Origin of the sequence: Aquirufa salirivi (genome assembly GCF_045310485.1) — a bacterium.
Classification (GTDB): domain Bacteria; phylum Bacteroidota; class Bacteroidia; order Cytophagales; family Spirosomataceae; genus Aquirufa; species Aquirufa salirivi.
In genome coordinates, this window is sequence record NZ_JBEWZH010000001.1 from 345,137 (window position 1) to 402,807 (window position 57,671).

Here is a 57,671-nt window from a genome sequence, read left to right on the forward strand (position 1 = left end):
CCGCAGCGGTACCTTCCTCATTTTTTGTCTCTACCGAAGAAATGTTCGCCTGTTTCAAGGCTTCTTTTTCTGCGACAAACTGCTCATACAATTGTTTCTTTTCAGCTGCTTGTTCAGGACTTAAATTAGCAAAAGAAAAATTGTGCTCCTTGACATCAAATACGGAGAAATCATATTCCGATGTCATGGTTAAACATTCGGTAGGACATACGGTAGTACAAAGCCCACAAAAACAGCATTTCGACATATCGATATCGAATTTAGCTGCATATAGGCGAATAGGAGAACCGTCGGAAGTATAACCAACCAAACCTGTAGCTTTGATGGGTTCTATTTCAATGCAATCCACTGGACAGACCTTGACACATTTGTCACAGACAATACAATCGTCCATTTCATTATGCAATTGATACCGTCCATTGACGGGTGTAGGAATTTCTTGGTGTGGATATTGTAAAGTAAAAACCCCTTCATTCGACTTGAAGTAATCCGGGTTTTGGACGTTTTGAATTGTTCTTTGTTTCCTGGCATTCCAAGCATGCTTCCATGTTAATGCCAAGCCCTTCCGCGTACTTGAGATCGCGGATTTAATGTTTTGAAAATAAAGGGCTAGGGACGAATTCATTAGAAATATATAGCTGGGAAAAGCCCTGGATCAGACTCTCGCATCATTTCATAGATGGTATCAACCACATTCTCTACATTGGGCTTAGAGAAATAATCCCCATCTGAACTATAAGCAGGACGATGTGGAGGCGCTGCTAAACAACGCGCTGGGGTGTCTAACCAAGCAAAAGCTCCTTGTTTGTCTAAGACCTCTTGCATCATGTACGCTGTTGTTCCGCCAGGCATATCTTCATCCGCAAAAAGCACCCGATGTGTCTTTTGAATGGAAGCCGATATACTTTGTGTTCGATCAAATGGCAACAAAGTTTGGACATCAACTACCTCGACAGAAATACCCATCGATGATAAGGTTTCTGATGCTTCCATCACAATGCGACACATGGAACCATAGGTCACAATGGTAATATCAGTTCCTTCTCGCAATACTTCAGGAATACCTAAGGGTACAGTAATTTCATACAAGTTTTCTGGCATTGCTTCTTTCAGGCGATACCCATTTAAGCATTCCACCACGATACCTGGATCATCTCCTTTTAATAAGGTTCTATACATGCCCGCTGCCTGAGTCATGTTTCTAGGTACACAAAAATGTATTCCTCTCAATCCATTGATTAACACAGCCATGGGACTACCTGAATGCCAGATACCTTCCAAACGATGGCCACGGGTTCGTAGAATCATGGGGGCTTTTTGTCCTCCTGCTGTACGGTAGTGTAAACAAGCTAAATCATCAGATAAGATAGGAAATGGATAAAAAATGTAGTCCAAATATTGAATTTCCACAATAGGCCTCAAGCCTCGCATAGAGGCTCCAATCCCTTGACCTACAATGCTAATTTCTCGAATCCCGGTATCTGTAATTTTCAAATCTCCGAATACCTCTTGTAAGCCCGCAAGAGTTTGATTGACATCCCCTATTTTACCTACGTCTTCTCCTAAAATAAATACTCTAGGATCTTCTAAAAAATGAGCAAAACTTTTGTTCAAAATCTCTCGACCATCCACCGAATTTGCCTCTTTTTTATAAATGGGTTTAACCGCATTAATTAGCAAAGGAGAATGCTGAGATTCACTAATTTGATGTGAACTAAATCTCCGACGATTTCTTTCCTCTAATTCACTTAACCACTTTCTTAGCAATTTTACGGCTGGCCCTTGATAGACACGAAACGCCCGTAACGTTTTTCTTCCTGCCCGCACTAAATCACTGAATATCGGATATGGAAGCTGTTTTAATTCATCCAAAATCGGGGATAATAGACTCCCTTCATTGGTCGATTCCATTAAATTTTGAGCTACCCGTAAAAATGCTTTTTTATCTGGTTCTATGGAAGCCATGTAAGCCGCAAAAGCTTCTTTCTGGTACTTCCTTGCTTCCAAGACGGCAGCTTCTTCTATTTCTTTTAAGGTTTCTTCACTAGCAAATCCTTGATCCAACACCCATTGACGAAACAATACATTACAATCCACTTCATGCTCCCATGCCAATCGATCGGCTGATTTGTAACGCTCATGAGAACCAGAAGCCGAGTGCCCTTGAGGCTGGGTACATTCAATCACGTGAACTAAACAAGGTACAAATTCTTCACGTGCTAATCGAGCAGCTTGTTGATAAGCCTGCATCAAACCTGGATAATCCCAAGCCTTCACTTGGATGATCTCCAAACCTTTTTCTTGATCATTTCGCTGAAAACCAGCTAATACTTTAGAAATGGACGATTTTGTGGTTTGATATTCAATAGGGACAGATATACCATATCCATCATCCCAAACAGAAAAAACAATAGGAATTTGTAAAACTCCAGCCGCATTGATGCATTCAAAAAACATCCCTTCCGAGGTAGAAGCATCACCAATGGTTGTATAACATACTTCTTTCCCGTCTTTGGAAAATTGTTCTTTAAATTCCGCTAAATCCGCTCTAAACTGGTACATTTTAGAGGCATACGCGATTCCCAAAGAACGGGGGATTTGCATAGCGGTAGACGAAACTCCCGCTACAGAATTGTATTGATTCGTTTGATCAAGCCATTCTCCCTTCTCATCCAGCCAACGTGTCGCATGGTGATTGTTCATTTGTCGGCCCGCCGAATGAGGATCATATTGCCGATCCGGATGTCCATATAATTGAGCAAAATACTGCGGCCATGTTAAGTCCCCAATCGCTACTCCAATGGTTTGATCCCGATAATAACCTGATATATAATCACCCAATCGCATGGAACGTGCAAGGGCTATTTGGCACAATTCTTTACCGTCGCCATAGATACCAAATTTAGCTCGACCAGAAAAAACTTCTTTTCGAACCAGTAGGCTACATTGCCTGCTGATGACTGCCAAACGGTAATCTTCCAACACTTTGTCTGGATTGAATTCAATCTCAACACGTGAAAATTGGGCTGGCTTTGGTAGAATCAAAGGAGATTTGTTAAAATTTACGAGGTAAAAATACGATAAAATAATCGTGAGCCAAATACTGAGTACTTCAATTCTTCGATAAAAAATAAGCGAAATCTTTTGCTGAATCTTTGCTTTGTTATAGCTTTGCTATACATACATTGAAAAATTTCAAACGAAAAAGCATGAAAAAATTAATTGGTATTTTGGCTTTGCTAGTAGGTTTTGCATTTCAATCCAACGCCCAAGGAGCTCTTAAATTCAAAAAAGAAAAGCACGATTTCGGTACTATTGCCGAAGGAGTTCAAGCAACATACAGCTTTGAATTCACCAACACAGGTAATGCCCCAGTGGTTATTTCCAATGTTCAGCCTTCTTGTGGATGTACTACTCCAGATTGGACTAGAGAACCCATCATGCCAGGCAAAACGGGTAAAGTAACTGCGTCTTACAACTCAACAGGTAGACCAGGAAACTTCAGCAAAACAATTACAGTGATAAATAATGGTTCTACTTCCCAAATCATTTTGATGATTTCGGGTTCTGTTAAACCGAAAGCTTAACCGCTATTTTATCTCCAATAAAAAAGTCTCCTGTTGGAACAGGAGACTTTTTTTATGCCTTAGTCCCGATTAATCAGGGCATCATTGGCTTTCTTCTGAGTTAAGCCATTGATCCAAGAAGCAATTTTCAACACGTCTCTGGCTGGCACATGCGACATAGGAGCCATTTCCGTAGCAAAATCTGGCCAGTTTTTAGGATTAGGCTTATAGACTAATGCCAAAATTTGCTTATCGCTGTATTTACGTTTGGAAATATCCGTAAACGAAGGACCTATTAATTTTTCTTCCCTAGCATGGCAGGCCACACAGGTATGTTTCTTCAATAAAGCCATGGCCTCATTATCAGATATAAGCGTAGTTGTCTTAGTCTTTTCTAATTGAGAAACCTTTTTCTCGATGACCACTTTTTCTACAATCGGGTTGGTCGATGCATTTAAAACCACTTTATCTCCTGAAGGTATTTGATTTAAGGTATAATAGGCCGTTTCATGCAATAAAAGCTCGCCTGCCTCATTTTTCACACCAGTCAATTTAAACTCATGGATGAAATATTGGCGAATTTGATCCAAAACGATACGAACTTTCTTTTTATCCGCAGAAACAACAATGCCTTTAATCGCCAAATCTTTCACATCAACGATCGGACTTCCGTATTGGTGATGGTATTTATAAATATAAGATCTCAAAGCATAAGATGCCGCTTTTTTCACAGAATTCACATCTATAGCTTGTGTAAAGCTAATTTCAAATCCATCCGTACGCGCCTCAATCATATTAATTTCAAATGGAGTTATTCCATTCCATACCAAACGCTGTAGGCCAAAATCATCTTTACCGGTTGAACCCCAACCTCTAGAAGTCATGCCCACGAACATACTTCCATCCAATCCAAATCGCTCTCTCAAAATTCCCGACTGAAACCCTTCCCGGTAATTGATACAGAAACCCTGATAAACACCATTCACTTTTTCTAAGCCCATGCGCATCACTTTAGACTGTCCTTGGTCAGACACAAAATATTGCCCTGGGAATGGACTAAATTTACCTCCTGTCGTATCTTGTAGAATATCGGATGTCGAAATACCCATGATAGCATGAGGAAACCAAACCGCTGGAAGCTTCAAGTTTTTTACTTTTTTAGCTGCTTCAAACATGGGTGAACCATTGTCAGGAATTTCCTCCAAACTCAACTTAAAAGGACTATTGGGCTCTTTGGCCCATTTTAAACCTCCAGGATTTCCTGCAAAGTCACCTTTAGCTAAATGTGTTACTCGACCCGATCCAACCCAGTCGCCCTGATTTTCACCATAAAAAATATCTCCATCTAGATTGATACTATACCCTGCTGGAGAGCGTAAACCTGCAGCAAAAGGCTCCAATTTCCCATCTGGACTAATCTTCACTAACCAACCTCGCCATTTAGAAAATTTACCTTCTCCAAAACCTACCCAGGCTAAATTCAGTGTAACCCACATATCTCCATTCTTATCAAATACTGGGCCATAGGTATACTCATGGTAATTTCCAGAAAGTTGAAATTGATAAATAGGTTCATAACGATCTGCAACGCCATCCCGATCCGTATCTGTTACTTTGGTTAATTCTCCTCGTTGAGAACAATAAAATGCCCCATCCTTATAGGCTAAGCCTAAAATTTCATGCATTCCACTAGCAAATCGACGGTAATAGGTTTGGTGGCTTTCTTTTTGATAAGGATTATCAATAATCCAAATTTCGCCACGACGGGTACTGACACCCAAACGACCATCTGGCATGGTTGCTATACCTCCGATTTCTAAGTATATATCTTGTGGAATCGGTAAGGTTTTTATTTCATAAAAATCCTTTTCGGTTTTTGCTCCGGGGTTTTGAGCCCAAGCCAAGCTTGAAATGAATAATAATAAGATGCTAACTGTATGTTTCATGTTAAAATAAGGTTTACCAAATCACTTGATATGAAATACTATTTCCTGTAACCGGAATGCGCACTTGTTGCTTTCCATTGGCGAGACTTTGAACCGATTCTGGACCACCATTCCATTGGATGAAATATTGATTCCTATCGAAACTCATCAAACCTGGCTGTACTTTGACCACCGAAGCACTGGTTCCTAAGACTAGCTCAAATGATGGATTTGTTCCTTGGGCAGTCTTCCAGCTGAGCGTTCTAGTCCAACCCGTTCCGGCAGAATTAGGTACTAAATGATCTTCTAACATAACATTGTTCCATTGGTACAAATAAACAGGTCTACCTTGCTGAATCCGATAGCCTTTATACATCCACTGACCTATATTAACAGAATCTGGCTGTGCTTGACCACTAGTTACCAAAGGAAACTTACCGTCTAAGACTTGATTTAAACCCAGTGGCTCGGAAGTTTGGGGCTCTCCTCTATTCTCCCACATTTGAGTAGCATTAAGAAATTTCCCTCTCCATACTTGCAAAATGGCTCCCTGATTTAAATTATAGGAATAATGAACACCTGAAGGATCCCCTACATGAATGACATGCGTCTTTTTGACTCCTTGATGAAAAGCAAAAGAACGTTGGTAAACGGGTTCAGAATCTGCTTTAACTTCAATTAATCCTACGGCTTCTGGGTCAGGTAATGATGTGCGGGCGTGCAATGCAACTAGATGTGAACCAATGCGCTTGACAAATAAGCCCAAAGCCTTATTCCCCCAAGAGAAATCTTTGCTAAAGCTTAGTTTAAACTGATGCTTCCCTGCACTCAATTCTTTAGCATGACTTACTCGATCTGAATACCAATAATCTCCTTGGTTCAGCACTTGTCCATCCACTTCCAAACGACCTTTTCCTGTCCAGTTTGTAATGAATTCATAGGAATCCGACTCTGGAACATTCAATTCACCTTCATACACCAACAAAAAATCCTTTTGAACTTTGATGGTCTTTCCGGTAATTTCGGTGGCTTTACCTTTCAATAAAGGTGTGGCATTATTCGCTTGTAAATTGGTAAATACTCCTTCGTAATAGGTATAATTCATATTCCCTAAGCTAATCGTTGGCTTTTCGTATGTTTCATACCGTAAGTTTTTAAAGGCAATCGGACCATGATCTCCTTGAATGGTGATGGGGCCCAAAGCGGCCTCTTTTTCGAACAGTGCACCTCGGGTCATCCCAGAGACTTCTATATTCTCTTGAACTAAAATCCCATTCAAAATCACTTTTTTGAAAATAGCATTTTTGATTTTTTTACCGTTGGCATCAAAGCGAGGTGCTTGAAAATCAATTTCAATGGTTTGCCATAACCCAGGTGCCTTACAGGCATTTTGTCTTGGAGCATATCCTTCATACCCTTCATTTCCTTTGCCTCGAGCATCATCCCATCTTTCATAAATACCCCCGCAATCGCCAAATTTCATACGTTGTTTTTTACCGTAAGAATCCAACAATTGTACTTCATATCTGCCTTGTAAATAGATTCCTGAATTCGCCCCTTTAGGAAGCATAAAATCAAGAATCAAACGTATATCGCCATGATTTAATTTAAATTTCAAATCATCTGAGCGCTTGTATTTGCCGTTTCTTAAGGTATTGACTAAGATCCCTTTTCCCGGACTCACTTGAAAGGAAGTATCCGTATAATTAGCCTTAATGGCTTGCTCGATGGTCCAATTGGTGCTGGGTTGATCAAATGCCACTAGGTCATTGAGAGGAATCTCCTGTTGAGCCCATGTTACACAAGGCATTAACAGTAAGAGGAAAAGTTTTTTCATTTTTTTTAATTGTAGGTTTGGGTAATCTATGGTTTAAATTTTCTTTCTACCGAAAAATCAATTGCCGACTTCATCGGCACAATTGGGAATATGGTAGAAAATTTATGAGAAATATAAGAATTATTAAGTTAATTTGGATTCCATGTACCCTAAAAACGATGCCAAATAAAATTTTTAGATTTAAACCCATTTTATTGCATGTCATATTCTGGGCATGTTTCTTGGCCTTACCATATTGGATGCGGCCAAGTCCAAACACCACTGATCCTCAAGCATTGCAACGTTATAATTCTTGGACTTACTTTTTTGTTGCCTTTGCTTTCAGTAACATCCCATTTTTTTATCTAAATACGGAAATTCTTATTCCTAAAATTTTAAAGAAAAAGGGAATTATACTTTACTTGATTTTACTTTCTATCGCTATCCCCGGTATGATCTGGGTATATTATCAATTACAAGAATTCATCATTATTTCTGATCACGTCAAAGGACGAGGTGTCGGATTTAGAAGAGGTCCTTTTATGGGGACAATATTTCAGTTATTATTTATTGTTGCCATTGGCGTTTCTTATCGATTCTTATCGGATAATTTGAAAGAAAAGGAAATTCAAAAAGAAGAAGAAAATGAGCGCCTGAAATCTGAATTATCGTTTTTAAGATCTCAGATTAGTCCGCATTTCATGTTCAATGTGTTAAACAGCATCGTCTCATTATCCAGAAGAAAACCCGAAATGGTGGAGTCGGTGGTGATTAAATTATCGGAGTTAATGCGCTATATGATTTACGAGACAACGGATGCCAAGGTAGCGATTAGTAAAGAAATGGTCTATTTAGAAAATTACATTGAGTTGCAGAAAATCCGTTTTGGTAATGACATTGAGATTACCTTTAATCATAAATTGACTGATACGCCTAATTCCATTGAACCCATGTTGTTGATTCCCTTTGTGGAAAATGCTTTCAAACATGGAGTGGGTATGGTGCTAAACCCCATCATTGAAATTACGTTACTGGATGATCGGGAAAAATTGTACTTTGGCGTACGAAATAAAGTAAGTTCACAAAAAAGTGAGAAAAAAGATGATAGTTCGGGCATTGGTTTAACCAATGTAAAACGTAGATTAGAATTACTTTACCCTAATGAGCATCAATTGAAGATTACTGAAGAAGGAGAATATTACCAGATTGAATTAGAAATCCAACACGTATAATGATGTCAGAAGAGGAATCAAACGAAAAATTTACGGAAGTTTCTTCGACCGTTTTACGTTGTATAGCGGTGGATGATGAGAGTTTGGCTTTGGATTTATTGGAAGATAACATCGCCAAAATTCCTTTTTTGAAACTAGAGGCTCGTTGTCGTAATGCCTTTGAGGCCATGGAATACCTACAAAAATCCCCTGTTGATTTAATCTTTTTGGACATTCAAATGCCTGGTTTAACAGGAGTTCAATTTTTGGAAGGATTGACTCAAAAGCCCATGGTGATCTTTGTGACAGCCTATCAACAATATGCGATTGAAGGATTCAATTTGGATGTAGTTGATTATGTGTTAAAACCTATCTCATTTGAACGTTTCCTTAAGGCTACCAATAAGGCCTTAGATTTCTTTAAAAGTAAGAAATCCACGAGCCAACACAGCTCGGAAACCACTAAATTAGAATATATTTTTATCCATGCTGATTATTCGTTAATGAAAATCATGTTGGATGATATTTTATACATTGAAGGCTTGAAAGACTATATCAAGATTCATTTAAAAACGCAGAAATTCCCAGTTGTTTGTCGGATGACCATGAAGTCGATTGAAGAGAAACTCCCTTCCACTGATTTCCTTCGGATACATAAATCGTTCATTGTTTCCTTGAAAAAAGTGGAATCCATCCGCAACCAAAAAATAAAGATTGGAGAAAATCACATCCCACTGAGTGAAAACTATGCGGAGCATTTCTACCAAACCATTGGTTATCAAAAACAGTAAGCAGGTCAATCGAAGCGCTTAATTCTCTTAGAGGCATCCTGCATTCCTCAGTAAAAAATGTAACTTTGGTTTTTGGTAACATCAACCTATGTCTATACTCAAAAAATTAGCAGGCGAAACCCTTTCTTACGGATTCAGCACCATTCTTGGTCGTTCGCTAAATTTTTTACTGGTATTTGTACATACTTGGGCATTTTTGCCAGCTGAATTAGGGATTAATGTCAAGCTTTATGGCTATATGGCCATCGCCAATATTGTCTACACCTATGGCATGGAAACGGCTTATTTTCGCTTTGCCAAAGAGGCTCCTCAAAAATACTACAACCTGATTTTATCAGCGATAATTGTCACTTCAGGATTATTTACGCTGATACTATTTCTCTTTTCTGACCCGCTGATGGCACAATTAGGCTATGCAGGGAAAGGAGTCTTTTTAAAGTGGTTGGCATTGATTTTGGCCATTGATGCCGTTACGGCTATTCCCTTTGCCAAGTTACGTTTGGAACAAAAGATCAAGAAATTCGTATTAGCTAAAATCATATCGATTTTAATTAATGTGGGGCTAAACCTTGTTTTTTTAGTTGGTTTAAAACCGCTGCATGATGGCATTTGGGGTGACATTGGGCCGCACTTTTTACGCGATTTATACGATCCATCCATTGGCGCCGGTTATATTTTCATGGCCAACTTAATTGCCAACGCCAGTTTATTTTATTGGTTAGGAGCTGAATTTAAGGCATATCGCTGGGAATGGGATTGGAAAGAATTTACCTCCTTGTGGGTCTATTCATATCCCATTATGTTCATGAGCTTAGCGGCTATGTTCAATGTCATGTTTGATCGATTATTACTAGAAGAATACTTACCTGAAGGCTTTTATCCTGGGCAAACCTCCCAAGATGCCTTGGGGATTTATGGCAATTGTTATAAACTTTCAGTCTTTATGAGTTTGGCGATTCAGGCTTTTAAATATTCGGCGGAACCCTTTTTCTTAGGAAAGAAAAATAATGTCAATAACAAGGAGAATTTAGCTGTAGTAACCCATTGGTTTGTGATTGTTTGTACCTTGTTGTGGGTGGGGGTTTCCTCTAATCTCTTTTGGATACAGCAACTATTTTTGAAAAAGGCGATTTACTGGGAGGGTATTGGCGTGGTCCCTATTTTATTATTGGCCAACCTCTTTTTGGGCATATATTATACCCAGTCGATTTGGTTCAAGCAGACCAATAAAACCTATATGGGAACGATCATAACCTTGGTAGGATTGGCTGTTACGGTGGTAGGCAATATCTATTGGATCCCCACTTATGGTTACATGGCTTGTGCTTGGTCATTTCTTCTTTCCAGTGTCATTATGACCTTGATGTGTTATTTAGGAGGGCAGTATTTTGACCCAACGCCCTATCGCTGGATGGAGGCATTGGTCTATATAAGTTTAGGTGCATTAGCCATTTATTCCGGAAAGTATTTAAATCAAATTCCTATACCCCTGTTCTTTACCCAAAATGCGGGATTATCTCTACTTTTACTATTTCTCCTTGTAAAGGAATTCCAGTGGAAAGGTGGGAAGCCCAAGATAAAAACGAGTTAATTCACTTCGATTCATGAAGCAAGACATTAAAATGCAATACTTGAGCCTTCGACTAAAACTTAGTCAGATGGTCACTCGTTTGCAGGAAAATGAAGGCATGATACGTGAATTAAAGGAGCAACTACAATTTGCTCAAGATAAGTTAGACCTCAAAATTGAGGAACTCAACAAGTCGCAACGGCGATTAAAAGAATTGGAGAAAAACTTTAAAAAATCAGATAAAATTGTTAAAATTGTAGTTAATACAGATAACACAGCGGTACCGACTGCTGAACTGAAGGAAAAGTTAGACGAATATATCGTAAAAATAGATCAGTGTATTGAGCAATTGCGTCAACCATGAGCCAAAACTTACCATGTAACCTAATATTGGGCATTCAATCCATCGCCATGAAGGTTGATCCACAAGAGGAAGCATGTGTTAGGAATGCAGCAAATTTGGTAAACAGATTGGTTAAATACTATGAACAACAGACAAATAGTTCAGACCCAAGTGCTGTGATGGCATTGGTCGCTTTGGATTTAGCCATGTGTGGCATTAAGTTCGACGAACAGCAACGTTCATTGGAATCCAACATACTGAATGAAAACAAGCAATTGTTAGAATTGACTGAAATTTACGCCATATAAACCCCTTTTTCTTGATTCAGTAAGGACGGAACCAATGTAAATAAACCCACAGGTTCCATGATAATAGAAATAGTTATAGCCATCGTTTTTTTAGCAGGTGGTGTATTTACTGGAAAAGTATTCTTTTCTAAAGTGAATAAAAACATAGAAGATGATGCCAAAAGAAAGGCAGAAGATATCATCAAAAACGCAGAAATTTCTGCCGAAAATCTCAAGAAAGACCGAATGTTAGAAGCCAAGGAAAACTTCCTCCGCTTACGTGCTGAATTTGAAGAAGATACCCAAAATAAAAAAGGGATTTTGGTTGAAAATGAGCAAAAATTGCGTGAAAAAGAACGTCAATTGGTTCTGCAACAAGAACAACAAAAACAAGCAGATCAAGAGCTCCAATCTCAAAAGCAAAGCTTGCAATCCAAAGAAGAAAATTACCGTAAGAAATTAGAGGATGTTGAGAAAAAGCGACTAGAAGCAGAGGCTATGTTAGCCAATCAGATTAGTCAATTGGAAAAAATTGCGGGCTTATCTGCTGATGAGGCACGCCAACAAATCATGGATGCTTTAAAAGCTGAAGCTGAAAGTAAGGCCAGTTCCTTGGTAAAACAAGCGATAGAAGAAGCCAAATTAACGGCAACAAAAGAAGCAAAAAAGGTGGTTATTGAAACTATCCAACGTACAGCTGCTGAAAATGCGATTGAAAACTGTGTATCAGTTTTCAACATAGAGTCGGATGACGTTAAAGGAAAAATCATTGGTCGTGAGGGTCGAAATATCCGTGCTCTAGAAGCAGCAACAGGTGTTGAGTTCATTGTGGATGATACTCCTGAGGCTATTATCATTTCAGGCTTTGATCCTGTGCGTAGGGAGATTGCACGTTTATCTTTGCACCGTTTGGTTCAAGATGGGCGTATTCACCCGGCTCGCATTGAGGAAGTAGTGAATAAGACTAAAAAGAATATTGAAGATGAGATCATTGAAATCGGTGAAAAAACGGTTATCGATTTAGGTATTCATGGTTTACATCCTGAGTTAATTAAGATGATTGGACGCATGCGTTTCCGTTCTTCGTATGGTCAAAACCTATTGCAACACTCCCGTGAAGTAGCCAAATTATGTGCTACTATGGCGGCTGAATTAGGCTTAAATGCTAAGTTGGCCAAGCGGGCAGGTTTATTACATGATATTGGAAAAGTATGGCATGAAGAGCCTGAATTACCTCACGCCTTGTTAGGTATGGAGCTGGCTCAAAAATACAAGGAGCATCCAGAAGTTTGTAATGCCATTGGTGCTCACCATGATGAGATTGAAATGACATCCATGATTTCGCCAATCATTCAAGTTTGTGACGCTATTTCAGGTTCTAGGCCTGGAGCTCGCCGAGAAATGATGGAGTCTTATATGAAGCGCTTGCGTGACTTAGAAGCCTTAGCTACATCATTTGATGGTGTTCAAAAATGCTATGCGATTCAGGCCGGTCGTGAATTACGAATTATGGTTGACTCAGAAAACGTGAGTGATGAAAAGGCTTCGAATCTATCTTTTGATATTTCTCAAAAAATAGAAAAGGAAATGCAATATCCAGGACAAATTAAGGTAACGGTTATTCGTGAAATGCGTGCCGTTAATTTTGCCAAATAAAAACCAAACGATTGATTATTTCATTTAAATATCAATTTACTGATTGGTTTATGGACTGAATTCGAGTAGTTTTACCCAACGCTGTCAAGGTTTGAAACCTTGACAGCGTTAGATTTTACCCCCATTTTTAAATTTAACATGGAAATTCGAAGTCCACAAAATTCAGAAGAATGGGAAGCTTATTTTCAGCTTCGATTCAAGATATTACGAGAACCATGGAATCAAGCTTTAGGTACAGAACATCTCTCCGATGATCCGACTGCCATTCATGCCTTTGCTATTGAAAAAAATCTTGTACTAGGAGTTGCTAGGATGCATGAATCAAGTCCTCAACAAGGGCAAGTTCGCTGTGTAGCCGTGGCAAGTTCACACCAGGGTCAAGGGATTGGAAAACTTCTGATGAATTTTTTAGAGCAGAAGGCGACAGAAAACAATTGGAAAGAAATCATATTGGAAGCACGTGAAAATGCTGTACCATTCTACAGCAACTTAGGCTATGTCATAGAAAAAGAATCTTATCTATTATTTGGGGAAATTCAACATTATACGATGAAGAAAGTCTTCTAATACTAGAATTTACTTCCATTTCAGTATTTATCGCTCGGTTATTCCCAAAGTACATTCTTCCATTTCTCTGGATAAATTAATGTCTAAAATTCCAAGTAATGATTTGTTATCGATCAACTGAAACTTCTATTCTCATTATCAAAAAGTAGATTGTAAAATCTTTTTGTTTTCATGAAATTGAATTAATTAAAATTCATGAATATGTCTGACTCGTTGATTCAAATTTATATACATGCAGTATGGGCAACAAAAAAAAGAGAACCATTTATTTTACCTGAATTAAAAGCCCCCTTATTTAAGCACATTGAGCAGGAGTTGGATAAAATGAATTGTCAACTTCTCGTCATCAATTCCATGCCAGATCACATTCATTGCCTATTTTCAATTTGCTCTACAAAATCAATTTCCTACATCATCAAACAGATAAAAGGGAGTAGTTCAAGGTTTATCAATTTACAATATTCCCTCCCTACTAAACTTGAATGGCAGATTGGTTATGCGGCATACTCAGTCTCAAAAGTAGCTTTGAATAAAGTATATAATTACATAAAATTCCAGCATGTTCGCCATGGATTTAAATCCATGGCTGATAAATAAAAAAGGCCGGGATTTAAATCCCGGCCTCCTATTTTCTTACTAATACTTCTAATGCGTATGCTCCAACCCTTGCGCACTTGGTATTTGATTGAACTCAATACCTTGCTTCTTCGCATCCTTAAAAGCCTCTTTCGGTTTAATACTCAAAATCTGAAATAATTCAGCATCCGAATTAGCATCTGGATTGGGTGTAGTCAATAATACATCTCCTGAAAATATCGAATTTGCTCCTGCCATAAAACAAAAAGCCTGACCTTCAAAATTCAATTCCAATCTACCTGCTGATAAACGAACGGCCGAATGAGGCATCATGATTCTAGCCGTAGCTATCACTCGAACCAATTCCCAAACTGTGGCTGTCTTTTGATTTTCAAATGGAGTGCCCTCTACAGGCACCAAATTGTTTACAGGAACAGATTCTGGGTGCTCTGGCAAATTGGCTAAAGTCAATAACATCCCAATACGATCATCGACACTTTCTCCCATACCAATAATACCACCTGAACATACCGAAATTTTTGCCTTACGAACATTTCCTAATGTTTCTAAACGTTCATCATAGGTTCGGGTAGAAATCACATCTTCATAATACTCCTCACTGGTATCAATATTATGGTTATAGGCATATAAACCTGCTTCTTTTAATCGTTCAGCTTGTTGTTCGCTCAACATGCCCAACGTACAACAAACCTCCATACCGAGAGAATTCACCCCCTTCACCATGTCGATCACTTTATCAAAATCTGAATTATCTCTCACTTCTCTCCAAGCCGCACCCATGCAAAAACGAGAACTCCCATTTTCTTTAGCCCGCAATGCAGCCTCAATAACCTCATTGTAAGGCAGCAACTTGTGAACTTTTACATTGGTATGGTAACGAGCTGCCTGAGAACAATAGGAACAATCCTCTGGACAACCACCCGTTTTAATAGATAACAAAGTACTAATCTGCACTTCATTTGGATCATGATATTGGCGATGAACAGTTGCCGCTTGATATACCAAGTCTAAAAATGGCTGATTAAAAATGGCCTCCACTTCGGCACGGGTCCAATTAGTACGAATCATAATTTAAATTTTACTCAAAGATACTTTGAAAATCTTTTAACACGAAACACTATTCCAATTCCATCATATAAGGCAATATCGTTAAAAAGCCTTCACGCTTCTTCAAACGATCTAATTCAAATACCGATTTTGCCCAAGGTAAGTTTGATTTTGCCCAACGCATCTCCATCGCATCCGAAGAAGTAGCAGACTCTAACAGACTATCGAAAAACGATTTGGCTTTAGGATATACCGCTACTTTATATTCTCCTGCTTTTAATTTTGATTTTTGAGCAGCTAGTTCTATGGCCTTATCCAATCCTCCTAACTCATCCACTAAACCTATTTTCTTAGCTTGCTCTCCTGTCCAAACGCGGCCGCCAGCAATGGACTTCAATTTTTCCAAGGACATTTTTCTTCCTGCGGCTGCTTTGCTGGTAAAACTCTCATAGCCTTCATTCACCATATTCTGAATAATAGATTTCTCAAAATCACTTAATTTACCAGCGGAATTTAAGAAATGAGAATGTTCATGGGTATTCACGTGATCTTGGGTTATACCCAATTTATTCTTAAAGAAATTGTCCAAATTTAACCATTGAGCAAATATGCCAATGGAACCCGTTATTGTAGTAGGTTGGGCCACAATGGCATCAGCTCCCATTGCCATATAATATCCCCCTGAGGCAGCATAATTCGACATAGAAGCAATCACAGGTTTTACTTTTTTTGCCAATAAGATCTCCCTCCACATAATATCAGAAGCCAATGAGGATCCTCCTGGTGAATCAATTCGCAAGACGATAGCTTTCACCGATGAATTATCCCTCAATTTGCGAAGTTCCTTCACAAAATCATCCGAACCAATGGACCCTTCTCCTCCACGCGTTCCTACAATCTCTCCTTCTGCAACTAAAATGGCGATCTTCTTCGTGCCTTCCACCTCTGGAATTGGGTTTTTAGCATGTAGATAGTCCGACAATTTCACCATAATCAACTTCTCCTTATCGCCAATTTTTACCGCCTTCTTTAAAAGTGATTCAAATTGATCCCAATAACTCAATTTTAACATTCCTAGTTTCTCTGCTTTATTTGGATTCATCGCTTGCAAACTATCAGCAATACGGTCCAAACGAGGCACAGAAATACCTTTACTTTGGGAAATCTTATTGAATATGACCCGGTTGATCGAACGAATGAACGACAGACTTTGCTCCTTACTTTCGGGACTCATATCTTCACGAATAAAAGGTTCAACAGCTGATTTATACGTTCCAACTCGAAACACCAAAGGTTCTATTTCCAACTTATCAAAAGCCTTTTTATAGAACATATACTGAACCGAAATTCCATTAAAATCCAATAAGCCTGCCGGATTTAAATACAATTGGTTCGAAACAGATGCTAAATAATAAGCCTTTTCAGAATACGAATTGGAATACGCATATACAAACTTTCCTGACTTCTTAAATTTCTCTAAAGCATCACGTATTTCTGATAACTGTGCATAACCCGCTATGGGAAAACTTACATCTAAATAAACACCTTTGATTTTATCATCAACACGCGCTCTTTCCAAGGCTGATATAATCTGAATAAGTCCAATTTTTTCTGTACTAGAAAAAAACGGATTGGGAAAATCAGAAAAAGGATTATCCTCGTTCGAAGCATTCTCAGCCATCGGTCGATTTAGGTCCAATTTCAAAATGGAATTTTCTTTAAGTTCATATTCTGAATCAGAAGAACTCATGGCGGAACCTATCCCAGCCACTAGAAAAATGCTTACCAGCAGAAATAAAAACATTCCTACAATGGTTGCCAGTGTGTATTTAACAAATTGCCACATATCTATTTATTTTTTGCGAATTTGGTGTCAATACATAACAATCCATCACAAATTATGTTCAAAGGAATATTCTCACAAACAACGGGGATATGACTATCCGAAGTTTTTACGGTAATCTTCTCTCGATTGACGAATCACTTCATGTGCCACCTCTCTACCATATACATCATCAATATCCACAGCTAAAGAACTCGTTTCACCAGGCAACATTTTGTAAGTCCAAAAATAATGCCTTAATCGTTGAACGATGTCCTTAGGTGCATCAGAAATATCTCTCCATTTACCATAAATAGGGTCATCTTTCAACACGGCAATAATTTTATCATCAGCCTCTCCTTTATCAATCATACGAATTCCTCCTATAGGAATCGCTTGACATAAAATATCGCCATGTGTGATGGCACGTTCTGATAACACACAAATATCTAAGGGATCACCATCACCTTGTAAAATGTCTTTTCCAGAGTATTTTCTGGCCAACTCCGCAATTCCTTCGGCACAATACGTTTGAGGTAAAAAGCCATATAAGGCTGGTACTATATTGGAAAACTTTTGAGGACGATCAATCTTCAAATAGCCTGTTTGTTTGTCTATTTCATATTTAACGGTGTCCGTAGGTACAATTTCAATAAAAGCCGTTACCAATTCAGGCATTTGATCTCCAATTTGAATTCCGTGCCAAGGGTGCGCCTTAAAGAAGTTTCTATTCATGGTATTTTTTCTGGGTTAAATTGCTACTCAGGTTTTAATCCTACAAAATTACAAAAAATATGCTGAAATCAGTCCTGTTTAGACATTCCAAAGCACAAAGGTTTAGCGGGCATTCCATTTAATTTAGTTAAATTCGCAGTTTGAATTCCATTGACCATGATATATCCCATCATACCTTACGGTGACCCTGTCTTAAGGAAGATTGCTAAAGACATCGAACTAGGCAGTATTGATTTAATCACCTTAGCCGACGACATGTTTGAAACCATGTATGCGGCAAGCGGAGTAGGTTTAGCCGCTCCTCAAATCGGCAAAGATATTCGCCTTTTTGTGGTAGATGGTCGTCCCATGAATGAAGGAGAAGAAGAGGAAGATATAGACTCCTCTTTAATCGATTTCAAAAAAGTATTCGTCAATCCAACCATAGTAGATGAAACCGGTGAAGAATGGGGATTTGAAGAAGGTTGTCTCTCCATCCCAGGTATTAGAGGAGAAGTATGGCGACCAGAATATGTTAAAATACACTATTATACCGAGCACTGGGAAGAAAAAGAAGAAGTATTTGAAGGCTTAGCCGCTCGAATCATTCAACACGAATATGACCATATCGAAGGCATCCTTTTCACAGACCATTTAAATGTGGTCAAAAAGCGCCTAATCAAAAATAAATTAACGGATATCACCCGCGGAAAAGTTTCTGTGGATTATAAAATGAAATTCCCTAGGTAATCGAATATGAAGATTTCAACAACTTGGCTTAACGATTTTATAGACTTATCACAACTGCCTCAGCAAGGTAGTCCAGAAGAACTGGATGTCTTGTTAACCAATACAGGATTAGAAGTAGAAGGCATTGAAGCGCATGATCAAATTCCTGGTGGATTAAAAGGATTTGTGGTGGGTGAAGTCATCAGCTGTGAAAAATTCCAAGTCAAAGAAAAAACATTGAGTGCCACTACGGTAGACGTAGGACAGGAAGAATTACTTCAAATCGTATGTGGAGCAGCTAATGTAGCCCAAGGTCAAAAAGTAATTGTTGCCACTCCAGGTACCACTTTGTATGACAAAGAGGGTAAGCCTGTTTTTACCATTGAGAAAAGAAAAGTATACGGTCAAGTATCCGAAGGGATGATTTGTGCCGAAGATGAAATAGGCATTGGAGATTCGCATGATGGCATTTTGGTTTTAGAAACACAACTAGCCAACGGTACTCCTGCTACTACCTATTTCAACATTCAATCGGATTTAGTGTTAGAAATCGGCCTTACACCTAACCGAGCAGATGCTGCTTCTCACTGGGGTGTGGCTAGGGATATACGTGCCGTTAGTGGATTAGACATCAAATTACCTGATGTTAGTTCATTTCAAGAAAGTGATAATACTTTCCCCATTCAAGTTCAAATTGAAGATGATGGTTGTACGCGTTTTTGCGGCATTAGCCTAGATCAAGTCAAAGTTGGCCCATCTCCAGAATGGCTTAAAGATCGTTTGCAAGCGATTGGTTTACGTCCCATCAATAACATTGTCGACATCACCAACTTCATTTGTCACGGCTTAGGCCAACCCATGCATGCCTATGATTGGGAGCAAATTAATGGTCAAAAACTATTCGTCAAATCTTTAGCTGCAGGAACTTCATTTACTACCTTAGATGGCATTGAACGTAAATTAGATGGAGAAGAAATCATGATTTGTGATGTTGCCGGCCCAATAGGCTTAGCAGGTATCATGGGTGGTTCTAATTCCAGCATACAAGAAAACACAAGCCGAGTATTTTTGGAAGTGGCTCATTTTAGACCCGAGCGTATACGTAAATCATCTCAAGTTCATGGCCTAAAAACAGATGCTTCCTTCCGATTTGAACGAGGTACTGATATTGAAGCAAAATTACTGGCCTTACAATATGCTACTATCTTGATTCAAGAATTGGCCGGTGGGAAAGTAGCCTCTCAATTAATAGATTACTACCCCAACCAACCTGAGTTGGCACATATCGACATGACCTATGAGCGCATTCATTCCATCATGGGAATTGAATTAGCGCCTGAGCGTATTCAAGAAATTTTAGTAGCCCTGGATTTTAAATTAAGCCATTTAAGCCCTTCTAGTTTTACGGCTATTGCACCTGCCTATCGAGTGGATGTCACTAGAGAAGCGGATGTCATTGAAGAAATTTTGCGCATCCATGGATTGGATAATATCCCATTGTCGGAGCATTTAAGTGCTCATTTCATTTCAGAGTTTCCAGCGCTGGATAAAGAGAAAGTTCAACAAACTATTGGGCATCAATTGGCGGCCAAAGGATTTCAAGAGATCATTAGCAATTCCCTAACCAAAGCAGAGTTTCATACTTGGATTGAAAAGGATTTAAGCTTTGAATCTGTTGAGATTTTAAATAAACTTTCAGAGGATCTAGGCGTCATGCGTCAGCACATGGTGTTTCATGGATTAGAAGCCTTGGCACATAATATCAACCGTCGTCAGAAGGATTTAAAATTAGTAGAGTTTGGTAAAACCTACCATAAAAAAGGAGCCAAATACATCGAGAAGCGCCATGCCACGTTATATGCCACAGGATTATGGCAGGGGGAAACATGGGATCATGCTCCACAAAAAACGCAATTATATCATTTATTTCAAGTGTGTAAAGCAGTCATGCAACACTTAGGCAACAAGCCGTTTGACACAGAGGTCATTGAAGGCTCTTCTGTATTTGCCTATGGATTACGCATTTCAGTACAAAAGAAAAGTTGCCTAGAACTTGGCATGATTCATCCGAATTTAGCAGAGAAATTTGATGTAAAACAAGATGTTTTCATGGCAGATTTCGACTGGGATTATTGGGTAAAACAGGAGAAAACAGATTTTGTTTACCAAGAAATTACTAAGTTCCCAGAGGTTCGTCGTGATTTGTCTTTGGTTATTAATAAAGAAGTGAGTTTCCAAGCGATTCAACGCGTAGCGGAACAAACAGAAAAAAACATCTTGAAACAAATAGCCCTTTTTGATGTCTATGAAGGCAAAAATTTAGGAGAAGGCAAGAAATCCTATTCTATTAGTTTCATCTTACAAGATGAAACTCAAACCTTGACCGACAAGGTGATTGACTCCACGATGGAGCGATTCATTCAACGATTTGAAAAGGAATTAGGAGCTATCATACGCAAGTAATTTCCCAAACAGCTTTTATGTAAATTATAAGTTTACTGATAAAATTTTATCAGTAAACTTATAATTTATTTATCCTTAATTCTTTCTAAAAAAAAATTCCTATTTTGACATTTTAAAAACGTTTCCTAGCAAAAGCTTGGATATTACCTCCTTTGCGCTAAAACCACTAATGCAATGAATACAATTCTTTATTTTCATAAAATACCAGCCTACTTTACTCATATCATACCAACCAAATTGGAAGTTGATGGTATTAAATTCCCTTTACAAGATGAAATCTCTTTATGGGCCTTATCCAAAAGCTACGGCCATTTTAAATTACGATTAGTATTTTTTGGCCTAATCAAATCAAAAGCACTGATTATACCCGCAAATAACAAGTCCATTCACCTGAAAATAGCATTAATGCGGCATAAAATTCCCCGTTTCACCTTGGCTATCATGGCCATTGGTTTCCCCATGGCTTATAAAATCAATTCCCAATTCATGGCCTATGCCTTTCTCATCTTTTCTCCAATTACCTATATGATGGATGCATTAACCCATCTTGTCGAAATCCAAGAAACAAATCCCCCTGCCTAAACCCACAAAAAAAGGGAGCCAAAGCTCCCTTTCTACCTATAATTCTTGCGAAGCTTAACGCTTCATCATATTAGCCATGTTAGGCATTTTCATCTTGCCATCCTGCACCTTATTCATCATGCGCATCATTTTACGCATATCTTCAAATTGCTTCAACAGATTATTGACCTGCTGAATCGAAGTTCCCGAACCCACCGCAATACGGTTTTTACGAGAAGGGTTCAATATATCTGGATTTTGACGCTCCTTCAAGGTCATGGATTGAATGATCGCTTCAATAGGTTTAAAAGAATCATTGGAAATATCTACATCCTTCACAGCTTGACCCATACCAGGAACCATGCCCATCAAATCCTTGATATTTCCCATCTTCTTAATTTGCTGCAACTGCGCATAAAAATCTTCAAAAGAGAAATTATTCTGACGAATCTTCTTATTCAATCGAGCTGCCTCATCTTCATCAAATGCCTGCTGAGCTCTTTCTACCAAAGAAAGTACGTCGCCCATACCCAAAATACGGTTAGCCATACGATCAGGATAAAACTGATCCAAAGCCTCCATCTTTTCACCAGTAGAAATAAACTTGATAGGTTTCTCTACTACCTGGCGAATAGACAATGCCGCACCACCTCGTGAATCACCATCCAATTTGGTCAATACTACCCCATCAAAATCCAAACGGTCATTGAAGGTTTTGGCTGTATTTACCGCATCTTGACCCGTCATGGAATCCACCACAAACAAAATTTCCGTGGGCTTAATCGCTGCTTTTACCGCAGCTATTTCATTCATCATCGCTTCATCCACAGCCAAACGACCAGCGGTATCCACAATCACGACTTTCTTACCCATTTTACGGGCATAAGACAAAGCATTCTCTGCTATGCTAACCGCATTTTTATTTTCAGGTTCCGCATACACCTCTACCCCAACTTGCTCACCCAACACTTTCAACTGATCAATCGCCGCAGGACGGTAAATATCACAAGCTACTAATAAAACCTGACGACCTCCCTTTTTAATGTATTGAGCTAATTTTCCAGAGAATGTGGTCTTACCCGAACCTTGAAGACCAGCAATTAATACCACAGAAGGATCGCCCTTTAGATTGATTTCTTGTTTTTGTCCACCCATCAATTGAGTCAACTCCTCATGCACAATCTTCACCAACAATTGACCCGGCTCCACCGAAATCAAAATCTTTTGACCCAAAGCCTGCTCCTTAATTCGATCAGTGATTTCCTTGGCAACTTTATAGTTCACGTCGGCATCCATCAAGGCTCTTCTAATTTCCTTCACAGTTGCCGCTACATTGACATCTGTAATTCGACCATTCCCCTTCAGGGTACGCATGGCAGAGTTTAACTTTGAACTTAAATTCTCAAACATAATATTGAATCGATTAAAAAAAAGGGAATGCAATTTACGCTTTTTCAAGCAAAAATTATTCAAATAATATGGTCTTGTTTTGATGAATAAATACTCTATCCTCTAAAACCAAACGCAAAGCCTTTGCCAAGACAATTTTTTCCACATCTTTTCCAGCCTTGGACATATCTTTGGCTGAATATGTATGATTGACAGGAACAATTTCCTGACAAATAATAGGGCCTTCATCCAAATCATCTGTCACAAAATGAGCCGTAGCTCCAATAATCTTCACTCCCCGATCAAATGCCTGCTGATAAGGTCTAGCCCCAATAAAAGCCGGCAAAAAGGAATGATGGATATTGATCAGCTTCCCTTTATGTTTCAAAGAGAATTGCGGTGTTAAAATCCGCATGTATTTGGCCAATACAATTAAATCAGGTTGATAAAATTCAATTTGCTGATTGAGCAACACCTCATGGGCTTCCCTTTCCAAACCTCCAGCCGATATAAAATGAAAGGGTACTTGAAATTGTTGGCATAAAGAGGCTAAATCTTCGTGATTACCAATCACGGCATCAACCTTAAAATTCAGATCTTGATATTGATACTTAATTAATAATTCCCCCAAACAATGGTGCTCTTTGGTCACTAAAATTAATACCCGCTTTTGCTTCGGCGGAATGATTTCCACTTCTGCTTGCTTGGGTAACATGGAAATTAATCGCTCCTGAACCAAGGCTAAATCGCATGGACCAGTAAAGGAGATACGCATGAAAAAACGATCCGACTCCTCATCTACAAACTCATTGGTTTGAGTTACATTAACCAATTGTTCATACAAGATGCCCGTAATTTTATGAACCAAACCCTTCTCATCCCTACAAGCAATTTTAATAATCGTCTCCATGAAAAATTTATTCGTAAATTCTTCAAATTTAGCCCGAAATAATGGAGTAAAAAAGATTTAGTCTTTACCTTTGCAGGATTATCAAGACGTAGTCTGGTAATTTTAAGAACGTAACATCATATACTTGTATTAAACAATGGAAAAAATTAAAGTAGCTAACCCGGTCGTAGAACTTGACGGCGATGAAATGACCCGAATCATTTGGAAATTCATCAAGGATAAATTGATCTTACCTTATTTAGATGTAGATATTAAATACTATGACTTAGGTGTAGAATACCGTGATGAAACCAATGACCAAGTAACGATTGAGGCTGCTGAAGCCATCAAGAAATATGGTGTAGGTATCAAATGTGCTACCATCACTCCTGATGAAGCTCGTGTAACTGAATTTGATTTAAAACAAATGTGGAAGTCGCCAAACGGTACTATCCGCAATATCTTGGATGGAACGGTATTTAGAGAGCCAATCGTATGTGCCAATGTGCCTCGTTTAGTTCCTAACTGGACTGCTCCGATCATGATTGGTCGTCACGCTTTTGGTGATCAATACCGTGCAACAGACTTTGTTACTAAAGGAAAAGGTAAATTAACGGTTACTTTCACTCCAGAAGATGGTGGTGATGCTCAGACTTTTGAAGTGTATAACTTTAAAGGCGATGGTGTAGCTTTAACCATGTACAACACAGATGAGTCTATCCGTGGTTTTGCTCACTCTTGCTTTAACATGGCTTTGAGCAAGGGATGGCCGCTTTACTTATCTACGAAGAACACCATCTTGAAAAAATACGATGGCCGTTTCAAAGATATCTTTGAAGAAATCTTCCAAGCAGATTACAAGGCTCAATTCGATGCCAAAGGTATTGTGTATGAGCACCGTCTGATTGATGACATGGTGGCTTCTGCCTTAAAATGGAATGGTAATTTTGTTTGGGCTTGTAAGAACTACGATGGCGACGTTCAGTCGGACACGGTAGCTCAAGGTTTTGGTTCATTAGGTTTAATGACTTCTGTCTTGATTACTCCAGATGGTAAAGTAATGGAAGCAGAAGCGGCTCACGGAACAGTGACTCGTCACTACCGTGATCACCAAGCTGGAAAACCAACTTCTACCAACCCAATCGCTTCCATCTTTGCTTGGACACGTGGTTTAGAGTTCCGTGGTAAATTGGATAACAACCAAGCTTTGATTAATTTCTGCCAAACTTTAGAAAAAGTTTGCGTAGCAACAGTGGAGTCTGGTAAAATGACGAAAGATTTAGCGGTATGTATCCATGGAAACAAAGTTCAACATGGTGAGCATTACTTATACACAGAAGAATTCTTAACTGCTTTAGATGAAAATTTAAAAGCGGCTTTAGGAAAATAATTCTGTTTGCTCAAGATAAATCAAAAGACTCGCGAACATTCGTGGGTCTTTTTTTATGTACGATATTTATTTAACTACAATCAGTCCTTTGGTCAATACCTGCCCTTCAGATTTCAAGACCAATTGATATTTACCCGAATGAATACCGCTAAGATTCATGGTATAAACTCCGTCTTGACTGATTTTCCCTTGTAAAGCCACGCGCCCATCTATCGTATAAAGGTAATATTCCGCTCCAGCTAATGTGGCTATACTTTCAATACTGATGTTATCAATGGCTGGATTGGGAAATAAAGAAAGTCCTCCATCATCTGGCAAAGTATAATCATATTCCACCCTGGGACTAAGACAAGTCAACGAATTGCTATATTTTTTAGCAATTCGTAAGCTATATTTCCCCGAGGACTTTAGTCGCAATAAACCTGACTTTTCTGCCAAAAGGCTTCCATTCTTTTCCCATGAATAACCAATATTGGAATCCATATTGATACTAGTTGCCTTTAACATATACGAACCGAATACCTCAATAGTAGCCGTTGGTACAGGTAAGGATTGAACTTGCACTTTGTTAGAATACTCAGAGCTACAAGCATCCGCATCATAGGCCTTAACTTGATAAAGCCCTGAATTTTTAATGACTATACTATTCCCTTGAATGCCATTTGACCATGAATAAAAAAGGCCTGCTCCTCCTTGCACCTTTAATTCAACAGACTGACCTTCACAAAAGAGAGAATCGCCCATAACTAGAATAGTAGGTTTAGATGGCAGAGGCAAGATTTTGAATGCTAAGCTGGGCATACTAAATTGATTACCCAAATCATCTTCTAATATTGCCGTATAAGTACCTGATGTCAACAGCTGCTTTTTCAATAAATTTCCAACGTTTCCTGAAGAAGCATTATACCAGGTGACTTTTTTAAAATTTGTCGATAAATCGAGTGATAATTCATTGTTAGGCCCACAAGCCATTTGGATGTTTGGTATGGCTTTGGAGGAAATAGGAAATTTAATGGCGTCCAATTGACTGGATATTTTCTGAAACCATAAATCGGCTAAAGTGCCGTAAGCACCCCGTGAAAAGTGAATACAATCCGATTTCCTAGGAATCTCCACATTATCCGTATTAGGACCAGAATATAAAAATGGGATTCCACTGGAAGTTACCATATCCTTTTGAGCCTGTATGATTCCAGCATCCCAAATAGTGGGAGTACATGTCCCATCTGATAGTTGAACTGAAACGGAAGTAGCCTCTGAAATCAGCCAAGGCACATCCATCCCTGTATGCCTTCTTAAGGTATTTATTAACTCAATGAAATAATTTTTATACTCTGCAGCAGGTGTTTTATGAAAGGCATCATTCTCCCCTTGATGCCAAAGGATAGCCCTTACTCCATTTTTTTGACCATATATTTCCACCGCTCTCCTTAAATTAGCATAAGGAAAGCCCTTGGGATAATAGACACTAGGAGCCCATTGATTAGCTGTTTGAACACCCCGTGAAGATTCAGCCCAGTTCTTAATTCCTGTTCCCACCCAAGCAGTATTGTAAAAACACACAGGCACATTGTACTTTTTCACTAGTGAATCTCCCAATATTGGCCAGTAAAAATTAGAAAGTCCCATGGGCCCAATCGTCACAGTAGAATCAATCTTCCGAAACTCAGTCATGGGAAAATCTAAATTATGCTCTCCTATGTATTTATTATTCGGGCTTGGATTATATTCTTTGAAAAAATTGTAGAAATTGGCGGCTATCACCCGATCATCGATCGCCTGAGTATCATTGGGTTTTCTAAATGTACCTTCTGCATTAGATTGACCGGAAATAATAAAATTTTCTCCAACCCCTACACGACCTAAGCTAGTACTATCTTTAATTTGTTGATTTACGACTGTTCGTATTTTTAATTGATACCAGCCACCTTTGGCGACGATATTTCCTTGAAAAACACCCCCTTTAGGCTTCGCATCTAAGGTAAACCAATCGAGCGTTTGACCTTGATTTGCTTGAACAGGGACCAATTTAGCTTGAACATGATCAATGTTTCCTGCATAGTTCCCCAACACAGAAAATGTGGCTTCATTGACGTTATTACGTTGAAAGACTTGTCGGAAATGAGGATAAGAAATACTGACTTGCGCCTGAACAGCTTGTACGCATAGGCCAATAAATAAAAACAGTATACTTTTCTTCATACATGAAAATTAGATTGCTAATTTAGGGATATATTCCAAAAATCACACCCCCATAAAATAAGAAAGTCGTACCAGATTAAATCTGATACGACTTTACACTATTTTCTATTTATTTCTTATTCAGAAACAACAGAGAAAGTTACTTTGTGCTTCACTTCTTTGTGTAAATCCAAAGTAGCTGCGTAATCACCAATGGTTTTCACTTCGCTATCGAATGAGATTTTCTTACGATCAACATCGAATCCTTTTTCTTTCAACATTTCTGAGATTTGAAGACTAGTTACGCGACCAAATATTTTACCGCTATCACCAGTTTTAGCAACAATCGTTAAATTCATGTCACCAATAGCTGCAGCTAAATCAGTAGCATCTTGACGAATTTTTTCCACTTTATGTGCCGCTTGCTTGATATTTTCAGCCAAGACTTTGCGGTTGGACGGTGTTGCCATCATAGCAAAACCTTGTGGAATTAGGTAATTACGACCATAACCTGGTTTCACAACCACGACATCGTTCTTGTAGCCTAATCCAGCAATATCCGTTTTTAATATTATTTCCATTTTTGTATAAAATCAAATGTTATTAGGATGTACCTGGTCTATTTTAAACCGTCAGCTACATATGGCATTAAAGCCAAGTGACGAGATCTTTTTACTGCTTGCGCAACTTTACGTTGAAATTTCAACGAAGTACCAGTAATACGACGAGGCAAGATTTTTCCTTGCTCGTTCACTAACTTTAATAAGTAATCTGGATTTTTAAAATCAATGTATTTAATACCCGATTTCTTAAATCGGCAATATTTTTTACGATTACTATTTTTATCTACAGGTTCGTTTACAAGTGTCATCTTATGCTTCTGTTTTTTCTGGTTTTCTACCTACTAAACCTTTTCTCTTTTTCTCATTATACGCAACCGCGTGCTTGTCAAGGGCTAATGTCAAGAAGCGAATAACCTTCTCATCACGCTTGTATTCAAGTTCAAGCTTAGCAATTAATGCTGGTGCCGCTAAAAATTCAAAAATCTGGTAATAACCGGTGTGCTTGTTCTGGATTGGGTAAGCCAACTTACGTAAGCCCCATGCATCTTCGTGAACAATTTGTGCACCGTTATCTACCAACACTTTCTTGAATTTTTCAACGGCGTCCTTTGTCTGTTGTTCAGACAAAACGGGAGTTAAAATGAACACCGTCTCATAGTTTTTTAATTCCATAAAAAATTGTTGTTAGTAAAAAATTAAAATTGGACTGCAAAAGTATCAAAAATACTTCACAATCAAAAGCTTGTAAGAAATAATTGCTTATTTAACTTCGAATGTCCCGAGACCAATGAGGAATCCTTCCGCATATAACTCAATTTCATGCTTTCCTTCTCGATAAGGAACAGAACGAGCATAAATGAATTCCACCGACTGGTGATTATTTTCATAAAAAATACGCTGCTTCGCCGTGTAAGACAGCTCTTTACCTTTAAAACTCAAGGTACCCGAACCCAACGAATAATCCGATAAGGTTTGACCCGTCGGTTCTATGATGCGCAAATAAATGGTTTTAACTTCTTTAGAGGCTAAAGGATTTTCTTGTAGATGGAAAATCACACGAATCTTATCAATCTTCTTGGATTTATGAATCCCCACTTCCTTTCCTCGAGAAGAAATGGCGTATACATTCACCCCTTCGGCCCTTAAGGCTGCCGCCACTGAAACCTTTTCGACTAACTCTTGATTTCTAACTTCTAATATGCGTGATCGCTCACTCAGTTCTCTTTGCTTTACACCAAACGTTTCAGATGAATCTTTTAAGGCTTTTTGAACATTGGACAAACCGTCCTGCAATAATTTTGCTTCTCGACTCAATGAATCATTTCGTGCTAATAAAAACGAATTCTCTCTTCTTAATTTCTTAATTTCTTGATCTTTCAATCCCAATAAACGCAAATAATAAGCCAACTTCTGCTTGAAATCAGCCTCATTCATTTTAGGATTTTCAGCTAATTCCTTTTTATCTCCCAATATTTGCTCCCGAGCCACCTCTAGCTCACTCACACGGCCACCTAATTTCTTGATTTGAATCATGCGCAATTGCAATTGCTTGGAGATTGAATCCAGCTGCTCACTAGCACTTTCCGCAAATTTTCCTTCTGTTTTTCCTAAGGAAAATAGCTGGATTTGATAATGCTCACACACCCAAAGCCCGCTCATTAAAAGAAGAAGCAAAGAAAGCACTCCAATAACCCGCTGCTGACCCTTTTCCTTGGAACTCATAGTATCTGACTCCATGTTCAAATTTTTCTGGTAAGAGCTGACGTATATCAAACTCCTAGAATCAAAAATAATAAATTAATTTTACTTTTATTTTTTTCTTCATTCAATCTTTAACAAATTTCCAACATGTCCATCGCACAACATATTTCAGAGATTCAAGCCCAATTGAAATTTAGTTCTGCGAAACTCATAGCAGTAACCAAAACCCGCAGTATCGATGAACTTAAAGCCACATATGATGCAGGCATATTCGATTTTGGGGAAAACAGGGTTCAAGAAATGGTGGAAAAACAAAGTCAATTACCAACCGATATCCGTTGGCATCAAATTGGCCATCTACAAACCAATAAAGTAAAATACATTGCGCCATTTGTTCATTTAATTCATTCCGTGGATTCTTTTCGTCTATTAAAAGAGATTGATGCCCAAGGAAAAAAACTAGGGCGCATCATTCCCTGCCTTTTTCAAATGTACATAGCTCAAGAAGAAAGTAAATTTGGGCTAGATAAAGGCGAGTTATTGAGCATACTTGCAAGTCCTGAATTTGCCGAATTGCAACATATTAAAATACTAGGCTTAATGGGAATGGCCAGTTTTACCGATAAGGAAGCACAAGTAGCCTCTGAATTTCAAGCATTGCATGATGTATTCATCGAACTACAAACCCAACAAACAGCCTATAACACAGGCCTCGTAGCATGGCAAGAATTATCCATGGGCATGTCGGGGGATTACCTCCTAGCCGCTAAGTTAGGATCTACCATGGTTCGAGTGGGTTCAGCGATTTACGGAGCTCGTTCTTGAGGATCGACTATTCCAAAGCACCAAGGCCATTTCTACCAAAAAGAAAAATAAAGCTAAACCAAAGCAATATAATGCCCAGCTCGTACGTGGATTATCCTCCCCTAAGCCCGTTGGAACTTCTTGGCTTATGCTCACCTGTTTCTGATCGGCATAATGCTCCTCCAATTCCTTTTTAGAATAAGTGGCCAATTGACTGAATTCTTTTGGGTAATTCAATGCCAATGTAGCTATAGTTTTTCCTCCAACTTGCGCCTCGATAAAACCATTGGCTCCCGACCTAAGATCTTGCATCATGGCCTGAGGAATACGACACAACCACGATTTACCCAACCAATTTTGTTCAGGAATAAAATTTTTACCTTGTTTTCGCCAGTTTAACAAACTTTTCTCGGAAGATTGATATACAAAATCAGCACTGGCTTTTATTTCAATTCCTTGAGAACTAATACGTTTATGCAATACGGGACTCATTCCACTGGATAAGACCATTTCATGCCAAACAGGTAAAAATAAACCATGCTTATTAAATCCATCTTGTGGAGCTAATACATGGGATGAAAATAAAAATACAGTCCCCTGACCCACATTTATTTTCTCTAAAAATGGCTTACCATTCATCCAAGAAATAAGTGTTTCATTTCCTGGATTCCATTCCCATAAAGGCTTAGATGTCCATAACTTAGCCGCATTTTTCAAGGACTTTTTAGCTAAAATTTCTTGAAAAAAAGACTGTCGGGAAGAAACTTGCTGAATCGGTAACTCCGAAGTGGAAGTTGACGCCAACTGCTTACCTGTACCAGCCAAAAAGCGATTTATATCTTGAAGTATGGCTTCATTGGGACTATTATTAGGAATAATTGCCAAGGAATGTCCTTGACTGACCCAAGTATTCAATGCCTTCCAATCCGTGGCTGTCCTATCTTCAACACCCACCAAACATACAAAGGCATCTTCTGGTAAGTGAGCGGGTAATATTTCCGAAGCTTGAATGGATTTGAACTCAAAAAATTCCTCTTTCTCAAATACCTTCTCAAGATTTTGAGGATTCCCAATCACATAAATTTTACGTGCTGCGGAACTTTGTAACATAAAATAAAAACTATTGTCAAATGCTACGGGATCATCCGACAATAGTTTTGCCCGATACACGCCTGATTTAGTCAAAGAAAATGGAAATCTGAGCTCACTTGACTCCGCTGGCGCCAAAGTGACCGACTGAGTCGCCATCATAAAATCATTCAAATAAAGGGATATTTGTCTTTTATTGGCAGCTTGAGTGCCTCCATTTTTCAGACGAACAATTAATTCATAACTGGTATTGGGGCGAATGAACTTATTGGATAAATAAACACTATCGACAAAAACATTATCCGAATTTATTCCTGGAAACATCTGTAAAACGCAACTCCCTTTGTTAGGAAAACTAGGTAATGTTTTATTCTTGGGAAAGTTAGAAAACCAATAAAGTAATGGCTCCTGCTGATTTTCCTCAGCTATTTGCCGAGCATGTGTCATAATTTGTGAGGCCTTGATTGGTTCCAAACCAGGTCCTCGCTGATTCCATAATTCGCTTATTTTAGGCCAAGCTTTTGGCTCAAAATCTTGACTTTCAAAATCATTAAAAAACAAATGTGCTTGTCCATTTGGACTAGTGGGTAGACTTGTTGATTTCGCTAAAAATGCCTTTCTAGCTGCTAACACTTGAGCCGGACTATTATCCACATAAAGGATTAAATTGGGCTGTGTGGACTTCCTAAATGTTAAAGGCCCAAGTGGATTGGCAAAGCCTAAAATCAAAAAAATCAAACTGATCAATCGAGCCAATAAGAGCCAAATCTTCTGAATTTGTTTTAACCCCTTTCCTTCTTGGTGTATCTTTTCTAACCAACTTAAATCCGAATAATACAAAACTTTGGCTGCCTTTCTGTGGTAAAAATGCATCCAAAGTGGTATGATCAATCCCAATAAGGCCCATAAATACATGGGATGGGCAAAGTGAATATTCATATCCTCTAAAATACAAAAAATCCCAATCGCTTGATTGGGATTTCAAGATTTGAATGTGATTATATTAACGAGTAAGAGAAATTATTTCAAATTCCATTTTACCTGCTGGTGCCTGGATTTCAGCTAAATCCCCCACTTTCTTACCCAACAATCCTTTACCAAATGGCGAGGATGCCGAAATTTTTCCTGCTCTCAAATCAGCCTCTTCTTCTGAAACAATCGTATAAGTTACTACAGCACCTGATTTTGTATTCTTAATTTGAACAATGGAATAGATGGACACCTTGGATAAATCAATGGTCGATTCATCCAACACACGTGCATTGGCTACAATTTCTTCCATTTTGGAAATTTTCAACTCCAACAATCCTTGAGCATCTTTAGCAGCATCGTATTCGGCATTTTCACTTAAATCACCTTTATCACGCGCTTCAGCAATTTGCTTGGCCATATCGGATCTACCTTGAATCTTCAGGTGATGCAATTCAGCCTTTAACTTATCTAGGGCTTCTGCAGTGTAATATTGTAACTTTGCCATATGCTTTATTAATTCTAAAGGGTGATAAAAACAAAATAGAACGGCCTCCGACCGTTCTACTTAATTTATTCGTAGTTTTGCTTCGGATTCGTTCCTAAAATAAATATTTTATAAACAACACGTAATTCGGTTTATTTTGCCCTGCAAAGGTAATTAAAAAGCTGAGAGATTCCCAAATCATTTCGAATATCCGAATTATTGATCAATTACATATGCGCATTGTATTTTTTGGCACTCCTGATTTTGCTGTCGCTAGCCTTGAAGCTTTAATAGACGCTAATTTTACGGTTGTAGCCGTAGTGACAGCCCCCGATAAACCTGCAGGTAGAGGCCAACAAATTCAAGCTTCCCCTGTGAAAATATTTGCTGAAAGTAAAAATTTACCTGTCTTACAACCACTCAAATTAAAAGATCCCGAATTTCTGGAAGAACTAAAGTCGTATCGAGCTGATTTACAGGTGATTGTCGCATTTCGAATGCTCCCAGAATCTGTTTGGAACATGCCGCCCTTGGGTACCTTTAATCTACATGCGTCGCTTTTACCCAATTACCGAGGTGCAGCTCCCATCCACTGGGCAGTCATCAATGGTGAAACAGAAACAGGTGTAACTACATTTTTCTTACAACATGAAATCGACACAGGAGATTTATTATTTCAAGAAAAAGAAGCGATTTCTCCAACAGACAGTACTGGAGACCTGTATGAGCGTTTGATGAAAAAAGGAGCTCAACTCGTCGTAAAAACGGCCAAGGCTATCCAAGACCATACGATTCAAGCACAGCCACAAATCATGACAGGTGACATGAAGCCCGCTCCGAAATTACACCGAGCAACAGGGGAAGTACATTGGTCAAAAACAGGACAAGAGATTGTCAATTTAGTTCGTGGGATGCATCCATTTCCAGGATCACATACGCAGTTCCAAGGTAAAAACTGCAAACTAATTCAAGTAGAATTTCATCCTGAAGTAATTCCTGATTTAGGTATTGGCGTTTGGGATTCTGACCAAAAGACTTTTTTACGGGTAGGATGTGCCGACGGCTATATTCAGATTTTGGAATGGCAAATGGAAGGGAAAAAGCGGATGAAAATTGCTGATTTTTTAAGAGGCTATTCTTTTACATTTTAACTTGAGGCTTCCAAAGACCTAAAGGAAAAAAATACCCATTGTTTCCGCGCTGCACATAAGCCCATTGCTCTTTTACATTCACATGAATTCTAGGTTTGGGATTTTGCTGATAGCTTTCCATCCAAATATGTGCACTTTCTGGAATAGGTTGAGCTATTTCACATAGACATGGCTGCATCATGCGAAATTCATTCATAGCTTCCAATAAATCACGCGTATCCTGAACTAAATCTTCTCGACCAAGATTCGCTTTTTGAACATAAATTTGTTCATAATTATTTTTAAAATGCTCAAATTCAAATGCTAAATTGGGATGCTGTCGAAGTAATGCAGCGGAGTTCTTGAAGGCTTGAATATGACCTAAGTCGGGGAATCCTACAAAATCTCCTCCCCAATAAAGTCCGAGATCCTTCGCTAGAGTCCCCATTTTATCATACATCATACCTCGTTTCAAATACCGCTTTTTACGGTAAATTGCCACGTCGGCAGCTAGACTAAAATTATGCATCGACAAGGCTATCTTAGATCGACCTCGTTTTTGTAAGGATAATTGCTGTTTTAACGAGCGTGTTTCCGAAGAATAGCGCATGGCATAATGCCGAAACTTGAATTTAGCTTGTAAACTGTCCTTCAAGGCTTTAAATAAGCGGATATCGTCCTCCAATTCCAGTGCCCAAAATGCGGTAAGATCAGGTTTGTCAATCAGAATGCGTTGAGCTAAATATTCATCCACCGAGTCATTCATCCGAAAAGTACTATCCGACTGAAATGTCTTTTCAGTTCGAATGCCTTGTGCATCTTCAAGAATGAGTGTTAAATTTTGATATGGTTCAAGGTTTGAGATACTATCTTGCTGAGAAAACATCCAGACCAAATCTTTCCATTGAAGGCTGTCTAATCGACTAGTTTGACAGGTTCTTATCAGGGATTGCGAATACGCAGCACAGGAAATAATGCTCAGATATACGAGAATTAGTGCTTTACGCATGAAAAGGAAATTAATGTAAAGGAATAATCAGCTGCTCGCCGCGTAATGTAAGGTCTTGATCTTTATGGTTTACTTCCATCAATGATTTTTTGGAAACTCCATATTTATCAGCTACCACGCGAAGTACATCACCTGGACCTACGGTATGAATGGTTTGAATTTTGACGTTTAACTTGGTTATTCCCACCTTGATTCCATTAGGATCTACTCCAGGATTAAGAGCTTTCAGCTGGTCTGGTTTAAGTCCAAATCGATTGGCGATACCAAAAAATGTTTCCCCTTTTTCTACTGTATAAGCATGACTTTTCCCTCCTACATTTTTCAAAGATTCTGCCTCGGGTACTTTTTCTGCTTCGGCTTCCTTTTTCTGAGCTTCTAAATCTTGTTGGGCCGAGACGGCGGAATCTCCTTGGTCAATAGAAGCTACAGCTGGTTCCAGATCATCCGTGGAATCAATGATAATGGGAGTAGGATCATCTAATAAAGTTTCATCCTCTTCCATTTTAAGCTTTTCTGCTTTCACCAACTCTTCGGAAGTAGGGCTCAAAAAATGTTCATAGCCCACCAAGAGTAATCCAGCCAATGTGGCTAACAAGATCAACAGAGTGATGAACGGAAGCTTGGCGGTTGAACTATCTTTGATGAATGAAAAAGGATTTTTCATGAATTATGACAAATTGGATTTTGTTTTTTGGCTCATTTCAGCCACTTTTTCTATTAAATCTTGCTTGTATGTGAGCAATTTTTGAGCTAATGTTTCATCTGAAATGGCCAACATTTGAACAGCTAAAATTCCTGCATTTTTGGAGGCATTCAATGCCACCGTGGCTACGGGAACCCCATTGGGCATTTGTAATATGGACAAAACTGAATCCCATCCATCAATGGAATTGGATGATTTCACGGGAACTCCAATTACTGGCAATATGGTGGCTGAAGCAACCATTCCTGGCAAATGTGCCGCTCCACCCGCACCAGCGATGATGACTTGAACACCCCGTTCTTTGGCAGTTTGTGCATACTGAAGCATTTTAACTGGAGTACGGTGGGCAGATACAATATCTACTTCATAAGCTACTCCAAATTCCTTACAGATTTCGATTGCATCTTGCATAACCGAAAGATCTGAACTACTTCCCATGATGATTCCTACCATATCTATTGCTGCTTAACTAATGACACGAATGATTTTTCTTACTTGATTGGCTTTTTCCTCTACTACCTCTCGACTATCTCCTATAATACTGACGTGCCCCATTTTGCGAAAGGGTTTCGTAATTTTTTTCCCATATAAAAATGGATAAACGCCTGGAATGGCTAATGCTTCGGACAAACCTGCATATTTTACCTTTCCTGTATATCCAGCTTCCCCTAAGAGATTCAACATCCCTGCAAATACCGTAGTAGAAGTATCCCCTAAAGGTAAACCAGCGATGGCTCTTAAATGCTGCTCATATTGTGAAGTTGCATTAGCTCGTATCGTTTGATGACCCGAATTATGCGGACGAGGGGCTATTTCATTAATTAAAACCTGACCTTCTTTTGTCAAAAACATCTCCACGGCCAATAAACCCACCATTTTCATTTCTTGAATTAATCGAGTAGCGATGTCTACTGCTTGGGCTTCGATTTCTTTAGAAATAGCAGCTGGTGAAATTAAAAACTCGACCAAATTTTGAACTGGATGAAAAACCATTTCCACGGCTGGAAAGGCCTTCACTTCACCATGTATATTTCTAGCAACGATGACGGCTAATTCTTTTTCAAAATCAACTGCCTTTTCCAATAAACCAGGAGCGTCAAATCCTTCCGCAATTTGTGATGCATTAGAAATCAATTGAACTCCCTTTCCGTCATATCCCCCTTTACCCAGTTTTTGATAAGCTGGTAAAAAATCAAGATGCTGGTGTATTTCTTCCCGTGACTCAATTAATCTAAAGTCGGCCGTAGGAAATCCATATTGTTGAAAAAACTGCTTTTGGGTTCTTTTATCCTGAATCATTCTTAGCAAATGAGGCTGAGGATACACCTGCTTCCCCTCGGAGGCTAGTTTCTCTAATGCATCAATATTGACATGTTCAATCTCAATACTGATTAAATCTTGCGACTGACCAAATTGATAGACTGTATCAAAATCTTGAAATGACCCTTGCGTAAATTCATATGCCAAACGATGGCATGGTGCTTCAGGATCTGGATCAAGGCAGGAAATCTGAAAATCCAAATCGATGCCTGCTTGCAAAAGCATGCGACCTAACTGTCCTCCTCCTAATAATCCAATTTTTGGCAAGTCCTGATACATAAATTCCTTTCGAATGGATAAAATTACGGCTTTTGTTTTACCTTTGGAAATTATTTTCAAAGTCCAAAATAGATTCTTTCAAATTTTAAGATAATGTCGAAAAGAACGCTTACCCTCATTTGCATTTTATTGCTAGCTGTAGCTAGCCGACTTTTAATATTGGCAGGACCCGCATGGGCTAATTTTTCGCCGATTACATCCATGGCCTTATTTGCTGGAGCCTATTTTAGCAGCAAATCTCAATCTATTTCTTGGACTATTTTAAGTATTTGGTTGGCTAATTTAGTCTTAAATAACCTTGTTTATCCACAATATTACGAAGGGTTTTCTTTTGGATTTGCACCTATCCACATGTCACTTTTTGTGGGGATTTCTTTGTTAGGGACTTATATGTTGAAAAACAAAATCACTGCATTAAACTTCCTGACTTCCAATTTAGCGGCAGTTATTGGCTTCTTTTTACTTTCCAACTTCGCTGTTTGGGTGAACATGCCCAGCCTAGGTTCGGCGGTGGTAGGTGACGAATTAGTGTACTCAAAAGATTGGAATGGCTTAATGCAATGCTATGCCATGGGATTGCCTTTCTTGAAAAATAGTTTGGTGAGTCAATTCCTATTTTCAGGTATTTTCTTTGGAGGATTTGAATTACTAAAAAAACAAGTTCCCGCATTACGATAGGCATGAGCAAGCATGAATAGCCTGCCCATGCTAGGTCATTTATTCGTTTTTGTACACCTTACCTTCTTTCATCACAAATTTCACTCGGCTCATTGACTGAATGGTTTCTGCTGGATTCCCTTCTACAGCAATGATGTCAGCCCATTTACCCGGTTCAATGGATCCTAACATATCACTTTGTCCCAATAAATCGGCTGCATTGACGGTAGCTGATTGAATGGTTTCTAGTGCGGGCATGCCTGCTTCATGCATCAATTCAAATTCACGGGCATTTTTGCCATGGCCAAATACACCAGCATCTGTTCCAAAGGCAATTTTCACCCCTGCTTTGTAAGCTCGACCAAAAGTAGACTGAATCATGGGACCGATAGCCAAAGCTTTCATACGAACCACTTCTGGATAATAATTGGGAATTTTGGCTGAATCAGCGGTAGATCGACCAGCTATGACGGTAGGAACATAATAAGTCCCATGCTTTTTCATCAATTCCATGATCTCCTCCGTCATATAAGTTCCATGCTCGATGGAGCTTACTCCCCCTAAAACGGCACGTTTGATCCCTTCTGCACCATGGGCATGAGCCGCAACTTTAAAGCCATAATCTTTAGCTGTTTGCACAATGGCCTGCACTTCTTCTACGGTAAATTGAGCACCCATACCATCTTTGGCATAGCTCAAAACCCCTCCAGTAGAAGCAATTTTAATGACATCTGAACCTTCTTTATAGCGTTGTCTAACAGCTTTACGAGCATCATCTACTCCATTGATAATACCTTCTTCTGGACCTAAATCTTTGGTATAGTATTGGTTTACGCCATTGGTTCCATCCATATGACCTCCTGTAGTAGATATTGCTACACCAGCCGCAAATATTCTTGGACCTTCTACTAAGCCATTATTGATGGCATTTCTCAAACTGATACTTATTAATCCTCCTAAATCCCGAACAGTGGTAAAACCTGCCATCAGGTTTTTCTTTCCAAAGACCAAAGCTTGGTAAGCTTGATCACCAGGATTTTTCACAAATCGGTCTAAGTAGGCATTGGGGTTGGTTTCACTACGTAAATGAACGTGCATATCGATTAAACCCGGCATCACGGTTTTACTTTTCAAATCAATGACTTGATCACCCATCTCTGGATTAATAAAACCGGATGAAACACTGACAATCTTTTTTCCCTGAACGGTAATGGACATTTTAGGTAAGACCTTCAATGTTTTCACATCAATTAAATTACCACAATGAATGATGGTTTTTTGAGCTAGCATAGGCTGAACTGCCCACAATAGAATAAGTAGGATTTTTTTCATAGGATGTTGATTTAACGGTTTAGCCTAATAGAAGATGCCACATGTTGCATCGGTAGCAATTACTGATACTGTTAGCTGTAGCTGAACTGAGTCGCCCTCACCCTAAAGTCAATCACAACTAGTAACCCTAACTGTAACCGTAACCGCGTAGATTTGACAACCTTCCAAAGGTTGTCAAATCTAAGTGAAAAACGATAAAATCGTGCTATCTAGATCAAGAAATCCAAAATACTTATTCCTTGGAATCCAATATTTTATCTACATGAGACCAAAAGCTTGGATACGATTTAGCCACTACACCTGGCTCATGAATAACTATTTCAGATAACAGTCCTAGCGGAGCAAAAGCCATGGCCATGCGGTGATCATCGTAGGTTTCAAATTCAGGAGCAACTTGCTCATTCATGGCCCATTCACCCGATAATTCATATTTCAAGCAGGGTTCCACCTCGACTAAATTTCCTCCAATCTTCTTTAGTTCTTGTTGCAATGCCAAAACGCGATCCGTCTCTTTTACCTTCAAGGACTCAATCCCCGTTAGTGTTAAATGAATGTTTTTGGCAGTGGCTACTACACAAATAGTTTGTGCTAAATCGGGACAATCAGTAAAATCCCAAGCCAAACTTGGTTTAGCTTCGCATTTGGTCAATAAAAATCCTCTACCTGTAAAGGTACTTTTGACTCCCATTTCGGCCATGATATGCTGAATAGCCGAATCGCCTTGCAGTGAATTTTCTTTCAAACCTAATAACTCCAAGGATGCATCTTCAAAGGGTGATAATGCAACCATGGAATACCAATAACTGGCTCCAGACCAATCCGACTCCACAGCAAAGGGATTCCCTTGATAACTTTGTGCGGGTATATGAATCACCGCCTTATTCCAATCTGCCTCCGCTTGAATACCAAAATGTTTCATTTGAGCCAAAGTCATTTCTACATAAGGTTTTGAACCCAATGAACCCGTTATAGTCAATTCCAAACCGTCTGGCAACAATGGAGCTAACATCAACATGGCGGATATAAACTGTGAACTTACATCTCCCCGAATGGACAAATTCCGATTCCCAGCATAGCTAAAGCCATTCAATTGCATGGGTGGATAACCTTCCTTATTCAGGTAAGTGATATCTGCTCCTAAGACTCTTAAAGCATCAACCAAAATACCAATGGGTCGCTCACACATGCGGGGCGTACCTGTCATTTTTTTCTTTTGGCCTTTGATGGCATAATAGGCCGTCAAAAAACGCATGGTCGTACCTGCATCTAATACATCGGCTACCTCTCCATTTTCCGACAATAAGCGAATCATGGTTTGGGTATCTCTTGCTTCCGCCAAATTCGAAACATTGGATAATGCTCCTCCTGCTAAGGCATTGATGATCAAAGCACGATTACTTTCCGACTTAGAAGCCGGTAATGGTATGATTTCTTGAAAGGATTTGTTTCTTGGGAATAGGCGAATTTGACTCAAAACTAGGTAGCGCTTAGCGCAATTTTAAAGTGACAAGTGATATAACAGCTAAAATAATACCCACAATTAAGAATCGGATAACAATTTTAGCTTCATGGTAATTTTTCTTTTGAAAATGATGGTGCAGGGGTGACATCAAAAAGACGCGCCTGCCTTCGCCATACTTCTGTTTGGTATACTTAAAATAAGCCACTTGAATTATGACGGATAGATTTTCGACCAAAAAAATTCCACATAATACAGGAATCAGCATCTCTTTACGGATAACAATGGCCAGCGTAGCAATCACTCCGCCCAACATTAAACTCCCTGTATCTCCCATAAAAACCTGAGCTGGATAGGCATTGTACCATAAAAATCCAATGCAAGCACCTACGAATGCCGCACAAAAAATAGCTAGCTCTCCCGAATTGGGGATGAACATGACATTCAAATATTGAGAGAAAACTTTATTTCCAGATACATAAGCCAAAATAGCCAGAGTCAAACCGATAATCACGGAAGTACCTGCTGCCAATCCATCTAATCCATCTGTAATATTAGCGCCATTGGAAACCGCCGTAATAATGAAAATAACGACCAACACATAGACCACCCAAACATAATGATCCGGGATAAAATCGGGTAATAACATGTTGTAGTCAAACTGATTATTCTTCAAAAAAGGGACCGTTGTCATCAAAGACTTATGATCCGTATAGGATTGCAAGGTTGTCCCGTCTGCTAATACACTTACTTTGGAAAATAGTCTAACTTTGATGTGCTCATTGAAATACATCGTCAAACCAACAATAATCCCAAGTCCAATCTGACCAACTATTTTAAAACGGCCCGACAAACCATCTTTGTTCTTTTTAAATACTTTAATGTAATCATCTGCAAAACCCACCGCACCTAACCAGATAGCAGAAGTCAATAACAATACAATATATACGTTGGTTATTTTAGCAAAAAGCAAAGTGGGGATAATCAAAGATAATAGAATGATAAAGCCCCCCATGGTCGGGGTACCTTTCTTTTGCATTTGACCTTCCAATCCTAAATCACGTATTTCCTCTCCAATTTGAAGCCTTTGCAGTCGGTAAATGACGGCCTTACCCCAAATAGCCGCAATCCCCAAGGAGGTGATGATTGCCAAAAATACCCGAAATGAAATATATTGAAATACCCCTGCTCCCGGAATGTTCCATTGCTTGTCAAGGTAATCAAAAAGGTAATACAACATATTCCTGAAATTTGGATTAGATATTAAAAACAAAAATGCAAAATTTTACATCGATGTACAAATTAATTCAAGGCCTCAAATGCTTCCTGAATGACTTGTTTATCATCAAAATCATATTTCACGCCTTGGATGTCTTGGTAGGTCTCATGCCCTTTCCCAGCTACTAAAATAATATCTCCAGCTCCCGCCAATTGACGAATGGCATAAAATATACCCTCTTTCCGATCGACCAACCTCGTCATTTTTACTTTATCTTCTTCACTTAATCCCGCTTCCATTTGATCTAAAATAAATTCTGGATCTTCTTTTCTAGGATTATCGGAAGTAAGTACCAAGGCATCAGAAAACTTAGCCGCCAAGGCTGCCATGATAGGTCTTTTCCCAGCATCTCGGTTACCCCCACATCCTACTACCGTTATGATTTTTTGATTTTTTGACCGAATTGCTTGAATAGTTTTCAATACATTTTCTAATGCATCAGGCGTATGAGCATAGTCAACGATGGCCATTTTATGATGACTGCCAGCCATTTGCTCAAATCTTCCCGGAGCTGTTTTCAAGCTAGACAATTGAATCAAGACCTCCATTGGGTCTTCCCCTAAAATAATGGCTGTCGAATAAATGGCCATTAAATTATACGCATTGAATGTCCCAATCAACTGAGCATGAAGATGTTGTCCATTCATCTCCAATTGCAATCCCGACAATCCATTGCTGATAATCTTGGCTTTAAAATCAGCCGCATTCAATAATCCGTACGTGTATTTTTTAGCTTTGGTATTTTGCAACATCACCATTCCCCGCTTATCATCTACATTCGTTAATGCAAAAGCGGAAGCTGGAAGAGCATCAAAAAAACCTTTTTTAGCCGTTATATAGGCATCAAATGTCTCATGAAAATCTAGGTGATCTCGAGTTATGTTGGAAAATATGGCTCCACAAAACTGTACTCCAAAAATGCGTTTTTGAACTACGGCATGAGAGCTTACTTCCATGAATACATGGCTACAACCCTCATCCTTCATTTCTCTCAATAAAGCTTGGAGACTTAGTGCATCTGGCGTTGTGTGAGTAGCTGGAATTATCCGATCTTCGATCTTGTTTTGAACCGTTGAAATTAAACCACAGCGATGGCCTAATTTGCGAAAAAGCTCAAATAACAAGGAAACACTCGTTGTTTTACCATTGGTCCCCGTAATACCAACCAGTTTCAACTCTTTGGATGGATGACCATAAAACTCTGCTGCCGCTAAAGCCAAGGCCTCATTACTATCCTTCACTTGAACACAAATCACATCGAAGGGAATCCTTGTTGGTAATTGCTCCACGACCCATGCCTTACATCCTTGCTCATACACTTGGGGCAAAAATTGATGGCCATCTACTTGTGTGCCTCGCATGGCAAAAAACAATGAACCTGCTTGTGCTTTTCTTGAATCAAAGCACAACATCCCAACCGACTGATCTTCACCTGTTATTTGAACAAAGGGAATCAATTGAAATAAAGTCTGAACAGATGCCATGCTACTGAAGTTGAATATGTAATAATAATTTTTTTCTGGTAGGACTTCCAGCTGGTACAGATTGACTGACCACAGTACCTAAACCATTGGCTTTTACTTTAAGTCCTCTATTTTCCAACGTGAAAATTGCGTCTCTTAAATTCATCCCCACTACATTGGGAACGGTTTTGGCAGGAAAACTCAAAGGGGTATTTTGCACCAATTGCTTCTCCATTTTAAACTGTAACCAGCTACCATCTTCCTCTACTTTGGGTAAACCAAAATTAGCATATAGTATGGATTGATCCATTGGGTGAACCGTATGACTTAATGAGGCTTTGTTTAATGAATCTGGTAAGCTGCCAGCCAATTTACGATGCAACTTCATGTCGCGTAAATAAATATTATCTGAAATTTCCCTGAAAACAGGGGCTGTTACTTGCCTAGCATAAGTGGCTTCAGCATGTCCTTGTGGATTATCAATCGATACTAAAATGGTGTATTTAGGTTTTTTAACAGGAAAATACCCAATAAACGAGGTATAATATTTACCTGGAATATAGCGACCATTGATGATTCTCTGAGCAGTACCCGTTTTACCAGCTATCCCATACAAAGTGCCTTTAATGTTATTTGCGGTTCCTTTGGTCACAACTCCCTCCAGCATACTTTGAATTTTCTCAAGAGTCTTGGGCGAACATAAAGGAGTTTGATCTCTTACTTGACTGGCACGATAATCTACCACCACTTCATCTGCTCGGGTAGCTTTACTAACAATGATTGGTTGTACCCAATAGCCATTATTCGCAATAGCATTATAAAATGAAACTAGCTGCAAAGGCGAATATTGGGTTGAATAGCCGACCGAAGACCAAAGTAACTGGAAAGCATCCCATTTGGCCGGAACTGGGAAATTCGGCCTAGGATTAGGTTGAATTTGAAAATGTAATGACTCGATTAAATGGAACTTTCTCAAATAATCATAATATTTGGCTGGCTTCGAGGCAAAGACTTTTTTCATGAGAACCATGGTTCCCACGTTGGAAGAACTTTCGATCACTTGGGCTACCGAAATGGTTCCCATCGGATGAGAATCCGACATGGTTCCATTGTAGTGATGGTATTTTCCATTACCTGTAGATACGGGCATATCCAAAGGCAAATCTGCCTCTTCTAACATGGCCATCATAGAGGGTAATTTGAAAACAGAGCCCGGGTCTCTTGCTTCTCGAATGGCGTAATTAAAGCTCTCTGAATATCCTGTTGGAGAATTCGCATTCTTAGATAAATTGGAAATGGCTTTAATTTCCCCTGTCGTTGTTTCCATCACAATCACTACCCCATAATCTCCTTCATAGGTGGTCATGGCTTTCATCAGTGCTGTTTCAACAATATCTTGAATGTTGATATCCAGAGTTGAATAAATATCCAAACCTGGCTTAGGAACAGATTCTTCTCCTCCTTCCACTGGACGCCAAGTATTTTTATCCATCTTTTCAAATAGCCCTTTCCCCGGTGTTCCTTTCAACTCTGTATTGAAACTTCCTTCAATACCAACAGCTACTTTATCTTTCAAATAACCCACAGTCCGATAAGCCATTTGCCCGAAAGGAGCATAGCGTACATTGACTTTATCAAAAACGATCCCCGTTTTAGTTGCTTCTCCCAAATTAAATAAAGGAAATTTGGCGACTTTCTTCCGCTCTTGAAAATCGAGTAAACGGTTGTTTAATAGTAAGTAGTTTTTACCATTCTTTTTCGCAGAAACTATTTTGTTCTTGTATTCTTCCGCAGTATGATCCTGAAAAAAATTCGCTAATGCATTGGCTAGCTCATCAATATGCTCCTTGAATTTTTGCTCTGATGTAGCATTTCGATTATACACTGAAGGATCAAGACCGAGTCGGTATTTTGGTAAAGAAGTTGCTAATAAACTACCATCATCCGAATAAATATTACCGCGGGTTGCATCAACACTTCTTTCTTTGATGTAGGTATTGAACACGTCATTTCGCAAGGTATCGCCATTGATAAAAACGATCTTATATAAATTGAAAACCAACAAGACAAAGAGCATAATCACCACCATGAAAAAGAGGATGAAACGCTTAGTAATAATCTCCCGAATGTTTTGTCTTTTCAACTTTGCCATAAACTAATCGCTATTTTTCCCATCTTTAGATTGATCCATCACGACTTTAGTAGGCGGTGTAAGGCTTAGTTCCAACGCATATTTTTTCATGGCAAGGGCCAAATGGCTCTGTTTGCCAATTTTCATAAATTCTGCTTTTTGGGTGGTATAATCCGCACGAATCTCTTCCAATTCTGCTTTGGTTTTAGCTATCTGATGAATTTTTCCATCGGCTAACATGGAATAATAAATGTATACTAGAATCAAAAATGCTACAAAACCTATGCGATAAACCAATTTAACGGGCAGTTCACCGCCTGTTAGCGGATCCATATTGAACAATAGGTCCAGTATCCCTTCTTTTGGAACGGAGGTTTTAGGAACTTGCTCAGTATCAGAAACTTGCTTGGCCATATTATAATTTAGCTGCGATTCTCAATTTTGCACTTCTCGAACGTGGGTTTCTTTTTAATTCTTCTTCGGATGCCGTAATAGGTTTCCGAATGACCGATTCTAATGGTTTGTGTACGACCCCAAACAAATCCTTGTCTTCCTTCCCATGGCAATCCCCTGTTCGTATGAAATTTTTCACCAATCGGTCTTCCAAAGAATGAAATGCCAGCACCACTAACCTTCCGTCTGGAGCCAATAAAGTAGCTGCTTGTTCTAAAAATTCTTCAATGACCGCTAGTTCTTGATTTACCTCAATGCGTACCGCTTGAAACGCTTGAGCAAAGTACTTGAACTCGCGTGATCTTGGAGCTAATTTAGCCAATATTTCTTTGAATTCCGATGTCGTTTTTAGGCCTTTTTGAGTCCTCGCTTGTACAACCGCTTGGGCTAATGTTCGCGCATTTTTTATCTCACCGTACATCCCAAAAATCCTTTGCAAGTTTTCTGCTGAATAGGAATTTAACACCTCTGCTGCATCGGTGGAGGCTGAAGGTCCCATTCGCATATCCAAAGGTCCATCAAATCGCGTTGAAAAACCCCTTTCTGCGGCATCTAATTGAAAGGATGATACGCCAAAATCGGCCAAGATTCCATTCACTTGTTTGATCCCATGTATCCGTAAGTATTTCTGAATATGCCTAAAATTGGCCGTAATCAACTCCAAACGATCATCGTCGATTTTCTCCGCTTGTCGCCAAGCATCCGGATCTTGATCAAAGGCAAATAATCGCCCGGTTGGGCCTAGCTTTTCCAGTATTGCCCTAGAATGGCCTCCTCCTCCAAAAGTCACATCCACATAAATGCCGTCTGGCTTAATGGCTAATCCATCGATGCACTCATGCAACAAAACGGAGGTATGGTAAGGGTTCTCGATCATAGGGTCTATTCAAAACAAATTTACAAATTATCCTTTGGCCATTTCATCAATTTTCGAAATTGTCAGCATTTTTTTTAAAGCCGCCTAGCTTTGTCCTATCTTTGCACACAAGCATTTCAACATCATGACAATACGCTATTTATTATTAGCTTTTCTTTCTTTCTTTTTAATAGGAAATTTAGCTGCTCAATCAAGATCGAATCCATATGTGGGCCCCTGGAGAGCCGAGCTTCGTTCTCAAGGAGGAGGTCTTCCTTTTAACCTCAGTGTAGCTCCAGGTAAAAAGAAAAATACCTTTTCCATTAAAGTGATCAATGGCTCAGAAAGCTTTCTCTTAGGGGAATCCTTTTTTCGAGGCGATTCCTTAGTAATACCCTTCGATCTATATGATTCAGAAATTATAGCCCGTTTAGACGGTTCAAAAAAGATGTCAGGTTACTGGATCAAAAAAAGAAATGGAAAATTTGTCAATCAGCTTCCTTTTTCCGCTAACTATGGCTCCAAGGAAAGATTCACAGCACTTAAAGCTCCAAGCGTCAATGTTAGTGGCACCTGGAATGTGGATATTTCTGTAGATGATAAACATACCCCAAGTGTAGGTGTTTTCAAACAAGTAGGAAACAAGGTAACTGGTTCTATTTTACAGACCTCAGGTGATTATCGTTTTTTACAAGGGAACGTATCAGGAGATAGCCTATTGGTGAGCTATTTTGATGGCAGTTTTGTCTTACTATTCAAAACCAAAGTGAGCGGAAAAGAAATTAAAGGTACCTTATTCTCTGGATTTGCCACCAAAAAAGAATTCAAAGGAATTTTAGACCCCAAAGCCAGCTTGCCTGATTTGAAAAAATTAACTTTTTTAAAACCCGCTTACGATCGTTTGAATTTCAATTTACCCACACCCAAAGGTGAAAATATCAGTTTAGATGATGAACGATTCAAGAACAAGGTGGTTATTGTGGAAATCATGGGCTCATGGTGCCCCAATTGCATTGATGAAGCTCGGTTTTTAGCCCCATTTTATGCCAAAAACAAAGCTAAAGGTGTGGAAGTTATTGGGGTTTCATTTGAATACTCCCCTGAAATGCCTGTTTCTGGACCCAAAATTGAAAATTTCAAAAAGAAAATTGGCATTGAGTATCCCATAGTCTTTGGAGGTGTCCCAGAAGATGAAACCATTGCTCGGGTTTTCCCCATGTTGAATAAATTTAATGGGTATCCTACTACCTTTATCATCGATAAAAAAGGGAAAGTCCGAGAAATACATACGGGTTTTTCAGGACCAGGAACGGGTTTATATTATACGGATTGGGTTCAAGAATTTGAAAAAACAATCCAAAACTTACTGGCTGAGAAATAATGACTTCTTTTAAACATTTGCTTCTAGTTGGCCTCTTTTTCTTTGGGAGGGAACATGCCAGTTTCGGACAAGAAAAGAAAAGCAGCAAGCTGAAGCCATGGATAGCTCCTTTGAGTTTAACCTTAGGTGGTCTTGCGTTTTATAACCAAAGCGCTCACGATAAACAGGTAACTTGGCATCACGAAAATTATGCAAGCTTTCAAAGTTCTGCTGATGATTTCTTACAGTATAGTCCTACGATTATTCAAATTGGGGCAAGGCTTTTAGGAGCCAAGGCACAACACAAAGGCAAAGAGCAGTTGGGTTTATTCCTCGTAGGAACAGGCATCTATGTCATCAGTACACAAGGCTTAAAACGTATTATCAATGAAACTCGTCCTAATGGCGCGGAACATTCCTTTCCTTCTGGACATACAGCTACCGCTTTTTTCGGAGCCACCGTTTTAGCAAAGGAGCTAGGCAAGGATTATCCATGGTTAGCCATAACAGGTTATACCTTGGCTGCAGGAACGGGTTATCTTCGTTTAGCGAATCATGAACATTGGTTAAGTGATGTATTAGTGGGTGCAGGTATTGGCATTGCTTCAGCAGAATTAGCCTATTATATTTATCCGAAATTGAAAGATCAATTTGCTAAATCCCAAGTCTTTCAGTGGGAGCCTAGAGTAGCACCCAATTATTATGCGGCTAGCTTTAGCTACCATTTCTAAATTATATCCACACACTTGCCCATCTTATGAAGGTTAGTAAATTATTTAAAGAATTTGTTGAAAGCGAAAAATCAAGTGGTATTATCTTGATTTTTTGTACCCTTTTCTCCTTGTATGTGACCAATTCAGAGTGGGGAAATGCCTACCAACATCTTTGGAAGACAGATGTATTGGGCCATTCATTAGAACATTGGATTAATGATGGCTTAATGACCATCTTTTTTCTCTTGGTTGGTTTAGAATTAGAAAGAGAAATCTACATCGGAGAATTATCCAAAATCAAAGAGGCATCTTTTCCCATCATTGGGGCTTTAGGTGGCATGATTGTCCCTGTGATCATATATACTATTTTTAATTACGGCACGGAAACCATTTCAGGAAGCGCAATTCCCATGTCTACAGACATCGCTTTTGCCCTGGGTATCTTATCCCTTTTGGGAAACAAAGTACCATTATCGCTCAAGATATTTTTGACGGCTTTGGCAGTGATCGACGACCTAGGGGCCATTGTGATCATTGGAACTTTTTATTCCAATGGACTGGATTGGACCAATTTACTGTTATCCTTGGGCACATTTGCTCTATTGGGTGGATTAAATTTTGCCAAAGTACGTTCCATTCCATTGTATCTATTGGGTGGCATAGCCATGTGGTATTTTATGGGACAATCAGGTGTTCACCCAACCATTACCGGGGTTTTATTAGCCTTCGCTATTCCTTTTGACAAAGGGGATCATATTTCCATTTCCACTAAAATTCAGCACTTTTTGCATAAGCCCGTCAGCTTTGGAATTTTACCCGTTTTTGCTTTGGCCAACACCGCGATTATCTTAAATACTGATACGACAAGCAAATTACTAGAAACCTACAGTTTGGGTATTTTCACAGGTTTGAGCTTAGGTAAACCCATTGGTATATTTCTATTTTGTTTGATTGCTTCTCGTTTAGGGATCAGCAAATTACCCAAAGATTTATCTTGGGCATCTATTGTAGGCGTTGGTTTTTTGGGTGGAATTGGATTTACCATGTCCATTTTCATTACCAACTTATCATTTAATCAAGCATCCATCGTGGACGTTTCCAAGTTCAGTATTTTATTGGCCTCCTTGGTTTCTGCGATCATCGGATTTAGTATATTGAGCAAATCACTGAAACAGAAATAGTTCCCTAAGTCTGGTTAATCCATTGGGCATAAAAAAAGGTTAGCTATTCGGCTAACCTTTTTCTTTATAAAGAAATAATCTTATTTCAATTTAGCTACGGCATTTTTAATGCGCTCGCAAGCTTCTTCTAATTGCTCATCGGCAGCAGCGGTAGAAATACGCATACAATTAGGTGCTCCAAATCCTGAACCCGCTACGGTAGCTACAAAAGCTTCTTGTAATAACCAGTTACAGAAATCATCAGAATCATTGATGGTCGTCTTTCCATCTGATTTACCATAGAAGTAGGAAATATCAGGGAAAGCATAAAATGCACCATCTGGCATGTTTACTTTAAATCCTTCTATCTCACGTAATTTACCAACGACCAATTTACGGCGACGGTCATAGGCGGCTTTCATTTCATAAGCATGATCCAATGTCCCATTAAAAGCAGCTACTGCGGCTTTTTGAGCGATGGAGTTCGTGCCAGAAGTTACCTGACCTTGTAATTTCTCCACACCATCAGCTATCCATTTTGCTGCGGCAATGAATCCAATTCTCCAACCCGTCATGGCATGCCCTTTGGCAACTCCATTAACGGTGATAACACGGTCCTTGATTTCAGGAATAGAACCGATAGAAAAATGGCCTCCTTGAGTAAAATTAATATACTCATATATTTCATCTGCCAACACAAAGATGCGCTCATGGCGAGCCACAACATTGGCGATATCACGTAATTCAGATTCGGTATAAACGGATCCTGTAGGATTATTTGGCGAAGCAAACATCACCATTTTAGTCTTAGGTGTAATCGCTGCTTCAAATTGCTCAGATGTTACTTTGAAATTGTTTTCAAATGAACCTTGAACTATCACAGATGTACCTTCGGCTAATTTGACCATCTCCGAATAAGAAACCCAATATGGCGAGAAAATGATAACCTCATCACCTGGATCGATTAATGCAGCAATGGCATTAGCTAGGGAATGCTTAGCTCCTGTAGAAACAACGATGTTTTCAGATGCCCACTCTAAACCATTATCACGTTTCAATTTGTTGGCAATGGCCATACGTAAATCTGGATAACCAGCTACCGGGGAATATCCATGAAAACCATCATCAATGGCTTTCTTGGCAGCCTCACAGATGTGAGCAGGAGTTTTGAAGTCTGGCTCTCCAACGGATAAACTGATAACTTTATGACCTTGGGCGGCTAATTCACGTGCTTTTTTAGTCATTCCCAAGGTGGAGGACTCTTCTAAAGCTTGAATTCGTTGAGCTAATAATGATGATGACATAGTAGATAATCAATGCTAATTTTACAATTCGAACGCAAAATTACCCTTTTCTAAATGGAATAACTAATCATTTCTTGATAAATCAATTGACCAAATTATCAAAAGGTAGATTATTTGGCATGACTTAATTTGGCATAAAGTCCCTTCGAATCACGCATTAATTCCTCATGCGTTCCCCTTTCCATAATCTTTCCTTTTTGTACTACCAATATCTGATCAGCATGCTGAATGGTGCTCAAACGGTGCGCAATCACCAATACCGTTCTATTCTTCATCAGGTTCGTTAAAGCTGCCTGAACCAGTTTTTCCGATTCATTATCAAGCGCACTAGTAGCTTCATCCAAAATCAGAATCGGTGGGTTTTTCAATACAGCTCTCGCAATGGAAATCCGCTGACGTTGCCCCCCCGACAATTTTGAACCTCGATCCCCGATGTGTGCCTGATAGCCTTCTGGATTAGCCATGATAAAATCATGGGCATTGGCGATTTTAGCGGCTTCTTCTACCTCTTCCTGACTAGCTTCCGTACCAAAGGCAATGTTATTAAATATCGTATCATTAAACAAAACGGATTCTTGCGTCACAATACCCATCATAGACCGCAAATCCTCTAATGGTACTTGCTTAATGGGCACCTCATCAATTAGAATTTGACCCGAACTGGGATCATAAAAACGGGGCAATAAATCCGCCAACGTTGATTTTCCTCCTCCTGATGGCCCAACCAAAGCAATGGTTTTCCCTTTGGGAATCTCAAAACTGACATGATCCAAAACGAGTTTATCCTTTTGATAAGCAAAATTCACTTGATCAAAAACAATGCGGTGAACTAATTCTTTCTTAGAAATAATCGGTTCCTCGGCCACAATAATTGGTTGAGTATCCAATATCTCAATAATACGGTCCGCACTAGCCACTCCTCGCTGAATACCGCTGAATGCATCGGCTATGGCCTTGGCCGGTCGCATGACCTGCGAAAAAGTAGCAATAAAAGCAATGAATGTCGATGCGCTTAATTCTCCTTCTCCTGAAATCACCAAGGTACCCCCATAAAGCAATATTCCTGTAACAACTAAAACTCCCAAACTTTCCGATACAGGAGACGTTAACTCTTGTCGGAATACCATCTTCAACAAGGAATGCCGGTATTTCCCATTTTCTTGCTGGAATCGTTGATCCATCATAGGCTCTGCCCGAAAGGCCTTCACCACGCGCATGGCTCCAAAAGTCTCGTCCAATAAGCTAATCAAGCCACTTAAATGCTGTTGTACTTCACCAGCTGCTCGTCGTAATCTTCGGGTAATGGTGGCGATAACTCCTCCAGATAGGGGAAGTATCATCAAGGAAAACAAGGTCAATTTGCCCGACATACTGGCCAAAAAGACAAAAAATAAGACCAAGGAAAAGATCTCTTTGAATGTGGCGGTAAAGGCCCGACCAATACTATTTTCCACCTCCTGAACGTCCGTGGTCAAGCGCGACATCAAATTGCCCTTTTTTCTTTCACTGAAATAACTCAAATCCAAACGAATGGCTCGCTCAAATACCGCCTGCCGAAGGGAAGCGATGGTATCCGCCTCCACGGTTTTTAAAACTCGTTGAGAAAAATAACGAAAGATATTGGACAAAATCACAGAAACCATAATGGCTCCACAGGCATATTGCAAGGCACCAATTCTTCCATATTGCTCTAGGGCTCCATAGAAATAATGATTAAAAGCAAAGGAGAAATAATTGGGTGAAAAAGTAAATTCAGGTAGATTTCTGTATAAGGCTATATTGTTTGTAGCTGCTTGATTAAAAAGCACATTTAACAGCGGAATCAACAAGGTAAAATTTAAGATTCCAAATAAGCTCGCCAAGAATGAAAATCCAAAGTAGGGAAATACATACTTCCGAATGGAAACGGCATAGCTAAGTAGTCGGAGATAGGTTTTCAATGAGAATCTTTCTTAAATTTAGGCCAAATTACTACAATTTCTTAAACTTATCAGAATTCATACCCTTTCAATGCCCTCCAAACAGAATAACAACAAGAAGTTCCCCTTGATTTCCATCGTCATGGCTTGTTACCGGGGTGAGAAATTTGTAGAAGAACAGATTCATAGTCACCTAAACCAAGATTATCCTCATTTAGAATTTATCTATTTGGATGATGCCTCCACCGATGCCACATGGACCATACTTCAAACCCTAGCTCAGCTAGATCCCCGAATTAACATTTTCCAAAATGAGAAAAACTTAGGTTATGTAGGAAGTTTTGAAAAAGCAATTCAATTAGCCCAAGGAGAATGGATTGCCCTTTCTGACCAAGATGACATCTGGGAAAAACAAAAAATAAGTCGGCTATTTCATGCCATTGGTTCTCATTCATTGATTTACGCTGACTCCCAACTCATTGACAAACAAGGAAATGAACTTCCACAAAGAATGTCTGACTTGAAAAACCAGATCCCATATTCCTCACCCCTGATGTATACTTTTGGTGCCTGGGCTCCAGGCCACAGCATGTTATTTCAAAAATCCATATTGACCCATGCTTTCCCTTTTCCAAGATTTGTTTCTCATGACTATTACATTGGCTTTGTAGCAACCTGCTATCAAGGCAGTACTTATTTACCTGAAATCTTAGTTCAATACCGCCAACATGATCAAAATGCCATAGGTGCTAACTTAAAAAAAGCACCTAAGCACTATGTTACCAGAAAGCAGCGAGACCTTCGTATACAGCAACGCGTTCAACTATTGGCTGAACTTTGCCCAGCTGAAAAAGCCATAGAAAAACAAGTATTAAGGAATCTAGCTCATGATTTTAGCTCCACTAGCCTTCTGTCGAGAATCCGAAGAACTTACCTAGTCATGAAATACCGAGATGTGATGTTGGCCTACAAGAAAAAAGGAGCTATCGCCAAATGGCTGTATCCTTTTAAATTACTTTTTACCATCTATTAGGCTTTGAAGCGCAGACTGAACCGATAATACCAATTTTTGAGATGAACCCAAAATGGGATGTACCGTTTTTTTAATAGCCCATTAAATGGCTTTCCTCTTTGTAAATAGTATTTGGAGAAAGTCCCCGAACTCATTCCCCAAGTCCGAATAAATTGAAAATATCCTTTATTTTGCTTCACTCTTTTGACAGAAATAGAACCAAAATGATAAACTCGACTTCGGGCTACCCCTTTGAATAATCTAACGCCTGCTTGCCATAATTTCATAGAAAAATCCGGATCTGAATACATACCAGGAGAAAATTCCACACTATAACCACCTACAAGATCCCATAGATCTTTGTGCACTACATTGGGCGGCCATGTACTTCCTTGCCAATCATTTTTCTCCCAAGTGTTCCACTCTTTCAGTAATCGCTCCTCCTCAAAAGTTTCTAGGTTATAGCCATAAGCCTGTTCAATCGAACAATTACTCTGAGCCCGAGGCTCAATCATGGTGGCTGAAATGAAGAAATAATGATCTGGACAAGCCAACACTTCCTCTTGCAATATTCCATCCCAATTGGGTAGCACATACATGTCGTCATTGAGATACAACAAGTAATCCGCCGTAGCCAATTTTCGCATGGCGTTCATGGCATAACATACACCCACATTTTCTTCACTGTGTGAATAAGCAATATCCCCCTGCTCTTTGATCCACTCCAAAGATCCATCCGCACCTTCATTGAGATGTACCACCAATTGATAAGAAGTAGTAGCATGCTGGCGAATACTTCGAATACAGTTCTGAAGAAATGCCAAATTATTCCATGTCGGTATTAGGATAGAAAAAAAGGGCTTGGTCTGCGAAGCTTCTTGCGGGAAATAAGAAATTTTCTCTTCCATCATGAAATTATTCGGTAGTTTTTGTATTCCCCTATCCGCCTACCTGTCCAATCTTCAATTTGCTGCAACACCTTTCTGCGTAAGCTCATGCACTTTCTTAATTCCTTAGGATCCACATGAAAAGGCCAATTTTGTTGGGATACCCTAGCTTGCATAACTTGGGGATGGGTCCCTTCAAAAAGAGTTAAACGCTCTGCATTTCCATAATCAAATTGATAATCCTGAGGAACATTCGCTGCCAACCAAGCATCGTCATGATAAAATTGTGTGAAGTTTCTCACTTTATTATTTAAACCTTGGGGAGGCTTTACCCAACCATAGTGGAAAATATGAGCTGGGATAAGCTTCACTTGTATCTTTTTCCCCGCTTTTCTAAATCCTTGAGCATCTTTATACGAATGTACATCAGGGTGATATTTCACTACCCTAATTTCCCTACGATACCATCTTCTTGACACCGCGACATGGTTGTAAGACCCATAAAAATGGCGGTAATGAAACAAAAGTCCTTCCACCGCGTCATCTTGTACATACTGCTCCATGGATTGTTTAATGATAGGCAAATCCATTTCATGCACACATTCATCCCCTTGTATATAAAATGCCCAATCCGTATCGGGAGAAATAGCCGAATAGGCCTTATCTGTTTCTAAAGCAAAAGTTCGCCCGCCTTCACGTTGGCTATCGTCCCAAACCGTTTCTATAATTCGAATTTTATTGGATGGAATACTTTGAATTAAGGCCAATGTATCATCTTCAGATTTGCCCACAGCTACCACAAATTCATCACAAATGGGCAGAATGGAAGTAATGGCCTCCACAATGGCATAATCGTTTTTGATGGCATTCCGAATAAAAGTAAAGCCTGCTATTTTCATCAGACTAATATTTTACTTGAATACCATGGTAGGTATCGGGTTCTTCATAATCCTTTCTCAAGGGGTGTCCTTTCCAATCCTCAGGAAGTAATATTCTTCTTAAATCAGGATGGCCTGTAAATTTCACCCCGACTAAATCAAAGGCCTCTCTTTCATGCCAATCGGCTGTTTTCCAAATATGCGAAACCGTAGGTACTTCAGGCAAAGAGCCATCTGGCAATAAGCGAGGCACTACAACCCGAAGGTGAAATGTCACATGATTGGGGATGGAATATAGGGTATAAATCAATTCCAAATCCCCCGATGAAGGACCTTGATCGATGGTTGTTAAACAAGAAAGTGAATCAAAGTACGATTCAGGGCTCCGCCAAAGTAAATCACACACAGAAACCAAATCTTCTACCTCTAAAGTAACCCGACTATTCGCCTCTTCAAAGCTCAGGCTTTTACCCAAACTTTGTTCGATTAGTTCTTTAATATGTAGCACTGCATTCATGCGAGTCTTTTTATGAGATGGCTTCCAAAATGCGGGCAGGAACAACCAAACTTTCTTGTTGAATTTTCTCTTGTAATTTTATGATGCCACCTAATAAGGCTTCGGGTCTTGGTGGACATCCCGGTACATACACATCCACGGGAATAATCCGATCCACTCCCTTCACCACATGGTAACCATGGTCCCAGTAAGGACCACCACAGTTGGAACAAGAACCCATAGAAATTACATACCTAGGTTCAGGCATTTGCTCATATAAACGACGAATACGATCGGCCATTTTGAAAGTCACCGTTCCTGCTACAATCATCACATCCGACTGTCGAGGCGAAGGGCGAGGAAAAACACCAAAACGATCTAAATCATAACCCGATGCAAAAGCCTGCATCATTTCGATCGCGCAACAAGCCAAACCAAAGCTCATAGGCCACAAAGAACTAGCTCTAGCCCAGTTGAGCAAATCCTCGACTTGGCTAATGACAAATCCTTCTGACTGAAACTGTTGGTCTAATAAGCTTTTCATAAATTATCTAACAATGGTCAAATTACCATAAATTGTACCATAATCCTCACTGGGTGTAATGCGGTACATGTAGGTTCCAGAGGGTAAATCCTTCCCATTAAACTTCCCCTTAAAGGGCTTTTCTTCATATTGATAGCCTGTACTTTCAAAAACAGGTTGGCCCCATCGGTCAAAAATCACGATACTGGCATCTGGGTAAT

Annotated in this window: 54 protein-coding genes (1 of these 54 cut by a window edge); 20 read left to right on the forward strand and 34 right to left on the reverse strand. The window is 39.2% G+C overall.

The genetic code is table 11. The features are described 5' to 3' along the window. Positions 1-559: 4Fe-4S binding protein (locus U0R11_RS01355; RefSeq protein ID WP_406749449.1), on the reverse strand; the 559-nt coding region annotated here is incomplete at its 3' end. 65 nt (positions 560-624) lie between these two features. After that, positions 625-3,045 (reverse strand): alpha-ketoacid dehydrogenase subunit alpha/beta, encoded by a 2,421-nt coding sequence (locus tag U0R11_RS01360; protein WP_406749450.1) that lies wholly within the window; start codon positions 3,043-3,045, stop codon positions 625-627. A 164-nt stretch (positions 3,046-3,209) separates the two neighbouring features. On the opposite strand from U0R11_RS01360, the gene U0R11_RS01365 reads away from it, so the two are divergent. Beyond that, positions 3,210-3,587, forward strand: coding sequence for a DUF1573 domain-containing protein (locus U0R11_RS01365; RefSeq protein ID WP_109322144.1), 378 nt, complete (start codon positions 3,210-3,212; stop codon positions 3,585-3,587). Between the two features lie 59 nt (positions 3,588-3,646). Here the strand turns inward: U0R11_RS01365 and U0R11_RS01370 are convergent, their stop codons facing one another. Next, positions 3,647-5,512, reverse strand: a complete 1,866-nt coding sequence (locus U0R11_RS01370) for a hypothetical protein (RefSeq protein WP_406749451.1) — start codon at positions 5,510-5,512, stop codon at positions 3,647-3,649. A gap of 13 nt (positions 5,513-5,525) precedes the next feature. Then, entirely contained in the window at positions 5,526-7,328 is a 1,803-nt protein-coding gene (locus U0R11_RS01375) for a family 16 glycoside hydrolase (RefSeq protein ID WP_406749452.1), read from the reverse strand. A gap of 158 nt (positions 7,329-7,486) precedes the next feature. Between U0R11_RS01375 and U0R11_RS01380 the strand changes: the two genes are divergently transcribed. The 8 genes from U0R11_RS01380 to tnpA all read left to right on the forward strand — a co-directional run bounded on the left by U0R11_RS01380 (position 7,487) and on the right by tnpA (position 14,329). Continuing rightward, on the forward strand, positions 7,487-8,539 hold the full coding sequence (locus U0R11_RS01380) for a sensor histidine kinase (RefSeq protein WP_406749453.1): 1,053 nt from the start codon (positions 7,487-7,489) through the stop codon (positions 8,537-8,539). A 2-nt stretch (positions 8,540-8,541) separates the two neighbouring features. After that, positions 8,542-9,309, forward strand: coding sequence for a LytR/AlgR family response regulator transcription factor (locus U0R11_RS01385; RefSeq protein ID WP_406749454.1), 768 nt, complete (start codon positions 8,542-8,544; stop codon positions 9,307-9,309). A gap of 88 nt (positions 9,310-9,397) precedes the next feature. Then, entirely contained in the window at positions 9,398-10,900 is a 1,503-nt protein-coding gene (locus U0R11_RS01390) for a lipopolysaccharide biosynthesis protein (protein ID WP_406749455.1), read from the forward strand. A gap of 13 nt (positions 10,901-10,913) precedes the next feature. Then, positions 10,914-11,243: a hypothetical protein gene (locus U0R11_RS01395; protein ID WP_406749456.1), complete on the forward strand. Its 330-nt coding sequence runs from the start codon at positions 10,914-10,916 to the stop codon at positions 11,241-11,243. Continuing rightward, positions 11,240-11,530, forward strand: a complete 291-nt coding sequence (locus tag U0R11_RS01400; protein WP_406749457.1) for a cell division protein ZapA — start codon at positions 11,240-11,242, stop codon at positions 11,528-11,530. Before U0R11_RS01395 ends, U0R11_RS01400 begins: the two co-directional genes overlap by 4 nt. Before the next feature lie 57 nt (positions 11,531-11,587). Further along, entirely contained in the window at positions 11,588-13,165 is a 1,578-nt protein-coding gene (rny, locus tag U0R11_RS01405; RefSeq protein ID WP_406749458.1) for a ribonuclease Y, read from the forward strand. A 138-nt stretch (positions 13,166-13,303) separates the two neighbouring features. Further along, positions 13,304-13,732, forward strand: a complete 429-nt coding sequence (locus tag U0R11_RS01410) for a GNAT family N-acetyltransferase (protein ID WP_406749459.1) — start codon at positions 13,304-13,306, stop codon at positions 13,730-13,732. 201 nt (positions 13,733-13,933) lie between these two features. Beyond that, a complete protein-coding gene (gene tnpA, locus U0R11_RS01415) occupies positions 13,934-14,329 on the forward strand; it encodes an IS200/IS605 family transposase (RefSeq protein WP_406749460.1) in 396 nt (131 codons plus the stop codon). 48 nt (positions 14,330-14,377) lie between these two features. Here tnpA and bioB read toward each other — a convergent pair whose 3' ends face one another. The 3 genes from bioB to U0R11_RS01430 all read right to left on the reverse strand — a co-directional run bounded on the left by bioB (position 14,378) and on the right by U0R11_RS01430 (position 17,933). Beyond that, positions 14,378-15,397 (reverse strand): biotin synthase BioB, encoded by a 1,020-nt coding sequence (gene bioB, locus U0R11_RS01420; protein ID WP_406749461.1) that lies wholly within the window; start codon positions 15,395-15,397, stop codon positions 14,378-14,380. 49 nt (positions 15,398-15,446) lie between these two features. Further along, positions 15,447-17,222 carry a signal peptide peptidase SppA gene (gene sppA, locus U0R11_RS01425; RefSeq protein WP_406749462.1) on the reverse strand — a complete coding sequence of 592 codons (1,776 nt, stop codon included), beginning with the start codon at positions 17,220-17,222 and terminating at the stop codon, positions 15,447-15,449. Positions 17,223-17,315: 93 nt separating this feature from the next. Next, the gene (locus tag U0R11_RS01430) at positions 17,316-17,933 is read right to left on the reverse strand and encodes an inorganic pyrophosphatase (RefSeq protein WP_109322131.1); all 618 of its coding nucleotides are present in this window, start codon (positions 17,931-17,933) and stop codon (positions 17,316-17,318) included. Between the two features lie 156 nt (positions 17,934-18,089). Between U0R11_RS01430 and def the strand changes: the two genes are divergently transcribed. The 3 genes from def to U0R11_RS01445 all read left to right on the forward strand — a co-directional run bounded on the left by def (position 18,090) and on the right by U0R11_RS01445 (position 21,686). Beyond that, a complete protein-coding gene (gene def, locus U0R11_RS01435; protein WP_406749463.1) occupies positions 18,090-18,662 on the forward strand; it encodes a peptide deformylase in 573 nt (190 codons plus the stop codon). A 6-nt stretch (positions 18,663-18,668) separates the two neighbouring features. Continuing rightward, positions 18,669-21,104, forward strand: coding sequence for a phenylalanine--tRNA ligase subunit beta (pheT, locus tag U0R11_RS01440; protein WP_406749464.1), 2,436 nt, complete (start codon positions 18,669-18,671; stop codon positions 21,102-21,104). A 174-nt stretch (positions 21,105-21,278) separates the two neighbouring features. Continuing rightward, positions 21,279-21,686 (forward strand): hypothetical protein, encoded by a 408-nt coding sequence (locus U0R11_RS01445; RefSeq protein WP_406749465.1) that lies wholly within the window; start codon positions 21,279-21,281, stop codon positions 21,684-21,686. Between the two features lie 54 nt (positions 21,687-21,740). Here U0R11_RS01445 and ffh read toward each other — a convergent pair whose 3' ends face one another. Then, positions 21,741-23,075, reverse strand: a complete 1,335-nt coding sequence (gene ffh / locus U0R11_RS01450) for a signal recognition particle protein (protein ID WP_109322127.1) — start codon at positions 23,073-23,075, stop codon at positions 21,741-21,743. A 55-nt stretch (positions 23,076-23,130) separates the two neighbouring features. Continuing rightward, positions 23,131-23,964 carry a formyltetrahydrofolate deformylase gene (gene purU, locus U0R11_RS01455; protein ID WP_406749466.1) on the reverse strand — a complete coding sequence of 278 codons (834 nt, stop codon included), beginning with the start codon at positions 23,962-23,964 and terminating at the stop codon, positions 23,131-23,133. 136 nt (positions 23,965-24,100) lie between these two features. Between purU and U0R11_RS01460 the strand changes: the two genes are divergently transcribed. Next, positions 24,101-25,333 carry an isocitrate dehydrogenase (NADP(+)) gene (locus tag U0R11_RS01460; protein WP_166374875.1) on the forward strand — a complete coding sequence of 411 codons (1,233 nt, stop codon included), beginning with the start codon at positions 24,101-24,103 and terminating at the stop codon, positions 25,331-25,333. 66 nt (positions 25,334-25,399) lie between these two features. Here U0R11_RS01460 and U0R11_RS01465 read toward each other — a convergent pair whose 3' ends face one another. The 5 genes from U0R11_RS01465 to U0R11_RS01485 all read right to left on the reverse strand — a co-directional run bounded on the left by U0R11_RS01465 (position 25,400) and on the right by U0R11_RS01485 (position 29,799). Then, the gene (locus U0R11_RS01465; protein WP_406749467.1) at positions 25,400-27,535 is read right to left on the reverse strand and encodes a sialate O-acetylesterase; all 2,136 of its coding nucleotides are present in this window, start codon (positions 27,533-27,535) and stop codon (positions 25,400-25,402) included. Between the two features lie 116 nt (positions 27,536-27,651). Beyond that, a complete protein-coding gene (gene rplI, locus U0R11_RS01470) occupies positions 27,652-28,095 on the reverse strand; it encodes a 50S ribosomal protein L9 (protein WP_166230160.1) in 444 nt (147 codons plus the stop codon). A 38-nt stretch (positions 28,096-28,133) separates the two neighbouring features. Then, entirely contained in the window at positions 28,134-28,385 is a 252-nt protein-coding gene (rpsR, locus tag U0R11_RS01475; RefSeq protein ID WP_109322123.1) for a 30S ribosomal protein S18, read from the reverse strand. Between the two features lies 1 nt (position 28,386). Next, positions 28,387-28,749: a 30S ribosomal protein S6 gene (gene rpsF / locus U0R11_RS01480; protein ID WP_109322122.1), complete on the reverse strand. Its 363-nt coding sequence runs from the start codon at positions 28,747-28,749 to the stop codon at positions 28,387-28,389. A gap of 87 nt (positions 28,750-28,836) precedes the next feature. Beyond that, positions 28,837-29,799: a hypothetical protein gene (locus U0R11_RS01485; RefSeq protein WP_406749468.1), complete on the reverse strand. Its 963-nt coding sequence runs from the start codon at positions 29,797-29,799 to the stop codon at positions 28,837-28,839. A gap of 126 nt (positions 29,800-29,925) precedes the next feature. Between U0R11_RS01485 and U0R11_RS01490 the strand changes: the two genes are divergently transcribed. After that, positions 29,926-30,603, forward strand: coding sequence for a YggS family pyridoxal phosphate-dependent enzyme (locus U0R11_RS01490; protein ID WP_406749469.1), 678 nt, complete (start codon positions 29,926-29,928; stop codon positions 30,601-30,603). Here the strand turns inward: U0R11_RS01490 and U0R11_RS01495 are convergent. Together U0R11_RS01495 and greA are read right to left on the reverse strand one after the other, a co-directional pair. Beyond that, positions 30,577-32,610, reverse strand: a complete 2,034-nt coding sequence (locus U0R11_RS01495; RefSeq protein ID WP_406749470.1) for a BatA domain-containing protein — start codon at positions 32,608-32,610, stop codon at positions 30,577-30,579. The genes U0R11_RS01490 and U0R11_RS01495 overlap by 27 nt on opposite strands. Positions 32,611-32,674: 64 nt before the next feature. Beyond that, positions 32,675-33,148 (reverse strand): transcription elongation factor GreA, encoded by a 474-nt coding sequence (gene greA, locus U0R11_RS01500; protein ID WP_166374880.1) that lies wholly within the window; start codon positions 33,146-33,148, stop codon positions 32,675-32,677. A 212-nt stretch (positions 33,149-33,360) separates the two neighbouring features. Here greA and fmt point away from each other — a divergent pair, with 212 nt between their 5' ends. Beyond that, positions 33,361-34,278, forward strand: a complete 918-nt coding sequence (gene fmt / locus U0R11_RS01505) for a methionyl-tRNA formyltransferase (RefSeq protein ID WP_406749471.1) — start codon at positions 33,361-33,363, stop codon at positions 34,276-34,278. On the opposite strand, the gene U0R11_RS01510 is transcribed toward fmt, so the two are convergent. From U0R11_RS01510 to U0R11_RS01525, 4 genes are read right to left on the reverse strand one after another with little or no spacing between them, the layout of a single operon-like run. After that, the gene (locus U0R11_RS01510; RefSeq protein ID WP_406749472.1) at positions 34,268-35,266 is read right to left on the reverse strand and encodes a M15 family metallopeptidase; all 999 of its coding nucleotides are present in this window, start codon (positions 35,264-35,266) and stop codon (positions 34,268-34,270) included. The genes fmt and U0R11_RS01510 overlap by 11 nt on opposite strands. A 10-nt stretch (positions 35,267-35,276) precedes the next feature. Then, entirely contained in the window at positions 35,277-35,930 is a 654-nt protein-coding gene (locus U0R11_RS01515; RefSeq protein WP_406749473.1) for a LysM peptidoglycan-binding domain-containing protein, read from the reverse strand. 3 nt (positions 35,931-35,933) lie between these two features. Beyond that, on the reverse strand, positions 35,934-36,422 hold the full coding sequence (gene purE / locus U0R11_RS01520) for a 5-(carboxyamino)imidazole ribonucleotide mutase (protein ID WP_166374884.1): 489 nt from the start codon (positions 36,420-36,422) through the stop codon (positions 35,934-35,936). A 12-nt stretch (positions 36,423-36,434) separates the two neighbouring features. Further along, the gene (locus U0R11_RS01525; protein ID WP_406749474.1) at positions 36,435-37,628 is read right to left on the reverse strand and encodes a 5-(carboxyamino)imidazole ribonucleotide synthase; all 1,194 of its coding nucleotides are present in this window, start codon (positions 37,626-37,628) and stop codon (positions 36,435-36,437) included. A 33-nt stretch (positions 37,629-37,661) separates the two neighbouring features. Between U0R11_RS01525 and U0R11_RS01530 the strand changes: the two genes are divergently transcribed. Further along, on the forward strand, positions 37,662-38,246 hold the full coding sequence (locus U0R11_RS01530) for a DUF6580 family putative transport protein (RefSeq protein WP_406749475.1): 585 nt from the start codon (positions 37,662-37,664) through the stop codon (positions 38,244-38,246). A 39-nt stretch (positions 38,247-38,285) separates the two neighbouring features. Here U0R11_RS01530 and U0R11_RS01535 read toward each other — a convergent pair whose 3' ends face one another. From U0R11_RS01535 to rsmH, 7 genes are all read right to left on the reverse strand, one after another. After that, a complete protein-coding gene (locus U0R11_RS01535; RefSeq protein WP_406749476.1) occupies positions 38,286-39,557 on the reverse strand; it encodes a metal-dependent hydrolase family protein in 1,272 nt (423 codons plus the stop codon). Positions 39,558-39,789: 232 nt separating this feature from the next. Further along, positions 39,790-41,031: a 3-phosphoshikimate 1-carboxyvinyltransferase gene (locus U0R11_RS01540; protein WP_406749477.1), complete on the reverse strand. Its 1,242-nt coding sequence runs from the start codon at positions 41,029-41,031 to the stop codon at positions 39,790-39,792. A gap of 13 nt (positions 41,032-41,044) precedes the next feature. Then, positions 41,045-42,256 carry a phospho-N-acetylmuramoyl-pentapeptide-transferase gene (gene mraY / locus U0R11_RS01545; protein ID WP_406749478.1) on the reverse strand — a complete coding sequence of 404 codons (1,212 nt, stop codon included), beginning with the start codon at positions 42,254-42,256 and terminating at the stop codon, positions 41,045-41,047. A 62-nt stretch (positions 42,257-42,318) separates the two neighbouring features. Then, entirely contained in the window at positions 42,319-43,779 is a 1,461-nt protein-coding gene (locus U0R11_RS01550; protein ID WP_406749479.1) for a UDP-N-acetylmuramoyl-L-alanyl-D-glutamate--2,6-diaminopimelate ligase, read from the reverse strand. 1 nt (position 43,780) lies between these two features. Then, the gene (locus U0R11_RS01555; RefSeq protein WP_406749480.1) at positions 43,781-45,910 is read right to left on the reverse strand and encodes a penicillin-binding protein; all 2,130 of its coding nucleotides are present in this window, start codon (positions 45,908-45,910) and stop codon (positions 43,781-43,783) included. A gap of 3 nt (positions 45,911-45,913) precedes the next feature. Further along, complete coding sequence (locus tag U0R11_RS01560; RefSeq protein WP_406749481.1) at positions 45,914-46,303, reverse strand: FtsL-like putative cell division protein; 390 nt, start codon at positions 46,301-46,303, stop codon at positions 45,914-45,916. Position 46,304: 1 nt separating this feature from the next. Beyond that, complete coding sequence (gene rsmH / locus U0R11_RS01565; protein WP_406749482.1) at positions 46,305-47,219, reverse strand: 16S rRNA (cytosine(1402)-N(4))-methyltransferase RsmH; 915 nt, start codon at positions 47,217-47,219, stop codon at positions 46,305-46,307. Positions 47,220-47,343: 124 nt separating this feature from the next. Here rsmH and U0R11_RS01570 point away from each other — a divergent pair, with 124 nt between their 5' ends. From U0R11_RS01570 to nhaA, 3 genes are read left to right on the forward strand one after another with little or no spacing between them, the layout of a single operon-like run. Continuing rightward, the gene (locus tag U0R11_RS01570) at positions 47,344-48,579 is read left to right on the forward strand and encodes a peroxiredoxin family protein (protein ID WP_406749483.1); all 1,236 of its coding nucleotides are present in this window, start codon (positions 47,344-47,346) and stop codon (positions 48,577-48,579) included. Next, on the forward strand, positions 48,579-49,289 hold the full coding sequence (locus U0R11_RS01575; protein ID WP_406749484.1) for a phosphatase PAP2 family protein: 711 nt from the start codon (positions 48,579-48,581) through the stop codon (positions 49,287-49,289). Before U0R11_RS01570 ends, U0R11_RS01575 begins: the two co-directional genes overlap by 1 nt. A gap of 26 nt (positions 49,290-49,315) precedes the next feature. Then, the gene (nhaA, locus tag U0R11_RS01580) at positions 49,316-50,452 is read left to right on the forward strand and encodes a Na+/H+ antiporter NhaA (RefSeq protein WP_406749485.1); all 1,137 of its coding nucleotides are present in this window, start codon (positions 49,316-49,318) and stop codon (positions 50,450-50,452) included. 80 nt (positions 50,453-50,532) lie between these two features. Here nhaA and U0R11_RS01585 read toward each other — a convergent pair whose 3' ends face one another. Both U0R11_RS01585 and U0R11_RS01590 read right to left on the reverse strand, forming a co-directional pair. Beyond that, the gene (locus U0R11_RS01585; RefSeq protein ID WP_166374897.1) at positions 50,533-51,735 is read right to left on the reverse strand and encodes a pyridoxal phosphate-dependent aminotransferase; all 1,203 of its coding nucleotides are present in this window, start codon (positions 51,733-51,735) and stop codon (positions 50,533-50,535) included. A gap of 110 nt (positions 51,736-51,845) precedes the next feature. After that, positions 51,846-53,675: an ABC transporter ATP-binding protein gene (locus tag U0R11_RS01590; RefSeq protein WP_406749486.1), complete on the reverse strand. Its 1,830-nt coding sequence runs from the start codon at positions 53,673-53,675 to the stop codon at positions 51,846-51,848. Between the two features lie 70 nt (positions 53,676-53,745). On the opposite strand from U0R11_RS01590, the gene U0R11_RS01595 reads away from it, so the two are divergent. Then, the gene (locus tag U0R11_RS01595; RefSeq protein WP_406749487.1) at positions 53,746-54,687 is read left to right on the forward strand and encodes a glycosyltransferase; all 942 of its coding nucleotides are present in this window, start codon (positions 53,746-53,748) and stop codon (positions 54,685-54,687) included. Here the strand turns inward: U0R11_RS01595 and U0R11_RS01600 are convergent. The 5 genes in view from U0R11_RS01600 to U0R11_RS01620 are tightly spaced (at most 10 nt apart) and all read right to left on the reverse strand, a layout consistent with a single transcriptional unit that may run on beyond the window. After that, the gene (locus tag U0R11_RS01600) at positions 54,684-55,577 is read right to left on the reverse strand and encodes a glycosyltransferase family 2 protein (protein ID WP_406749488.1); all 894 of its coding nucleotides are present in this window, start codon (positions 55,575-55,577) and stop codon (positions 54,684-54,686) included. The genes U0R11_RS01595 and U0R11_RS01600 overlap by 4 nt on opposite strands. Beyond that, complete coding sequence (locus tag U0R11_RS01605) at positions 55,574-56,452, reverse strand: glycosyltransferase family protein (protein ID WP_406749489.1); 879 nt, start codon at positions 56,450-56,452, stop codon at positions 55,574-55,576. The genes U0R11_RS01600 and U0R11_RS01605 overlap by 4 nt, the downstream gene beginning before the upstream one ends. Positions 56,453-56,456: 4 nt before the next feature. Then, positions 56,457-56,948, reverse strand: a complete 492-nt coding sequence (locus U0R11_RS01610) for an NADH-quinone oxidoreductase subunit C (RefSeq protein WP_406749490.1) — start codon at positions 56,946-56,948, stop codon at positions 56,457-56,459. Positions 56,949-56,958: 10 nt separating this feature from the next. After that, on the reverse strand, positions 56,959-57,471 hold the full coding sequence (locus tag U0R11_RS01615) for an NADH-quinone oxidoreductase subunit B (RefSeq protein WP_166230106.1): 513 nt from the start codon (positions 57,469-57,471) through the stop codon (positions 56,959-56,961). A 3-nt stretch (positions 57,472-57,474) separates the two neighbouring features. Then, positions 57,475-57,671: the final stretch of a gliding motility-associated C-terminal domain-containing protein gene (locus tag U0R11_RS01620; RefSeq protein WP_406749491.1), read on the reverse strand. It continues 538 nt past the right edge of the window; the window shows 197 of its 735 coding nt (coding positions 539-735); its start codon lies beyond the right edge, outside the window — the gene reads right to left on this strand; it ends in the stop codon at positions 57,475-57,477.

What these genes read in the sequence shown, in the direction of transcription:
- U0R11_RS01365 (WP_109322144.1), top strand. Translation starts at nt 3,210, where the DNA reads ATGAAAAAATTAATTGGTATTTTGGCTTTGCTAGTAGGTTTTGCATTT.
- U0R11_RS01370 (WP_406749451.1), bottom strand. Translation starts at nt 5,512, where the DNA reads ATGAAACATACAGTTAGCATCTTATTATTATTCATTTCAAGCTTGGCT.
- U0R11_RS01375 (WP_406749452.1), bottom strand. Translation starts at nt 7,328, where the DNA reads ATGAAAAAACTTTTCCTCTTACTGTTAATGCCTTGTGTAACATGGGCT.
- U0R11_RS01380 (WP_406749453.1), top strand. Translation starts at nt 7,487, where the DNA reads ATGCCAAATAAAATTTTTAGATTTAAACCCATTTTATTGCATGTCATA.
- U0R11_RS01385 (WP_406749454.1), top strand. Translation starts at nt 8,542, where the DNA reads ATGTCAGAAGAGGAATCAAACGAAAAATTTACGGAAGTTTCTTCGACC.
- U0R11_RS01390 (WP_406749455.1), top strand. Translation starts at nt 9,398, where the DNA reads ATGTCTATACTCAAAAAATTAGCAGGCGAAACCCTTTCTTACGGATTC.
- U0R11_RS01395 (WP_406749456.1), top strand. Translation starts at nt 10,914, where the DNA reads ATGAAGCAAGACATTAAAATGCAATACTTGAGCCTTCGACTAAAACTT.
- U0R11_RS01400 (WP_406749457.1), top strand. Translation starts at nt 11,240, where the DNA reads ATGAGCCAAAACTTACCATGTAACCTAATATTGGGCATTCAATCCATC.
- rny (WP_406749458.1), top strand. Translation starts at nt 11,588, where the DNA reads ATGATAATAGAAATAGTTATAGCCATCGTTTTTTTAGCAGGTGGTGTA.
- U0R11_RS01410 (WP_406749459.1), top strand. Translation starts at nt 13,304, where the DNA reads ATGGAAATTCGAAGTCCACAAAATTCAGAAGAATGGGAAGCTTATTTT.
- tnpA (WP_406749460.1), top strand. Translation starts at nt 13,934, where the DNA reads ATGTCTGACTCGTTGATTCAAATTTATATACATGCAGTATGGGCAACA.
- bioB (WP_406749461.1), bottom strand. Translation starts at nt 15,397, where the DNA reads ATGATTCGTACTAATTGGACCCGTGCCGAAGTGGAGGCCATTTTTAAT.
- sppA (WP_406749462.1), bottom strand. Translation starts at nt 17,222, where the DNA reads ATGTGGCAATTTGTTAAATACACACTGGCAACCATTGTAGGAATGTTT.
- U0R11_RS01430 (WP_109322131.1), bottom strand. Translation starts at nt 17,933, where the DNA reads ATGAATAGAAACTTCTTTAAGGCGCACCCTTGGCACGGAATTCAAATT.
- def (WP_406749463.1), top strand. Translation starts at nt 18,090, where the DNA reads ATGATATATCCCATCATACCTTACGGTGACCCTGTCTTAAGGAAGATT.
- pheT (WP_406749464.1), top strand. Translation starts at nt 18,669, where the DNA reads ATGAAGATTTCAACAACTTGGCTTAACGATTTTATAGACTTATCACAA.
- U0R11_RS01445 (WP_406749465.1), top strand. Translation starts at nt 21,279, where the DNA reads ATGAATACAATTCTTTATTTTCATAAAATACCAGCCTACTTTACTCAT.
- ffh (WP_109322127.1), bottom strand. Translation starts at nt 23,075, where the DNA reads ATGTTTGAGAATTTAAGTTCAAAGTTAAACTCTGCCATGCGTACCCTG.
- purU (WP_406749466.1), bottom strand. Translation starts at nt 23,964, where the DNA reads ATGGAGACGATTATTAAAATTGCTTGTAGGGATGAGAAGGGTTTGGTT.
- U0R11_RS01460 (WP_166374875.1), top strand. Translation starts at nt 24,101, where the DNA reads ATGGAAAAAATTAAAGTAGCTAACCCGGTCGTAGAACTTGACGGCGAT.
- U0R11_RS01465 (WP_406749467.1), bottom strand. Translation starts at nt 27,535, where the DNA reads ATGAAGAAAAGTATACTGTTTTTATTTATTGGCCTATGCGTACAAGCT.
- rplI (WP_166230160.1), bottom strand. Translation starts at nt 28,095, where the DNA reads ATGGAAATAATATTAAAAACGGATATTGCTGGATTAGGCTACAAGAAC.
- rpsR (WP_109322123.1), bottom strand. Translation starts at nt 28,385, where the DNA reads ATGACACTTGTAAACGAACCTGTAGATAAAAATAGTAATCGTAAAAAA.
- rpsF (WP_109322122.1), bottom strand. Translation starts at nt 28,749, where the DNA reads ATGGAATTAAAAAACTATGAGACGGTGTTCATTTTAACTCCCGTTTTG.
- U0R11_RS01485 (WP_406749468.1), bottom strand. Translation starts at nt 29,799, where the DNA reads ATGAGTTCCAAGGAAAAGGGTCAGCAGCGGGTTATTGGAGTGCTTTCT.
- U0R11_RS01490 (WP_406749469.1), top strand. Translation starts at nt 29,926, where the DNA reads ATGTCCATCGCACAACATATTTCAGAGATTCAAGCCCAATTGAAATTT.
- U0R11_RS01495 (WP_406749470.1), bottom strand. Translation starts at nt 32,610, where the DNA reads ATGAATATTCACTTTGCCCATCCCATGTATTTATGGGCCTTATTGGGA.
- greA (WP_166374880.1), bottom strand. Translation starts at nt 33,148, where the DNA reads ATGGCAAAGTTACAATATTACACTGCAGAAGCCCTAGATAAGTTAAAG.
- fmt (WP_406749471.1), top strand. Translation starts at nt 33,361, where the DNA reads ATGCGCATTGTATTTTTTGGCACTCCTGATTTTGCTGTCGCTAGCCTT.
- U0R11_RS01510 (WP_406749472.1), bottom strand. Translation starts at nt 35,266, where the DNA reads ATGCGTAAAGCACTAATTCTCGTATATCTGAGCATTATTTCCTGTGCT.
- U0R11_RS01515 (WP_406749473.1), bottom strand. Translation starts at nt 35,930, where the DNA reads ATGAAAAATCCTTTTTCATTCATCAAAGATAGTTCAACCGCCAAGCTT.
- purE (WP_166374884.1), bottom strand. Translation starts at nt 36,422, where the DNA reads ATGGTAGGAATCATCATGGGAAGTAGTTCAGATCTTTCGGTTATGCAA.
- U0R11_RS01530 (WP_406749475.1), top strand. Translation starts at nt 37,662, where the DNA reads ATGTCGAAAAGAACGCTTACCCTCATTTGCATTTTATTGCTAGCTGTA.
- U0R11_RS01535 (WP_406749476.1), bottom strand. Translation starts at nt 39,557, where the DNA reads ATGAAAAAAATCCTACTTATTCTATTGTGGGCAGTTCAGCCTATGCTA.
- mraY (WP_406749478.1), bottom strand. Translation starts at nt 42,256, where the DNA reads ATGTTGTATTACCTTTTTGATTACCTTGACAAGCAATGGAACATTCCG.
- U0R11_RS01550 (WP_406749479.1), bottom strand. Translation starts at nt 43,779, where the DNA reads ATGGCATCTGTTCAGACTTTATTTCAATTGATTCCCTTTGTTCAAATA.
- U0R11_RS01555 (WP_406749480.1), bottom strand. Translation starts at nt 45,910, where the DNA reads ATGGCAAAGTTGAAAAGACAAAACATTCGGGAGATTATTACTAAGCGT.
- U0R11_RS01560 (WP_406749481.1), bottom strand. Translation starts at nt 46,303, where the DNA reads ATGGCCAAGCAAGTTTCTGATACTGAGCAAGTTCCTAAAACCTCCGTT.
- rsmH (WP_406749482.1), bottom strand. Translation starts at nt 47,219, where the DNA reads ATGATCGAGAACCCTTACCATACCTCCGTTTTGTTGCATGAGTGCATC.
- U0R11_RS01570 (WP_406749483.1), top strand. Translation starts at nt 47,344, where the DNA reads ATGACAATACGCTATTTATTATTAGCTTTTCTTTCTTTCTTTTTAATA.
- U0R11_RS01575 (WP_406749484.1), top strand. Translation starts at nt 48,579, where the DNA reads ATGACTTCTTTTAAACATTTGCTTCTAGTTGGCCTCTTTTTCTTTGGG.
- nhaA (WP_406749485.1), top strand. Translation starts at nt 49,316, where the DNA reads ATGAAGGTTAGTAAATTATTTAAAGAATTTGTTGAAAGCGAAAAATCA.
- U0R11_RS01585 (WP_166374897.1), bottom strand. Translation starts at nt 51,735, where the DNA reads ATGTCATCATCATTATTAGCTCAACGAATTCAAGCTTTAGAAGAGTCC.
- U0R11_RS01595 (WP_406749487.1), top strand. Translation starts at nt 53,746, where the DNA reads ATGCCCTCCAAACAGAATAACAACAAGAAGTTCCCCTTGATTTCCATC.
- U0R11_RS01600 (WP_406749488.1), bottom strand. Translation starts at nt 55,577, where the DNA reads ATGATGGAAGAGAAAATTTCTTATTTCCCGCAAGAAGCTTCGCAGACC.
- U0R11_RS01605 (WP_406749489.1), bottom strand. Translation starts at nt 56,452, where the DNA reads ATGAAAATAGCAGGCTTTACTTTTATTCGGAATGCCATCAAAAACGAT.
- U0R11_RS01610 (WP_406749490.1), bottom strand. Translation starts at nt 56,948, where the DNA reads ATGAATGCAGTGCTACATATTAAAGAACTAATCGAACAAAGTTTGGGT.
- U0R11_RS01615 (WP_166230106.1), bottom strand. Translation starts at nt 57,471, where the DNA reads ATGAAAAGCTTATTAGACCAACAGTTTCAGTCAGAAGGATTTGTCATT.